This is a genomic window from Mycobacterium sp. E136, from assembly GCF_001666865.1.
Lineage (GTDB): Bacteria > Actinomycetota > Actinomycetes > Mycobacteriales > Mycobacteriaceae > Mycobacterium.
In genome coordinates this window covers 1-54,852 of the sequence record NZ_LZJE01000340.1, presented here as the reverse complement: position 1 = coordinate 54,852, position 54,852 = coordinate 1, and the positions used below count along the sequence as shown (strand labels likewise).

The following is a 54,852-nucleotide window of genomic DNA, read 5'->3' as shown; positions in this document are numbered from 1 at the left end:
TGTCCCACTCCATGCCGGAGAACCCGAACGCCCCGTCGCCCTGCAGCAGCACCACCTGGCGGTCGGGTCGGGCCAGCTTGGCGGCCAGGGCGTAACCGGGTCCGGACCCGAGGCAGCCGAACGGGCCGCTGTCCAGCCAGGCGCCGGGCACGTAGCTGTCGATGACGCGGCCGGCGTAGGAGCCGAAGTCACCGGCGTCGACCACGACGATCGCGTCGCGGTCGAGCATCGCGCTGAGCTCGGCGTAGACCCGCATCGGATGCAGCGGTGTGCGGTCGTCGCGCAGCTCGTCGGCCTCGGCGGCGCGCGCCGCGGTCTCGGTGGCGCGCAGATCGGCGATCCAGGGTTCGTGATCTCCGGCAGCCGCCGCCAGAGCCGACAACGTCGTGCTGACGTCGCCGTACAAGCCGGCCGCCACCGGTCGCGGATGCGGCCGATCGGGTGCGATGCGGTCGACGGTGATCAGCGCGGTGTCGGCGCCGAACACACCACCGAAGCCGAGCCGGAAGTCCATCGGCACGCCGATCACCAACGCAACGTCGGCCTGCTTCAACGCCTTTGACCGCGCACGGGAGAATGCCAGCGAGTGGTCGGCGGGTACCGTGCCGCGGGCCATGCCGTTCATCAGCACCGGGATGCGCCGAGTCTCAGCCAGATTCAGCAACGCCGTCTCGGCGTGGCCCCACCAGACGTTGGTGCCGGCCATGATGACGGGGCGTTGCGCCTCGGCCAGCAGGCGACGCGCGGCGGTCACGGCGTCGCCGTCGGCTTGGACGACCTCGCGCGATTCGTTCAGCGCGCCCGGGGCGCCGGGGTCGGTGGCCTCGCTGAACACGTGGTCGATCGGGAAGTCGACGAACGACACCCCCGAGGGCGCCCCGACCGCCGCCCGCAGCGCGTCGTCGACCAGGCCCGCGACCGCATCCGGCGATGAGGCGGTCGCGGCGAAGCGTGTCAGCGGCGCGACGAACGGGACGTGGTCGATCTCCTGCAGACTGCCCTGCCCCCACCGCAACGCCGGCGCGCGCCCGCCGAGGATCACCAGCGGCGATTGGTTCTGCTGCGCGGCGGCCATCGCGCTCATGCCGTTCGTGACGCCGGGCCCGGCCGTCAGCGCCGCGACGCCCGGCACGCGGGTCACCTTCGACCATCCTTCGGCGGCGAACGCCGCGGTCTGCTCGTGGCGGGTGTCGATCAGCCGGATGTCTTCCCTCCGACAGCCGTCATAGAGGGAGAAGAGGTGCCCGCCCGAGAGCGTGAAGATCGTGTCGATCCCGCTGGCGCGCAGTCGGCGCGCGATCAGGTGTCCCGCGTTCACCGGAGCGTCGCTGCCCATGGCCGCAGCTTACGCAGCCAGGTCGCCCCACAGCCCTGTTGCGCAACCGAGGCCCGCAAAGCGCGACGACTCGACGCGCATCGTTGGCCCTATGAACGGCCGCGTAAAGGTTGTCGCGGTACCTTGCCGGAGTGAATGAGGGAATGTTCACCCCGACGCTGGACTGGGGCAGTGAACTGTGGACTTCGCTGATATGGATCGCGCGCGGCTGGGCGATCGCAGCGGTGTGCACGTTGGTCATCCTGGTGCTCATCGCCAGGTTCACCACCTGGGGACGCCAGTTCTGGCGCATCACCGGCGACTATTTCAAGGGCCCGGAGAGCATCAAGGTCTGGCTGTGGCTAAGCGTGCTGCTGCTGTCGGTGATCGTCGGCGTCCGCCTGACGGTGCTGTTCACCTATCAGGGCAACGACATGATGACCAGCTTCCAGGTGGTGGCCTCGGGACTGGGCAACGGCGACGACGCGATCAGGAACTCCGGCAAGGACGGGTTCTGGATGTCGATGACGATCTTCGCGATCCTGGCCGTCCTGCACGTCGCGCGGATCATGCTCGACCTCTTCCTGACGCAACGATTCATGCTGGCCTGGCGCGTCTGGCTCACCGACCGGTTCACCGGCGACTGGCTGGACGGCAAGGCCTACTACCGCGGGCGGTTCATCGACGACACGATCGACAACCCCGACCAGCGCATCCAGCAGGACATCGACATCTTCACCGCCGGGGTCGGCGGCCTGCCGAACACACCGAACAACACCTCGACCGCCACGCTGCTGTTCGGCGCGGTCAACGCGGTGGCGTCGATGATCTCGTTCACCGCGATCCTGTGGAACCTGTCGGGAACGCTGACCCTGCCGCTCATCGGCGACGTGCCGCGGGCGATGTTCTGGATCCTGCTCGCCTACGTGCTGTTGGCGTCGGTCTTCGCGTTCTGGATCGGCCGGCCGATCATCTGGCTGTCCTTCAACAACGAGAAGTTCAATGCCGCCTTCCGCTACGCGCTGGTCCGGCTGCGCGACGCCGCCGAGGCCGTGGCCTTCTACCGCGGCGAGATCGCCGAACGCTCCGGGCTGCGGCGGCTGTTCGCCCCCGTCGTGTCCAACTACAAGCGCTACATCAACCGGATGATGGGCTTCTACGGCTGGAACCTGTCGATGGACCAGATCATCGTCGTGCCGCCGTATCTGCTGCAGTTCCCTCGCTTCTTCACCGGCGAGATCACGCTCGGCGCGATGAGCCAGACCGCGGCGGCCTTCGGCAACATCGAGCAGGGCCTGTCGTTCTTCCGCAACGTCTACGACCAGTTCGCCGGGTATCGAGCGGCGATCATCCGACTGCACGGGCTCGTCGTCGCGAATGAAGAGGGCCGCGCACTACCCGAGTTGACCACCACCGCCTGCGTCGACGGCACCGTCGAACTGTCCGGCGTCGAGGTCCGCACTCCCGACGGCAGGCAGTTGATCCGGCCGCTGGACATGCGGCTCGAAGTCGGCGAGACGCTGGTGGTCACCGGCCGCTCGGGCACCGGCAAGACCACGCTGCTGCGCAGCCTGGCGCAGCTGTGGCCGTTCACCTCGGGCCGGTTGACGCGCCCGTGCGGTCCGAACGAGTCGATGTTCCTGTCGCAGCTGCCGTACGTGCCGCTCGGCGACCTGCGCACCGTCGTCAGCTACCCCAACGAGGTGGGCGCCATCGACGACCGGACGTTGCAGAGCATGCTGCACAAGGTGGCCCTGCCGCACCTGGCCGATCGTCTCGACGAGGTCGACGACTGGGCCAAGGTGCTCTCACCCGGCGAACAGCAGCGCATCGCGTTCGCCCGAATCCTGTTGACCAAACCCAAGGCCGTCTTCCTCGACGAGTCGACGTCCGCGCTCGACGAGGGCCTGGAGTTCATGCTGTATCAGCTGGTGCGTACCGAGCTGCCGGACACCATCCTGATCAGCGTCAGCCACCGCAGCACCGTCGAGCAGCACCACACCCACGAGCTCGAACTGCTCGGCGACGGCGACTGGCGGCTGGGGCGCGTCGAGGGCGACGAACCGGCGAGGGTCTAGCGCGTCGCGGGGTGTCCACCCGCCCGCCGCGCTGCTTGTCTACCCGCCCGCCGCCCGAAGAACGACCCCTCGCCGAGCTGAGTTCCGCTGGCGTAGCCCTTGCCGTCGTGGGCGATGTTCGACGCGCACGCACCGGCCGCATAGAGACCGGCGACGACGGATCCGTCCTCGCGCAACACTTCTCCGTCGACGGACACCGCAAGGCCGCCCATCGTGAAGCCCGAGTACATCGCACGGCCCAGGGACAGGTCGAACGCCGCGAACGGGCCGGTGTTTTGTGCGGCGAGATAGTCGGGTTGCTTGTGGAAATCGGGATCCTCACCGCGCGCGGCGAACTCGTTGTAGCGGTTCAGCGTGGCGACCAGGTTGCCCTGCGGAATGCCCAGTGCCGCTTCCGCTTCCTCGAGGGTCTCCCAACCGTCGATGAACTTGATCAGCGGCATCTCCGGCATCTCCATGTGGGCCTCGTCGACGACGAGGTAGGCCGTCTGCTCGGGCTGCTCGAGCACGAAAGCCGAAGTGCGCGAATGGTAGGAGTCCTCGTTGACGAACCGCTTGCCGTCCTTGTTGACGATCACGCCGGTGAGCAGGATCTCGGGCGGATAGGCGGCGGCGGTGATGAACAGCTGGTCCATGTTCTTGGCCACCCCGCCGGCGGAGATGCCCATCCGGATGCCCAGGCCGTCGTCGTTGGGGTTGCCCAGGATGTAGGGCTCCACCTCGCCGTGGTGTCTGGTCTTGCGCTTCTGGCCGAGCGCCGGTGTGAGCTCGGCGACCATCTCCGGATTCATCGCGAAACCGCCGGCGGCGATGATCACCGCCTTCGCCTTGATCGCACTCGTCTCGCCGAAGTGCTTCCACCGCACCCCGACCACGGATCCGTCCTCGACGACGAGGTTGGTCACGCCGGTCTCGTAGCGGATCTGCACGCCGAGTTCGGCGGCACGCTTCACCAACAGCTCGATGACCATCGCCGCGCCGCCGAGTTCACCGGGCACCGGCACCGAGTGCCCGCGCGGGGCGGGCTTGGCCTGCTCGCAGAACGGCCACACCTTCTCGTTGCCGGTGTACGACAACCCCTCGGTGCCCGGCGGCACCACCACCTTGCCGGGGTAATAGCTGCGCTCGAACTGAAACCCCAACTCCTCCAACCAGTTGAAGTGTTCGACGCTGCCGTCGCAGTAGGCCCGGATCTTCTCGTGGTCGGGTTCGGGCGACACCGCTACGAGGTATTTGTACATCTCCTCGGCGCTGTCGTCGTGACCGGTGGCCTGCTGCACCGCGGTACCGCCGCCGAGGTAGAAGTGCCCGCCCGCCATCGCGCTGGTCCCGCCGGCGTCGGCGGCCTTCTCCAGCACCAGGACTCGCGCGCCCTCGGCGGCCGCGCTGACCGCCGCACATCCGCCCGCGATGCCGAAACCGATCACCACGACGTCGAACTCGTCGGACCACGACGCGACGTCCGCGGCCTCAACGGTGTCGGGAATCTCGCTGATGCTCACTGCTGCTCCTGTTTGATGTAGTCGAAGAATGCCCTGATCTCGTCGGGGATGCGGGCGATCTCGAGGTACGGCACACCGGGGGCCGCGACATAGGCGAACTCCATCCCGCCCGCCATCACCCCGCGCTGCACCGCCTCGGCGCCTCGTTGGGCCAGCGCCGCGTCCACGTCGTCGACCTCGACGCAGATGTGATGCAGTCCCGGCCCCGCGGTGTCGAGGAATTCGGTGTAGATGCTGCGCCCGCACACCGGCGTGATCAGTTCGAGCTGGGTGTCGCCGGCGTAGCTCAGCGAGATGTCGGCGACGAAGTCCGCCGGCTCACCGCGGTAGGTGCACGCATCCGGCGCGAAGTGGACGCCGGGCATGCGCACCCACTTCTTGGCGCCCAACAACGTGGTGAGCGCCTGTTCGGTGCTGTGGAGGTCCCGCGTCACCCACGCAATCTGGACAGGTGTCTGGGCAAGCATCGCGTCGAGGATATCCGCGGCCCGTCCGGTTGGCTAGAACGTGTTCTAGTTCAGGCCTCGCCGTAGTACGCCTTCAGGCAGCGATCGGCGGCCTGGCGTGCGGTCTCGGGATCGGCTCCGGAGGCGACGTTCGCCTGATACCAGGCCTCGTTGGACAACGCCAGGAAGCGGCGACCCTCGTCGGTGGTGACCCACTGCTGGCCGAAATCCGGATCGATCGCCTCGCCGGTCGACAGGTGCAGCGCCAGGCCGAGCACCATCGAATCCCAGCCGATGCCGACGGCGCCGGGGCCGAACTGCAGCGACATCTCGTCGCCGACGACCGCGATGTGCTCGATGACCAGCTCCGCCCGGTTCGCGCCCCGGCCCGCGACGTTGACCTCGATCCAGCTGGTGTTGCCGCCGTACTCCCAGGTGGCGGTGAAGGTCTTCGGCGGGTCACACGTCAGGATCGTTCCGCTGGCGTTGCCGTGCAGTTGATAGGTGCCGCCGACCTCGAGCTCACCGGAGATCGGCATCAACCATCGGGGGATGCGCTCGATGTTGGTGACGGCGTCCCACAGATCGTCCTGATCGGTGTCGTAGGCCTCCTTAATGGTGACGACGTGCGCCTCCCCCGCATCGATCGTGCGTTTCCCGACGGTGCGGGCGACCGCGTTGATCTGGTGGTCCACGTCGATCTCGGTCATGTTGCCTTCCTTCGTCGTTGTCGCTTCCCTCGCGCGATCTCGGTGCCGAGCGCATCGAGCCGCGGCGCCCAGAACCGGCGGAAGCCGGCGAGCCACTCGTCGGCGTCGCGCAGCGCTGCGCCGTTGACCGCGTAGAGGCGGCGCTGGCCCTCCGGCCGCACCGAGGTGAAACCGTTGTCCCGCAACACCTTCAGGTGCTGCGAGACTGCCGGCTGCGTGATCGCGAACTCGCCTTGGATGGTGGCGGCGATGGCTCCGGCCGCCAGCTCGCCGTCGGCGAGCAGCTCCAGGATCCGGCGGCGCACCGGATCCCCCAGGACGTCGAACGCGTGCACCCACTTAAATTAAAGCGCTAACTTATATAAGTCAATTCTTAACCATAGTCAGCGTGTGGATCACCAACTCGATCTGCAGGTCGAAGACGTCCGCGGGTTTGGTGAGCGTGTCGGGGCCGTACTGGCCGAACACCTCGAGGCTGATCGCGCCGATCAGCGTCGCCCAGCTCAGAAACCCCTTGGCGACCGCACCGTCGTCGCCGGAGAAGGAGAACTCCTCGCGCAGCGCCTCGAACTCCGACGACAACGGTTCGGGAACAACGGCTTTCGATTGAGGAATGTCGCCGACGGCGATACCGGCGGCGATCACGTCGAACAACGCGCCGACGACGCGAGTACCGGGTCCCACGGTGCGCTCCCGCGGCGCGCGGTATCCGGGCACCGGCGTGCCGTAGAGCAGCGCCCACGAGGCCGGCTGGTCGACGGCCCATCGGCGCGCGGCGTGCGCCATCGCGCGGAACTGCTCGTGCCACGGCGCACCGTCGTCGCGGGCGCGGTCCACGCAATCAGCGAGTTCGGAGTAGGCGTCGACCAGCAGCAGGGTCAACAGCTCGTCGCGACTGGCCACGTACCGGTATACCGCTGAGGACACCATCCCGAGGTCGCGGGCGATGGCACGCAGCGACAGTCCGGCGGCGCCCTCGGTCACCAGATGGCGCCGCCCGAGCTCGATGATCTGCGCCTCGATCCGCTGACGGCTCTCCGCTCGCTTGCCCATGCGCCGAGTGTGACACAAAACGAGATCACTGCTCTTGATTTCGTTCGACCCAAGTGGCAACCTGGATTCGAGAGCACCGCTCTCAGTACAAGGAGGCGATCATGACGACCCGCTATGACGAACCGACGCGACCCGCCCGCGCCGTCAACCGCATCTTCCGCTGGCTCGCCGAAGCCGGTATCAGCGTCGCCGGAACGAAAGCGCTGACGGTGCGGGGCCGAAGGTCGGGCAAGCGGCGAAGCGTGGTGGTCAACGTGCTCACCGTGGACGGGCGCGACTACGTCGTCTCACCACGCGGGAACACCCAGTGGGCGCGCAACGCCAGGGCGGCGGGAGTCGTCGAGGTCGGCCCGCGGTGGCATCGCCGCGAGGTTCGCGTCACCGAGGTGCTCGATGACGCCAAACCAGAACTGCTCAGCCGCTACCTCGACCGCTGGTTCTGGGAGGTCAAGGGACACGTCGCCGGCCTGACGCCCGACTCCTCACCAGACGAGCTGCGCGCCGCGGCGCCGTCGATCCCGGTGTTCGCGTTGGCGCGTTAAGGCAGCGAAACCGTGCCGACGGTGGCCGACGCGGCGGAGATGACGTCCTCGCTGGCCTGCTGGCTGGCCGTCTGCCAGGACACCGCGGCCGGATACTTGCCCCACGTGCTGTTGAACATGCCGATCAGCACCGCCCGGTTGTCGGGGGTCACCACGTACACCGGCCCGCCGGAGTCGCCCTTCTGGCTGACGACGCCGTTGGCCATCGTGAACCAGCCGTTGTTGACGGCTTCGACGTTGCCGCAGCTCTCGCCGGTCACCACGCCGAAGTGGCACACCGGCTGGCCGGCCGTCGGCACGACACCGGGGTCGGCCACCAGCACCTTGCCCCCCGGCAGGACGTTGTTGACCAGGACGTCGGGTGCCAGCGCGATCGCCTCCCAGTCGGCGATCTGATGATTGGTGTCGACGGTCGCGCCGTTCGGGGTGTTGTCGCGGAACACCGTCTGCATCCCGATGTGGTTGCCGTCGCGGTCGCGCACGGGTCCGCTACCGCGGCAATGCCCGGCGGTGAACGCGATCCGCGCCGCCGGGTCGACGTAGCCCAGCGTGCAGACGTTGTTGTCCTGGCGGATCTCCATGCCGGGGTAGACGACCACGCCGGGCGCCGCCTGGGCGGGCCCGGAGACAAGCGCAAGCGCAGCGATCGGAGCGGCCAACGCCGCCAGTACCGGTATCGAGTGTCGGCGCACTGTCGTCTCCGCTCGTCGAGCCGATGTAGGTCCGGTACCGGCGTGTTGTGGGCCGCTGAACCGGGCCGGGAGTCCGACAATCACCCCGACCAGGAGCAACCACTCGACGATGGTCCCGTCACTTCCCCATCGGTGAAGGTCACAGAGACGTTACGCTCCGGCCGCACTTTCGGCACGGGAGTACTACGAATCGAAACCGAGCCCCAACGCGTCCAGTGTTCGCAGGAAGACGTTGCGCCGGCCTTCGAAGTGGTCCGCGCGGTCCAGTGACCACCGCGTCGCCTGGATGCCGATGCCGGCCAGCGGCTCTGGCGGGAATGGCAGCGGACGTTCGCGCACCATCTGCAATTCGGTGCGTGGGGTGGGGCTGCCCTCCAGCAGGTCGAGGCAGACGTCGGCCGCGAACCGCGAAGCGCCCACGCCGAGCCCGGTGAACCCGTTGACATATGCGACGCGGCCGTCCCTGGCCAGCCCCCAGTGCGCACAGAACCGGGTGTTGGTGTCGATGGCGCCTGCCCAGCGGTGGGTGAACCGGACGTCGTCGAGTTGCGGAAAGGTGAGGAAGAAGTGCGCGGCCAGCCGGCAGTAGGTGCCGGGGCGGTCCTCGTAGCGCGGGCGCACTCTGCGACCGAAGTGGTAGACGGCGTCGTATCCGCCCCACACGATCCGGTTGTCGGTGGTGAGGCGGTAGTAGTGAAACTGGTTGGCGCAGTCGCCGATCCCCTGACGGCCGCGCCACCCGATGCGGTCCAGCTGGTCATCGGTGAGCGGTTCGGTGGCCAGCACGTAGTCGTACACCGGGACCGTGTGCAACCGGTTGCGCTTGAGCAGGCTCGGATACACGTTCGTCGCCAGCACGGCCCGCCGGGCCGTGACCACCGCCTGACCCGTCTCGACACGCAGGCCGACACCGCCTGAATCCAACCGCGTCGCGTTGGTGTGTTCGAAGATGCGCACGCCGGCGTCCCGGCATGCCCTGGCGAGTTCGAACGCGAGCTTGGCGGGGTGCACGACCGCGCAGCTCTCGGCGCTGAACAGGCCCGCGAGATAGGTCGGCGACGCCACCTCACCGCGCACCTCGGTCGTGTCGAGAAACTCCCCCGCGCCGTCGGCCGCGGCCTCCCGCAGCCACTCGACCTGGTGCGGCTCGGTGGCCACCGTCAACATGCCGGTGCGCTCCCAGTCGGTGTCGAGGCCCAGCTCCCCCAGTTCGGCCTGCATCCCGTCGAGGTTCTCCAGCCCCATCGCCTCGAGGACGTCGAACTCGTTGGGCCAGCGTGCCTTTCCGTTCTCGGTGCCGTGCGTCAGGCTGGCGTCGACGAAACCTCCGTTACGGCCGGAGGCCGCCCACCCCACTCGATTGGCCTCGACGAGCACGATTCGTTGGTTCGGGTCGCGTCGCGCGGCGTGCAGCGCGGTCCACAACCCGGTGTATCCGCCGCCGACGACGACCAGGTCGCAGGTGACCGGTGTGGTCAGCGCGGGGAATCGCGCACGCGCCGGGCCGACCAACTCGTCCAGCCACATGGACCCGAACGTGCTTGTCGCCAGGGAACGTTCGACCAGGCCGGCGTCGACCGGCGCGTCGAAGACGGTTTTCACACAGCGGAGATTACGGCGCGGGCACCCTCGACGCCGTTGGACGCCGCCGACGCCGCCCGGTGAACCGCGTGAGCACGGGCCCCAGGATCGCGAGCACGAACACGTACGGAGTCGCGACCGTGCTTACTTGTGGGATCGATGTTCCGACCAGACCGATGATGACGAGTGAGAACTCGCCGCGCGCGATGAGCGCCGTCCCCGCGCGCATCTGACCCGCCCTTCCCACCCCGTCGCGGCGGGCGGCGAATCGCCCGGTCGCCACCTTGGTCACCGCGGTCACCGCCGCGATCGCCAGGGCCATTGGAAGCATCGGACCGAGGTCGGCCGGATCCACCGAATATCCGATGGCGAGGAAGAATATCGCCGCGAACAGATCGCGAATCGGTGTCAGAACCGCGCGCGCACGTTCTGCAGTCTCTCCGGTCAGCGTCAAACCGACCAGGAACGCGCCCACGGCGGCCGAGGCATGCACGAACTCGGCCAGAGCGGCGACGACCAGCGTGAGTCCCATGATCCGCAGTAGCAGTTGCTCGTTGTCCGGATGTGTCACCAGCCTGCCGACGTGATGGCCCCACCGATACGAGACAGTGAACGCCATCAGCAACGCGGCCACGGCGACGGCCATGCCGATGCCCGCCTGCCACCAGGTCCCGCCCGCCGCAAGAACCGACAGCACCGGCAGGTAAGCCGCCATCGCGAAGTCCTCGAGTACGAGAACCGACAGCACCGCGGGTGTTTCCCGGTTACCGAGCCGACGCAGATCGGCCAGTAGGCGGGCGATGAGACCCGACGACGAGATGTAGGTGACGCCGGCCAGCGCGAGGATGCCGACGATGTCGAGGTCGAGCAGCCAACCGGCGATGGCTCCCGGTGTGGCGTTGAGCACGAGATCCACCCAAGCCGAGGGCAGGTGCCTGCGCAGGCTGGCTGTGAACTCGGTGACGGAGAACTCCAGTCCCAGCGTCAGCAGAAGCAGGACCACTCCGATGGACGCTCCGACGCGGACGAACTCACCTGCCGCCTCCGTCGCGACGAGTCCGCCCTCTCCGACGACCAGGCCGGCCAGGAGGTACAACGGGATCGGTGACAGCCCGAATCTGCGCGCGACACTTCCGAGGACGGTCAGCGCCAGGAGGATGACGCCGAGCTCAAGCAGCAGCGCCGTCGAGACGACCATCGGGTCAGCCTCGGGTCACGATGTTCTCGATACCTCGGATGCCGTCTTCGGTGCCGATGACGATGAGGACGTCTCCCGCGCGCAGCGTCTCGGTCGGCGAGGGCGATGCGAGCACATCGTCGTCACGGACGATCGCCACGACCGACGCGCCGGTGCGCGAGCGCGCGCGTGTATCGCCGAGCGGACGGTCGACGAACGGGCTGCCCGGCTCCACTACCGCCTGTCCGGCGTTGAGTCCGGGCACTTCGCGGGTGAGGTCGGCGAACCGTTCGGCAATGCGTGGTGCGCCGAGGATCTGCGCCAGCGCATCGGCTTCCTCCCGGTTGAGCCGGAACATGTGTTGCGCCTGATCCGGGTCGTCCATGTGGTAGGCGACGACGTCGAAGTCGCCGTTTCGACGTGCGACGACGCCGATGCGTTCACCGTCCTCCGTGTCGAACTCGTAGCGCAGGCCGACCCCGGGCAGCAGGACCTCGTGTACCTCCATGGCTCCATCCTGCTGGCAGGAGCGCCGAGTCAGGCGCTAATCGCCTCCGATTTTGTCACTGCGTCGCGGGCCTGCGCCGGTACCCAGCCGGGCGGGCCGAACATGTAGCCCAGCTTGTCGCGCCATCGCGGCGCCCGGCGGACATCGCGGACGATCGCGACATACTCGTGGGTCTGCAGCGTCCAGATGTTGTAGGTGTCGACCTGTTTGGTCAACCCGTAGTGCGGGCGCACGGTCTCGGCCTGGAAGCTGCCGAAGAGGCGATCCCAGACGATGAAGATGCCGCCGTAGTTCTTGTCGAGGTACTCCTGGTCCATACCATGGTGCACCCGGTGGTGCGACGGCGTGTTGAAGACGAATTCGATTGGGCGCCAAAGCTTGTCGATGCGCTCGGTGTGGATCCAGAACTGATAGATCAGGTTGATCGAGAAGCTGGCGAACACCATCCACGGCGGCACGCCGAACAGCGGCAGCAGCGCCCGCAGGAACACGTCTCCGCTGATGTTCCACTTCTGGCGCAGGGCGGTCGCGAGGTTGAAGTACTGGCTGGAGTGGTGTGCCTGATGGGTGGCCCAGATGAGCCGAACCCGGTGCGCCATGCGGTGATAGACGTAATAGAGCAGGTCCACCCCGACGATCGCGATGACCCACGTGTACCAGGCGCCGGCGGGCAGCTGCCACGGTGCGACGTAGGCGAACAACGCCGCATATCCCAGCAGCGCAATGAAGTTCAGCACCCCGCTCGTGCCGATCGAGACCACACCCATCCAGATGCTGGCCCAAGCATCGGGTCGGTGATACGCCCCGACCGGTGCGCGCTCGGCCTCCTCGTGTGCCAGCTTGCGGGCGGCCGCCCATTCGATGATCAGCAGCAGCAGAAAAAACGGCACCGCGAACATCACGGGGTCGTGCATCAACGGTGGCAATACGTGCGCGAAGGCGCCACTCACATCCACGTCACACCTCCGGCCAAAGCATACGACTCACCGGAAGCTCAGCACCTGATCGCCCCAGGCGGTGCGCAGATCGCGATCGAGGTCGTCGACCACCCGGTCCTGGGCGTCGATGAGCAGGGTGGCGCGGTCAGATGCGCGATAGGGCCGCCACACCGGGTCGCCCGCCGATCCCGACGGTGTCCCGTCGACGGCGAAGCTCAACCAGCGCCGCCGGATCCGCGCCGACACCGTCTTACCGGCCTTCAGACCGCCCAGCTTGAAGGTCGGGTCCTTCGGGCCGGCGACGAGATTGCCCCAGACATAGGGCAGTTCGGTGGCGTGGGCGGCGCCCAGGCGCAGCAGCCGCAGCATCGGGGTGGCGAAGTCGAACCGGTACAGATAGACGGGCGCGACCTCGCGGTGGCCCTCGGCGAACCAGACCGACGGCATGCGGAACCCGATGTCGCGCGCGACGCCCAGTCCGATGGTCTTGCCCCGCCCGCGGTAGGCGGCGCGGATCTGCTGTTCGTCGGGGAGCCGCAGGTCGGGTTGTTCGGCCGCGATCTCGGCGAACATCGCTCGAATGGCCGCCGGGGTGATCGGCATCAGCGGCGATTTCATCCAGCGGAACAGCGCGGCTTCGTGCTTGTTGGTGCCGATGATCAGCGGTACCGGATGCGTACCGCCGTCGCGGGCGAGCTGGACCGGATGCGCGGGCACGATGTCGCCGTCGATGATCGGCGCGAACGCCAGCGTGCCGGGGGTGCTCGCCGGGATGTGGTCGAACACCTTCTTCGACGCGGTCATCAGCGCAGGGGTGGGCACCGAGGTCAGCCGGTCGGCCTCGCCGGGGCCGACGCCGAGTTCTTCGAGCAGAAGGGCGGCCACGCGCTGCGAGCGCTCGCGGTCGTAGACCGAAGTCGCCGGCGAACTCTGCGCGATCGCCGCGCCGAACAGCCCCTTGGCGGCCGGGCTGGCCAACAGCGTGGTGATGATCCCCCCGCCCGCCGATTCACCGAAGATGGTCACGCGGTCCGGATCTCCCCCGAAACCGGCGATGTTGTCGCGCACCCACTGCAGCGCGAACAACACGTCCCGCAGGCCGAGGTTGGTGGCGAAGCCGTCGCCCATCGCCGACAGGTCCAGGAAGCCCAGCGCACCCAAGCGGTAGTTCACCGCGACGATCACGGCGTCGCCGTCGGCGGCGAGCGCACGACCGTGGTACAGCGTCTGCGCCGACGAGCCGAGGACATAGGCGCCGCCGTGCACCCACACCATCACCGGTTTGCCCGCACCCGGTTCGGTGTCCGACGACGCCCAAACGTTGAGGCTCAGGCAGTCGTCGCCCTGCGGGGCGCCGAGGTCGATCGGGATCCGGGGATCGGTCGGCTGCGGGCAGACGGGGCCGACCCGGGTGGCGTCGGCCGGTTCTGACCAGCGTTGCGGCGGTTGCGGCGGTCGCCACCGCAGCTCACCCGCGGGCGCAGCGGCGAACCGGACTCCCTTCCACACCTTCACGTTGCCGTCGTCGGTCCCGCGGACCGGTCCGTACGCGGTGTCGACGACGAGCGCGTCGTCGGTGCGACGCGCCTCGGCGGTCACGCGGCCTCGACCTCGTAGGACATGGGACTCCTCAGTTCGATGAACACAGCGAATTCAGGCTACGCGGGGCGTCGACCAGCCCATCCGATCGCCGTGTCCGCAGAGCCGCGGCCACCGAGGTCGGCTAGCTTGATCGCGTGCAGAGGTGGGCGTTGCTGGCCGGAGCGATCGTCGTCGAGGTCGCCGCCACGTTGTCGTTGCGGGCGTCCCAGGACCACTCGGCGTGGCTTCTGGTCGTCATCGCGGGCTATATCGCGGCGTTCACGTTCCTGACCCTGGTGCTGCGGGCCGGGATGCCCGTCGGGGCGGCGTACGGGATTTGGGGCGCGGTCGGCACCGCGGGGACGGCAGTGCTGGCGGCAATTCTGTTCAACGACCCGTTCACCTGGCCGATCGTCGCGGGCATCGGCCTGATCATCGCCGGTGTGCTGCTGATCGAGTTCGGGTCGCACCGGGCGGTCGAACCGCGGTGATGTACTGGGCGCTGGCGGGCGCGATCGTGCTCGAAGTCGTCGCGACCTTGTCGCTGCGCGCCTCGGAGGGGTTCCGCAAGAAGGCGTGGATCGCGCCGGTCGCCATCGGCTATCTGGCGTCGTTCTATCTCTTGTGGCTGACCCTGGCGCTCGGCATGCCGGTCGGCATCGCCTACGGCGTGTGGACGGCGTGCGGCGTCGCGCTGGTCGCGGTTATCGCCCGATTCGTGTTCACCGAACCACTGACCTGGCTGATGGCTTTGGGCATCGCGCTGGTCATCGGCGGCGTGCTCACGATCGAACTGGCCGCCGTCGCGCACTGAGCACGCCCGACAACGCGACGACCAGGACCCCGGCGATCGGCACGGTCAGCAACCCGATGCGCAGGCTCGTCGCGTCCGCGATCACCCCGACGAGCACCGGGGCGCCGAAGAACCCGATGCGCATCAGCCAGGTCAGGATCGTCAGCCCACTACCCGGTCGAAGACCCGGCAGCTGGTCGGCGGCGTGCATGGCCGACGGCACCAGCGTCGCCACGCCGAACCCCGCGAACGCGAAACCCGCGATCGTGCCGGGCACCGACGGGAACGCCAGCGCGAAACCCATGCCGACCGCGGTGATCACGCCACCCGACCGGACCACGGCGCGGGTGCCGAACCGGTCGACCAGCCGGTCCCCGAGAAGCCGCCCGATGAACATGAAGGTGACCGCGGCGATGTAGCCGGTCACCGCGATCGGACCGGGCGCACCCAGCGCGTCCCGCAGATACACCGCGGCCCAGGAGCTGCCCGAGTCCTCGACCGTCGCACCGGCCACCGCAATCAGCACCAGAGCCAGCAGCACGGCGTACACCGCCAGGCCGGCGTCACCGCCACCGCCGGTGCGTGCCGCCGGGTCGGTGTCGTGATCGGCGCCCGGCAGCAGATAGCGGTAGGCAACGAGCACGACCGCGCTGCACAGTATCGCCGAGAAGCCGAGGTGCACCCCGCGCGAGATGCCCAGCGCGATCGCCGTCGCCCCCATCAGGCCGCCGATGATCGCGCCGGCGGCCCACACGGCATGCAGCGAGTTGATGATCGAACGACCGTAGATGCGTTGGACCCGCAGCCCGTGCGCGTTCTGCGCGACGTCGGTCACCGAATCGCTGGCGCCGGCCGCGAACAGCCCGGCGGCGAACAACACCGCAGAAGGGGCCACGCCAGCGAGCACGACGAACACCCCGATCCCGATGGTGCCGAGAACGGCGACCCGCGACGAGCGGTAGCGGCGGATCAGCGCCGCCGCGGTCAGTCCGGCCGCCAGGGCGCCCGCGGAGAACGCGGCGACGGCGGCGCCGTACGCCGAATTCGACAGCCCGAGATCGCTCTTGATCTCGGGGTACCGCGGCAGCAGGTTGGCGAAGACGGCACCGTTGGTCAAGAACAGCGCTGCCACCGCGATCCGCGCGCGCCGGCTCTGCACGTCGGCCGTCTCCTGTCGGTCGGCCGTCATATCGGCCGACCCTACATGCGCTCGAGTGCGGTGTTGAGTTCACTCAGATCGGGTATCAGCGAGCCTGTGACGAGACGTGCCGACGGCTTCCGGGCAAGATTGGCGACATGACAGAGCCCGCCGCGTCGCTAGTGGAGTTGGCGCGACGCTACGGTGTCGCAACCGATTACGAGGACTGGGCGGGCCGGCGCATCGCCGTGGCCCCCTCGACGCTGATCTCGGTGCTGGCCGCGCTGGGAGTTTCCGCCGCCACCGAGGACGATCGCGCCGCCGCGCTGGCCGCGCACGACCGCGAGTACTGGGAGCGCCGCCTTCCGCCGACGATCATCGGGCGCGCCGGCGCCACCTCGACGTTCTGGGTGCATGTCACCCACGGCAACCCGGTCTCGCTGCGGATCCACCTCGAGGACGGGTCCGTGCGCACAGACCTGCGGCAGCTCGAAAACAACAGGGCACCATATGATTTGGATGGCAGACTAATCGGTGAGGCGACCTTCCAGATGCCCGCCAACCTTCCGATCGGATACCACCGCCTCGAGCTGCACGCCGACGATCGAGCGTTCACCACCGCGCTCATCGTCTCCCCCGCCACGCTGGTCCCGCCGTCGGGCAGGCAGTGGGGGCTGGCCACGCAGCTCTACAGCGTGCGTTCCGAAAGATCCTGGGGCATCGGCGATCTGACGGACCTGACCGACCTCGCGGTGTGGTCGGCCGCGACCCACGACGCGGGATTCATCCTCGTCAACCCGCTACATGCGGCCGCCCCGGTCGCACCGATGGAGCCGTCGCCCTATCTTCCGACATCCCGCCGCTTCGTCAATCCGATCTATTTGCGGGTCGAGGCGATCCCCGAATACGCCTACGTCCGGCGCCGCAACCGAATACGCAAGTTGCGCGAAGGTGTGCAGTCTCGCGCCGACCGCGCCGATCAGGTGGACCGCGACGCGGCGTGGAAGGTGAAGCGCTCGGCGCTGGAGGCGGTCTACGAGGTACCGCGTTCCGCGGGGCGCGACCTGGCTTATGCCGCCTACCGGGCGCGCGAGGGTGCGAGCCTCGACGACTTCGCCATCTGGTGTGCGCTGGCCGAACGCCACGGCGCCGACTGGCATCAGTGGCCGCGCGAACTACAACACCCGGCCAACCCCGCCGTCGCGGCCTTCGCCGCCGAGCACGCCGACGCCGTCGACTTCCACCGCTGGCTGCAGTGGCAGCTCGACGACCAGCTGACCGCGGCGCAGGCCACCGCGCTGCAGACGGGTATGGGCCTGGGCATCATGCACGACCTCGCGGTCGGCGTGGACCCGAACGGCGCCGACTCGTGGGCGCTGCAGGACGTGCTCGCGCTCGGGGTCACCGCGGGCGCGCCGCCCGACGAGTTCAACCAGCTCGGCCAGGACTGGTCGCAACCGCCGTGGCGCCCCGACCAGCTCGAGAGGCTCGCCTACGAACCGTTCCGCGCGCTGGTCAACGCCGTCCTTCGGCATGCGGGCGGGGTTCGCATCGACCACATCATCGGGCTGTTCCGGCTGTGGTGGATCCCGAACGGGTCCCGACCCACCGAAGGCACCTACGTGCGCTACGACCACGAGGCGATGATCGGCATCGTCGCGCTCGAGGCTCACCGCGCGGGCGCCGTCGTCGTCGGCGAGGACCTCGGCACCGTCGAACCGTGGGTGCGCGACTACCTGCACGAGCGCGGATTGTTCGGGACGTCGATCCTGTGGTTCGAAGCCGACCGCGACGGGGACGGCGGGCCGCTGCCCGCCGAGCGCTGGCGCGAGTACTGCCTGTCGGCCGTCACCACCCATGACCTGCCCCCCACCGCCGGCTACCTGGCCGGCGAACACGTCCGCCTACGCGACCAGCTCGGGCTGCTGACGCGCCCCGCGGCCGATGAGCTGGCCGACGACCGTGAGCAACAGAAGCGTTGGCTCGACGAACTGCGCCGTGCCGGCCTGCTGGGCGACGCCGGAGATTCCGACAGCGCCGAGATCGTCGAGGCGCTGCACCGCTACCTCGGTCGCACACCGTCGCGGCTGCTGTCGCTGTCCCTGGCCGACGCGGTCGGCGATCTGCGCACCCAGAACCAGCCGGGCACCACCGACGAGTATCCGAACTGGCGGGTGCCGCTGGCCGGCCCCGGCGGTAAGGAACTGCTGCTCGAAGACGTCTTCGCCGATGTCACGGCGCAGCGGCTCGGCGAGGTCATGCGCGACGCGGTGCGCCCGCAGGTGTAACGCCGGCGGCTTCTGCTCCGGTTTCACATTCGTCACGCCTGCGATATGTTCGCACCGCAGCGACCTGAGGAGATCACGTGAACAAGCTTGTTGTGCTGAGCGGCGGGCTCGCAGCCGTCGGTTCGGCGGCGCTGGTCGGCGCCGGGATCGCGATGTCGCAACCCAGCCTCAACGTGGTCGGCGAGCCGTACAACCGGGCGCTGCAGATCCTCAAGACCCAGGGCATCAAGGCCTACTTCGGCGGTTCGGTGGGCAGCGTGCTGCCTCAGGCCGAGTGCCTGGTCGACCAGCAGAAGATCACCTCGGGCGGGCGGATGCTGCTGATGCTGGACTGCAGCCAGAAGGCGGCGGACCTGATCGCGGAGCAGGCGCCCTCGGGCGGTCCGACGGTCGGCCGCAACGGCATCACCACCGTGACGCCCACCCCCGTGGTTCCGATTCAGGGCGCACCCGGCGCGGGCACCCCGCCACCGGCCCCGGTCGGCTGACCTACTAGCCCTCAACCATCTGACGCAGGTTGGTCAGCGTTCGGCTCATCGTGCGGCCGACCTGGCGCGCGGCCACCCGATCGGCGATGAGCCCAAGCAGGTTGCCCGCGGACTCGTAGGACAACCGGAACGTCACCTTGGTGCGCCCGTCGCCGGTGTCGCGCAGCCGGAAGCGGCCGCGTTGGGAGACCCCGGTGAGTCCGATCCACGACACCTCGCGCGGCGCGTCGAACTCGACGACCTCGACGGTTCCGCCGATCGGCACCGAACCCACCTTCCAGTGCACCGTGTACCGGGATCCGAGACCGGCGGGGTCATCGCTGCGCGTCTCCCAGCGTTCGAGGCTGGCCATGAACTCCGGATAGCACCCGGGGTCGCTGACCACCTTCCACACCTGGTCGCGGTCGGCGTCGATCACGCACTGGCGTTGCACTCTCATGGTTCAGCCCAATACCGGGAAGCGTCGTTCGGCGGCCAACCTGTCGACCCCGGCCTGCAGGCTGGTCAGCACCTTGTCGTTGATGACGTCGTCGTCGCTGGCCGCGATGTCCTCGGCGTCGATAGGGTCCTGCACCTCGATGGAGATCTTCGTCGGCAGCGGCAGCCGGGGGATGAAGTCGCTGACGGTCAGCCCCCACGGCGGGGCGAACAGGATGGGCACGCTCTTCAGGCGGGCCAACCGGTCCACCATCAGCAGCCGCGCCAACCACTGACCCCGGTCGAGGAAGAGCGCGGCCTCCTGACCGCCGACGCTGGCCACGGGCACGATCGGCACACCCGCCTCGCGCGCGAGCTTCACGTAGCCCTTGCGGCCGCCGAAGTCGACCTCGTGGCGCTCCCACGAGGGCCGGAACACCTCGTAGTCGCCGCCCGGATACACCAGGAGCGCGCCTCCGGATTCCAGGGCCAGCTTCGCGTTGTCGTGGTTGGCGGCGACGGTGCCGAACTTGCGCAGCGAACCCAGGCCCGGCATCGAGACCACGAGGTTGTGCGCCAGTTGATAGAACGGCCGCTCGACGCCGAAATACGAGCTGAAGGCCAGCGTGAACACGAATGTGTCGGGCGGCAGGTTCCCGCCGCTGTGGTTGCCCACCAACAGCACCGGGCCGTCGGCGGGGATGCGGTCCAGGCCGCGCACCTCCGCGCGGAAGTACAACGACGCCAGCAGCCACAGTCCGGGCAGTTGCTCACGGATGTAGTCGGGGTCGCGCTGGTCCAGGTCGGCCTTGGGTACCCGGGCGGACACCTGCTGTTTGGCCCACCCGAGAACGTCGTCGATCCCCACCATGGACACAGATATAGACATCGCCCGCGAACCTGAAACCTGTTGGAGCACCGCCGCACGTAGACTGTGCTCCACGAAGGAGGAGCCGAGATGCCACAATCGCCGGCCCGTTCCACGGCTCGAATGCCGGCCCAGCCAACGGCTCATTCGCCGGTTCCGCCGGCGGGCCCCTTACGTCCGCGCCGCTTCGCACATGAGGTGGACCCGGGCCCCGTCCAAATCCAGGCCCGCAAGGTGCATTTCGACCTGACCGGCGTCCCGCTGGAGTGGATCCCCGGCCACCCGGTGGCCTCCACCATGATCAACCTGTTCAACGTGGTGCTGCCCGCCGCCGAGCACTGGTTCGTCCGCACCTACAACGAGGCGCTGCCGCTGGTGCGCGATCCCCAGCTGGCCGACGACATCCGCGGCTTCATCGGCCAGGAGGCCACCCACGCCGCGGCCCACGACGACGTCATCGAGAATTTCCTGATCGGCAACGGGGTCGACCCGAAGCCGATGCTCGACCTCGTCGGCTACATGTTCGAAAAGGTACTGGCGCCAAAGCATTTCGACGATCCCCAGCGGCGCCTGAGCAACCTGTGTGAACGGCTGTGGCTGATCGCGGCCATCGAGCACTACACCGCGGTGCTCGGCGATTTCGCGCTGAACTCGACCTGGGACGACCACGGCGCGCACCCCACCCTGGTCGACCTGTTCCGCTGGCACGGCAGCGAGGAAGTCGAGCATCGCTGCGTCGCCCACGACGTCGCGGTCTACTTCCACGACAGCTACCCGGACCGGATCCGGGCGATGACGGTCGCCGCGACGGCGATCTTCACGTTCTTCCAGCGCGGCACCTGGTATCTGCTCAAGACCGACCCGAACAGCGACATCGGATGGCTGCAGATGCAGCGCCTGCGGATGCAGGACTCCGAACTCGGCTTGCTGCCGAAGTTCCGGACCCTGTTCGGGGCGAACACCCTGTCCTACTTCCGGCCCGGCTACTCGCCCGAGGACATGGGGTCGACCGCACAGGCCGTGGCCTACCTGGCCACCTCACCCGCCGCGCGCGCCGCACACCGGTGATGGGACTGCGGGAGCGCTACCGGCAACTGCCCGCCCATCCGCTGCGGCCGGGGCGGCGCTACATGCTGATCGGCGTCGCGGACGCCGTCATCAACGGGATGGAGGCGCTGGCCGGCGCCGTGCGCCGCGTCGCGCCTCCCCGCGAGCTCGACCGCACCCACCTCCTGCGAGTCGCCGACCGGCAGGTGGTGGCGCGCGACGAGAACGTGGTGGCGTTGACGCTGGCCTCCGCCGACGGCCGACCGCTGCCCCGATGGCATCCGGGCTCGCACATCGACATCACGCTGCCCAGCGGGCTGGTGCGGCAGTATTCGCTGTGCGGTGATCCGGCCGAAGCCGACCGCTATCGCATCGCGGTGCGGCGCATCCCCGACGGTGGCGGCGGCTCGATCGAGGTGCACGAGGCACTGAGCGTGGGCGCGACCGTCACGACGCACGGACCCCGCAACGCCTTCCCGGTGACCGTGCCCGGCCACGGTTCGCCCACCCGGCGGCTGCGGTTCATCGCCGGCGGCATCGGCATCACCCCGGTTCTGCCGATGCTGCGCCTCTCGCAGGGTCTCGGCGTGGAGTGGTCGATGGTCTACACCGGGCGCAGCCGCGACAGCCTCCCGTTCGTCGACGAGGTCGCTCGCTTCGGCTCTCGCGTCCAGATCCGCACCGATGACGCCGACGGGCTGCCGAGCGCCGACGACCTGCTCGGCGACTGCCCCGCCGGGACCGCGGTCTACGCCTGCGGGCCGGCGCCGATGCTGACCGCCGTCCGTGAGCGCCTGGTCGGCCGCGACAACGTCGAGCTGCACTTCGAACGGTTCGCCGCCCCGCCCGTCGAGGACGGCGCGAGCTTCTCGGTCACGGTGGCATCGACGGGCCAGGCCGTCGACGTGGCCGCCGACGAGACGCTGCTCGGGGCGCTGCGCCGATCGGGTGTGCAGGCCGCGTACTCGTGTCAGCAGGGCTTCTGCGGTACCTGCCGCACCCGGGTGGTGGACGGCCCCGTCGACCACCGCGACACGCTGCTCACCGACACCGAACGCGCGGACGGGTTGATGCTGATCTGCATCTCACGCGCCGAAGGTTCCCATCTCACACTCGATATGTAGTTGTCTCGTACTATTCGGCCATGCCGTTGGCCGAGGGGGCGACGTTCGCCGGGTACACCATCGTGCGACTTCTCGGCTCCGGCGGTATGGGCGAGGTCTACCTCGCGCAACACCCGCGCCTCCCCCGCCGCGACGCGCTCAAGGTGCTGCCCGCGTCGGTGTCGGCGGACGACGAGTACCGCATGCGATTCCAGCGCGAGGCCGATAACGCGGCCACGCTGTGGCATCCGCACATCGTCGGCATTCACGATCGCGGTGAGGCCGACGGCCAGATCTGGATCTCGATGGACTACGTCGACGGCACCGACGCGGCACAACTGCTCAAGGAGCGCTACCCCGACGGCATGCCCCCGCACGAGGTCGCCGCGATCGTCACCGCCATCGCCGATGCGCTCGACTACGCGCACCAGGGGGGCCTGCTGCACCGCGACGTCAAACCGGCCAACATCCTGCTCGCCCGACCCGAGTCCGGAGACCAACGAATCCTGTTGGCCGACTTCGGGATCGCGCGCTGGGCGGACGACGTCAGCGGGCTCACTGCGACCAACATGACCGTCGGCACCGTCTCGTACGCCGCCCCGGAACAGTTGATGGGCGAACAGCTCGACGGTCGGGCCGACCAATATGCGTTGGCCGCCACCGCATTTCACCTCCTCACCGGTGCGCCGCCGTTTCGCAACTCGAATCCGGCCGTGGTGATCAGCCAGCACCTCTCGGCGGCGCCGCCCGCAATCGGCTCGCACCGGCCTGACCTCGCGCATCTGGACCCGGTACTGGCCAAGGCGCTGTCGAAGAACCCGAAGGACCGGTTCGAGCGCTGCGCGGACTTCGCCAGAGCCCTGAGCCACCACCTCGGCGTCGCCGCGGCGGACCCCGACAGCACCCGGCTGGCCCTGGCCGCGGCCCGGCCTGCGAAATCGTGGCGGCGGCCACGCGTGCTGATCGGGCTGGCACTGCTGGTGCTGCTGATGATCGCGGTCGTGGTGGCCGCCTTCGACTTCGGCGAGGAACGCGCGGCCACACCAGCCACGGCGACGACCACGACGTCGTCACCGGCGCGACCCGCAGCTCCGCCCCCGCCACCCCCACCATCGACGACCACCGCCGCGACCGACACCCCGACCACAACCACCACCACCGAGGACGACGACACCACCACGTCGTCGACCCAGGCAGCCGACTCCGCCGCGGTGATCGGGGCCGACTGCTCCCCCGAGGGCGCCACCGCCCAGACCGCTGACGGCTCGACCGCCTACTGCTCGACGCTGCAGAGCACCGGCGCGACGATCTGGTCGCTGACCGAAGGCGACGTCCCGAGTCCGACCGTCACCACCGAGGCGACCGATCCACCGCTGCCGGTGGCCGAGGAGTCACCCGTTCGGGTGTGCATGGAGCAGACCGGGCAGACCCGCCGCGAATGTCGCAGGGACATCCGGGAAAGCAACGGCCTGCCCCCGCTGCCATGAGATTCGCCGTTGTCGCGCCGGTGGCAGCCGGCGTCACCGCAGACCCGGCCTTCATGGCCGCGTTCGCACAGCACCTGGAGGCGTGCGGCTTCGAGTCGCTGGTGGTGGTCGAGCACACCGTGCTGATGACGCGATACACCAGCGTCTATCCGTACGACGCCTCGGGCCGCGTCGAACTGCCCGCCGACTGCGCCGTACCCGATCCACTCGACCTGCTCGCCTTCCTGGCCGGGCACACCCGGCGGCTCGGGCTCGCCACCGGCGTGCTCGTGCTGCCCAACCACCACCCCGTCGTGCTGGCCAAGCGGGTGGCGACCGTCGACGCGCTCTCGGGCGGACGGCTTCGGCTCTGCGTGGGTGCGGGTTGGCTCAAAGAGGAAGTGGAGGCGTGCGGTGCGGACTTCGGCAGCCGCGGCAGGCGCGTCGATGAGCAGCTGGCCGTCCTGCGGCTGCTCTGGCAGCACCGTCCCGACGGGGCCGACTTCCACGGCGAGTTCTTCGACTTCGACAATGCGATGTGTTATCCGAAACCCCTGGCGCACATACCTATTCACATCGGCGGACACAGCCGGGCGGCGGCAAGGCGGGCGGGCAGGCTCGGCGACGGCTTCCAGCCGCTCGGCGTCGGCGGGGCCCAACTGGCCGAACTGGTCGCCGTGATGCGCGAGGAGGCCGAGCGGTGTGGGCGCGATCCCGAGGCGCTGGAACTCTCGCTCGGACATCTCGTCACCAAGATCGACGGCGACCGGGCGGCCAAGCTCGAGGCGCTCGGCGCCGACCGGCTGATCCTGGCCATGCCCCCGACGGCCGATCTCAATGAGGCCCGCGACGCGCTGTCGGCATGCGCGCAGCGGCTGGGGCTGGCGTCGTGATGCTGAGCACCGCCGACCGGCTGGCGTTGGCCGACCTCGTGCACGTCTACGCCGCCGCGGTCGACGACCGTCGGTTCGATGACGTCGCCGAGCTGTTCACCGAGAACGCCGAACTGCGGCTACCCGAGCCTCCACGATCGCTGGAGCCCGTGCGCAGCCACCACGGCCGCGAGGGTGTCCGTGCGGCGATGGCTTCGCTGGGCGCCGTGACCAGGACCGAACACGCGATCGTCGGCGAGGTCTACGCCGCCGCCGACGAACGTGACTATGCGCTCGGCCGAATCGCCTGCATCGCCCATCACTGGACGATCAGCGACGGTCAGGCCTCGGATCTCGTATGGCACCTGCGCTACGACGACGAATATCTGCGCACGCGGGCGGGTTGGCGGATCCACGGCCGCGCGCTGACGATCAATGCGATCGAGACTCGGCCAGTTCGTCGTCTGCGATTACCTCCATCAGACGGTCCACCAGGATCCGCTGACCCTTCAACAGCTTGGACCGAGCCTGTGCCGCGGAAAACCAACCGACCCGGTCGATTTCGGGAAACTCCTTGATCGTGCCGGAACCCTTCGGCCACTCCAGGGTGAACGTATTGGAGAACGTGCCGTCGAGGTCGAGGTCGCCGCGCACCGCGAACGCGGCGATGACCTTGCCGCTGGGCTGCTTGACGGGCGCGAACTCGATGCGAGGACCGCTCGGCGGCGCCTTGCCGAGCTCCTCTTCGAATTCGCGGCACGCGACGGTCCACGGGTCATCGCCCTCGTCGTACTCGCCCTTGGGGATCGACCACGCCCCGTCGTCCTTGTGCGCCCAGAACGGCCCGCCGGGGTGGCCGATGAGAACCTCGACCACCCCACCGGTCACCCGGTAGAGCAACAGCCCCGCGCTGAGCTTCGGCACTCCCCCATCCTCTCCATCCGCGGGCGGTCGCCCGCGGAACGAGAAAACGTCAGTACTTGCGGTCACCCTCGCTGCTGTCGAAGAAGTCCCAGTCCCCGTCGTCGTTCTTGACCTCCATGCGCCACCCGAGTTCGGGCTCGGCCTTCTGGTCGACGAACCAGGCGTGGGCGTCGTCGGCGCTCTCGATGTCCTTGGAGTCGACGACCTCGCCCTTGGGATTCAACACGCGATACGTAGCCATTTCGCTACAGTTCCCCGGATCACCGGGTTTGAATCAGTCCGGTTTCGGCATCGGGATGCCTTCGCTCGCCGAGAACTGGGCGTCCTCCTGCGACGACAGGCCGAAGGAGACCACCGACCGGTCAAAGGCCAGGTCGGTCAGGTACGCCAGGGCCACCGCCCAGCGGTTGACGAAGCGCGGGATCGCGTACACGTGGTAGGCGCGGGTCACGACCTTGGCGGGGAAGCCCGACAGCTGGATGTTGAGCGGGTTCGCCACGGCGTTGCGCGGGCCGAGATCGACCACCAACCCCATGTTGCGGTGCTTGTACCGCTTCGCCTTGCCGATGCCGAGGCTCGCTGCGACGTTGCGCGCCAACACCTTTCCCTGTCGGGTGGCGTGCTGTGCGGTCGGCGGGGTGATCTTGCCAGGCTGGGTGACGTCGGGCACCGCGGCGGCGTCGCCCGCGGCGAACACACCGGGATGCCCCGGGACCTCGAGCTCGGTGTTCACCTTCAGCCGGCCCCGCTCGGTCGGCAGCCCCAACTTCTCGATCAGCGGCGCACCCGTCACCCCGGCCACCCACGCCACGGTGTGGGTTCGAACCAGTGAATCATCGCTGAGCACAACGTGTTCGGGGTGCACCTCCTTGAGCGTGACCCCGAGCCGCACGTCGATGCCGCGGGACTTGAGCACACGCTGAGCGGCGGCACCCAGCTTCTCCCCGACCTCCGGCATCACCTGCTCGGCGAGGTCGAGAAGTAGGAATTTCACCTCGCGCGGGTCGAAGCCCATCTGCTTGGCGGCCGAATCGGCCAACGCCCGCAGCTGCACCGCCAGCTCGGTGCCCGAGTAGGACGCGCCGACCACCACGATCGTGCGCCGCGCCTGGCGCCGGCCGGGATCGTCGTCGACATCGGCCAGCTCGAGCTGCTCGAGAAGGTGGTCGCGCAGGTACAACGCCTCGGCCGTCGACTTGAGGCCGCGGGCGTGCTCGGCGAGGCCGGGCACATCGAACAACCGGGTGACCGAACCGGGAGTCAGCACCAACCGGTCCCACGGCAGCGCCCGCGAGCGTTCCTCGGGGTCGGTGTAGGTGACGGTGCGCTGCGCGAAGTCGACCTCGTCGACGCGGCCGCGGATCGCCTGCACTCCGCGCAGCGCGTTGGCCAGCGGAATCGCGACGAATCGGGCATCGACCAGACCGCCCGCGACGTCCGGCAGCAGCGGGGTGTAGAGCATGTAATCGACGGGCGAGATGATCGAGATCTCGACGTCGGAGCCTTGTCTGCGGAACTTTCGGGCCAATGTGCGAGCGCATTCGAATCCGGTGAACCCGCTGCCGACGATTACCACGGAGGTCATGGGCCCGACTGTACGGAACCGGCCCAGACGGGAATGCTGGAGGCATGTCGCGCCCGGATCCCCTGCGCCGATTCGATCCTTTCCGGCCCATCGACATGCTGACGGCGTTGTGGTCGTCGGCGGCGGTGACGCCGGTCAGCACCGGGGCGGCCGCGGCATACCGCACGCTGTTCATGACGGTCCGCCGCCTCGTGGTCGGCAGGCGGCTCAACGTCAGGCTGGACGAGGGCGACCTCCGGTTGACGGTCACCGAGTTCGACTCACGCCTCGACGTCCGGGGGTTGTCGGTCGGCCAACTCAACGACGTGCGGCTGGCGGCCCGCGACATCCGGTGGAACGGAGCACGGTTCGACCACGCGACCGCGGTGCTGCACAACGTCCACATCCGGCCCACCGTTCCGCCGGTATTGGTCGCCGCGCCGGTCGAGCTGACGCTCGAGGTGCCGGCGCCGGTGCTCGACGACGTGTTCCGCTGGGCGGCGCCCAGACTCTCGGGCGCGATCGGCGCCGACGGTGTCGCGCGCCTGAGGCTGGCGCGCCGTCCCGGTGCCGGCCACGTCGAGGTCGACGCCCGACTGGACGGGTCGACGCTCTGGCTCAAACCGCGCTGCCTCACCTTCGGTCGCACGCGCTGTCCGCTGCCGGCCCGCACCCCCGCCTATCCGGTCCGCCTGCCCGAACTACCGCACGGCGTGCGACTCACCGAAATCAGTTTCGCGCCAGGGGTCGTCAGGCTGTCGGCGTCGGTTGCGGAGTGGCGAATGGACCTTCCCCTCACACGGCTCGAGGACATCCTCGGCCAGTTGAGCGCCGTGGGCCGCCCGCTGCAATTGAATCGGTTGGGCCGCTTGCTCTGACGTTCCGCTGCGAGCGAACATCGTTGTGCCGCTTGAAATCTGCCAAACAAGCGTAATTTCCTGCCAGGGAATTTTAAGCGTCCGGACAATCGTTGCGCCATATGAGCCGACGCGAATGCGACCGAAGCCGAAATGGTCTGCCGGGAACCGCATCAACCGGCTCGAAGACAGCAGAAAGAGGCACAGAATATGAGAACGACACCTATCGCCGCCGTCGCAGGCGGATTGGCCGCCGCGTTGATCGGGCTGGCCGCACCGGTTGCCGCCGCACCGACGGGACCGTCGAACGCGCAGGACACCATCAACCAACTGAGGTCCGAGGGTTACACCGTCATCGTCACCCAGGTCGGCACCGCCCCGCTCAGCGAGGCCCAGGTGGTCGCGGTCCGCAAGGGCCCCAGCCACACCAAGATCGACGCGGGCTCGCCGGTGATCGGCAGCAGCCACAACTACACCACCTATGAGGAACGCACGGTCTACGTGGACGCGAAGTAGCCGGTCCTGGGACAGGCGCGAGAGGGGCACCCGGTGCGGGTGCCCCTCTTCGCGTATGGGCACAATCCTCGCTGTGGCCGAACTCGCCCGGTATCAGGACGGGCCCGCGTGCGTCGTCATCTCGTCGGAGGGCAACGATCTGGTGTTCTCTACCGACCACCACGACGGCGGACGGTCGAACGTCACCGAATCGCGCATGCGGGTCGCGGACTTCGTCGCCCGCGGCGAAGGGCCGTGGCCCTGGTACGACCTCGGTGCGCGGCGCGACGGCGCACTGCAGGTGCTGGCCGCACTGGGCGTCGAACCACCCGCATGGACCGAGGCGTTGCGCCCGGACGTCCTGGACCTGTTCCGCCGGGCCCAGCGCGGCGACTCGGCGGTGATCGAACTACTCGCGATGGGCGCGGACCCCGATCCGGTGGACGCGTGCGGCGCGTCCCCGCTGTGGTACGCGGTGCGCTCGCCGGGGTCGGGTATCGCGGTGGCGCTGATCGACGCGGGCGCCGACGCGGGACGCCGTATCGACCTGTCGGCGCGCGGCGAGCGCTACACCACGATCCTGCACGAGATCGTGCGGGAGGGCCGCACCGTGGCGCTGAACCACGCGCTGGTCAACGGCGCCCCTCCGACGCTGACCGACTCCGACGGGGCGACACCGATGCACGTCGTCGGTGGCGACGGCGACAACGTCAACCCGGAGATCGTGCGCGCTCTCGCGCGAGCCGGCGCGGCGGTCGACGCCGCGATGCCCGACGGCTCCCAACCCGTCGACCGGGCCGCGCGCCTCTTGCTGCCACGCACCGTCGCGGCGCTCGTCGAGCTCGGCGCCGACCCCGCGCGCGGCCTGAACACCCTGCTGGCGTGGTGGGCCACGGCGGCGAGGTTCGACGCATACCGGGCCGGAGTCGTCGCCGAGGTCGCCGAGGTGTTGTGCGCCGGGGGCGCACGGGTGACCGAACGACACCGCGAACTCGCGGCGAGCGCCCGCGCCGAACAGGTGATCGCGGCCCTGCGTCATTAGAGTTCACAAGCGTGGTTCGCTACACCCGCTACGTCGCGATCGGCGACAGCCAGACCGAGGGGCTCTGGGACGTCGACGATTCCGGTGAACTCGTCGGATTCACCGACCGCCTCGCCGCGATGCTCGACACCCACCACCCTGGCCTGGCGTACGCGAACCTCGCGGTGCGGGGACGGCGGATCCGCGACGTGCTCGACGAGCAGTTGCCGCAGGCGTTGGACATGCGGCCGGACCTCGTCACCGTGTGCATCGGGATGAACGACGTCACCCGCCCCGGGCGGCACTTTCCGCAGGCGCTCGCGGAGTTGGAGGTTCTGTACGACAGGCTCGCCGACTCGGGCGCCACCGTCGTGACGACCACCTTTCCGGACCTGGCCCGGATCCTGCCGATCGGGCGGGTGATCGCCGGGCGGGTCGAGCGGATCAACGCCGCGATCCGGGCGGCCACCGACCGGCACGGATTCCGGTTGGTCGACCTCTTCGCGGCGCCGTCGATGACCGACGTGGACACCTGGAGCGACGACCGCGTGCACGGTTCGCCCAAGGGTCATGCTCTGTTCGCGGCGGCCGCGGCCGAGGCGCTGGGATTGCCCGGCAGCAACCGCGACTGGACGCTGCCGTCGGATTCTGCGCGCCGCCCGCCGCTGCGGTCGCAGGCCTACGCCCAGTTGCTGTGGACGCAGAACATGCTGCTGCCGTGGTTCTGGCGGCATCTACGGGGCCGCTCGACCGGAGACGGCCTCGGACCGAAACGCCCGCGGTTGCAGAGTGTGGCGGCCTAGATACCGAGGAACGGCAGCGGGATCGGTGACCGTCCGTCGGCGATCGAGGAGACCATCGAGGGGCAGAACATCGAGATCGCGATGCCGGTGAACATGGTCGCCGGTCCCAGCGACATACCGCCCATGTCGGCGACCTTGGCAGCGACGTCGGCGGCGTTCTGGCCCGGGTCGGCCAACATCGGGCACACCTGCTGACCGACGGCGGCCGCGCTGCTCGGATCGCTCATGACGACGCCCGCCTCGGTCACCGCGTTGAGGAACGCGTCGTCGACGGGGTCTGCCTGAGCGGGCGCGGCGACGACGGCCGCCGCGGCGAGGAGTCCGGTGGTCAGCGCGAGCGCCGACACGGGTTTGCTAAGCACCCGGGAATCCTACGCTGCGGGCTCCTCAGACGCCCGTCCAGGCGGTGTCGATGGTGGACCCGACGTCGATCACCTTGGCCTTCTGGGAGGCCGGGCTGTCGATCTCCCCAGCGACGTGCGCGGCGATGAAGCGCCGGATCTCGGCGTCGATGCCGCCGAGGATGCGGACCAACTCGCCGCGCAGCGATTTCGACGTCACATGGATGGAGATGTCGGAGGCCCGCGGCTTCTCGACGTCGAGAATCAGCAGCAGCGGTTCGGCGGCCCGTGCAGTGGCGCGCAGGGCGATCTCGCCGAACACCATGAACTTCGGCTTGTCGATGCGCAGATCGACCATCATGTCGATCTCCAGCGGGATGCGGATGGCAAAGGTGATCATCGGCCCGACGTGGCGGGTCAGGCGCGGCTTCTGGATCCGGACCCTGGCGGTGACCTTCGCGATCTTGCCCGGGCCCTGAGCGATGGGCCCCATCTCGAACTCGTCACCCGCGATGTCGGCGATGGCATCACCGACGCGGTCCTCGGTCACGGCGACCTCGAAGAATCTGCGACCGAATTCCTCGTAGGTGATCTCGGTGATCTCGTCGTCGGCAGGCATGGTGCTCATACCGTCTCACGTGCCCACTGCGCGCCGCACGCGACGCGACTGCCGCGACCGAATCGAGACACCCCGTGCAAGCCTCTCGCGATGTTTCCGCGACCGTTCCGCGATCCCGTGTGCCCGCCGATCAGCGACCGTCGTCGCTGCGCGCCTCGGCCCCGCTCTCCTCCGCGTCGATCGCGTCGTCGGAGAACGTCTGGCCCACATAGCTGCCGTCGTCGTCGCCGTCCTTGCCGGCCCGGGAGGCCGCGACGTGGTCGTCGTCGGTGACGCCCTCTTCGCTGTCGTCGTCTTCACGCGGAGTCATGCGGCCGGGTTACCCGCGGCGGGTGTGGTCAAACGGGTGCTCGACGGTCGACGGCCCGGGACCAGCTTGAGCGCCAGCAGCCCGAGCAGCGCCACGATCAGGGCGGGCACCCCGTACAGCAACACCCCCATGGCCAGCGTCGACGCCGAACCGCTCATCGCGGCGGCCACCACGAAGACCGAGAAGGCCCAGCTGACGACCATGGCGATGCCCATGACCACGACCGCGACGGCTACGCTGCGGGCCAGCCCGTAGTGCCGGTAGCCGGTGACGACCAGCACCGCGACGGTCGGTATCCCCAGGATCGCCGCGGCCGTCCATGTCCCGTCGAGTGTCGCGAGGTGGCCCATGGTGGGCAGGATCAGGCAGGACGCCAGGACCGCGGCCACCACCACACCCACGATTGCGATCTCGCGTGAATCAGTGTGTCGCATAGTTGCCGGGTTGCCCCGGCTCGTCGGGGCGAAACGTTTCGGTGGTTCAGCCCCGGGCCGCGGCGTAATAGCGGATTCGCCTGATCGCGAACGGCTTCGCCGCCACATCGGCGATGAGCACATCGCGCGCGCCTGCGGCTTCGACGCCGCAGACCAGGCTGTGGCCGGCGGCGATCAGTTTGCGCGAACGGGCGCCGGTCAGCCGGGACAGCAGTTCGGTGCTGGCCATTGGGGCATGGTCACCTGCGGTGATCCGCGTGCCGCCACTCAACCAGCGACGCACCCCGACCTCGTCACCGGTGTGGGCGGCGGCGAGGAACTCGTCGAAGCGTCGCTTGCCGGCCGGGCCGACCCCGCGGAAGCCGCCGAGGAAGCCGAGCGCACCGACCACCCCCTGGTTCATCAGCAGCCCCCGAGACAGTTGGAGCCCGGCGGGCACCGCGCGGACTCCACCCTTGAGAAACTGCCCGACCATGGTCGGAAGCTCCCAATAAGCCGACAGCTCAGCGATTTTCAGCTCTCCCGCATCGTCCTCGAGGTGGTAGCGCAGATAGGTCGGAATCCGCAGGGTCAGCCCCGCCGCCATCTGGACTTCGAGCTCCAGGTCACGGATCACGGTGGCGCCCACGACGATGTCGACGTCACGGTGGAACGCGATGTCGCGCGGGCCGACGAACGTGTCGTAGAAGCGCGCGAGCGCGGTGGTGCCGCGGTGTGGTTGCGAACCGACCGGGTCTTCGACGACGCCGTCGAAGGTGAAGGCGCCCACCCAGGCGTCGCGGTCGTGGACCGCGACGGCGGCCGGGGACCGCTCGACCGCGGCCAACGCGTCCGCCGGTGAGATGGCCATACAGGTTGCCTACCACCTCGCGATCGCTTCAGTCGACTACTTCCCCACCGGCGGGCACACTGGGATTTATCGCCCCGCAGAGGTGCGCAGGGCGCCGAGGAGGAACACCATGAGCAGCAACGGCCCGTTCGGGTTCGACCCGGAGGAATTCGATCGCGTCGTGCGCGAGGCCGGTGAGGGGTTGCGCGATGCGCTCGACGGCCTCGGCAGGTTCTTCAGCACCTCGGGTGAACGCGCCGGGTGGGCCAACCTGGTCGACGAGTTCACCCGCTCTTCGCGGCCGCGGCGCGAACCGGAGACCACGGGCGAGACCGGTGACGGGGTGTGGGCGATCTACACGGTGGACGCCGACGGCGGTGCCCACATCGAGCAGGTCTATCCGACGGAACTGGACGCGCTGCGCGCGAACAAGAACAACACCGACCCGTCCCGCAAGGTGCGGTTCCTGCCGTACGGCATCGCGGTCAGCGTGCTCGACGCCAACCACACGGATTCGGCTCCGGACTCCCCTGCGTCCGACGAGGGTTAGCTCTCGAACCGGCGTCGGATACCCGCGAGCATCTCGCGATGCGCGCTCGTCGCCTCGCGGACGGTGAACGTCGCCAACGGGCGAGGGGCGTCGATCGTGATGTGTTCGGTCACTCGAGTGCCTGTGTCGATCGGAACGAACTCGACTCTCGTGCGCAGGCGCACGCCGGGGAATTGTCGCGCCTCCGCCGTCACGTCACCGGCAGCGGGAACGCTCAACCGCGCCCGGTACGCCGTGCGCATCGTGAATGGCCCCATCCGGACTCGATCGACGATCCGGTAATCCTCTTGATAGCCATGTCCATTCGGCATGCGGCCGGTTGACCGCACCGACACGACGAGCGGGTGTATCGCGGAGAGGTTGTCGAAGTCGACGTAGAAGGCGCGGACGTCGGCGGCCGGTGCGGGTATGTCCTCGTGCAGGGTCCGGTGCGTGGAGGACGTCAGCCAGGTGCGCCGATCACGCTGCACCGCTTCATCGTTGGTTGGCAGGCTGGGCCTCCAGAACGCGCTGGACATCGGGTTTCATCTGTAGTAGTTGCTGGCCCGCGTAACCCCAGCTGTGGATGCCTTCGGGGAAGTTGAAGACGCCGTTGTTTCCACCGGCGGCGATGTAGGCGTCGACGAAGGCCCGGTTGGAATCGATCGCGAAACCCTCGAGGAAGCCCAGCCCGGCGATGGGTGCGTCGGGGCTGGCGAGCGCGGGGTCGGTGAGTGTGCCGTTGCCACAGTAGATCCAGACGCGGGTGCCGTTGGCCGCGAGCCGGCCCGCCTGCACGGTGGGGTCGTTGCGGGCCCACGCGGGATCGCCGGTCGGTCCCCACATCGCGGTGGGGTCGAAGCCGCCGTTCCACATCTGGGCCACCCTGACCTGGCCCGGTCCGTTCGGTGCCGACAGGTTCAAAAAGCCCGACAACGATCCGGCGTAGCTGAACAGCTGCGGGTGGTAGGCAGCCAGTATCAGCGCCGCCGACCCGCCCATTGAGAAGCCCACCACCGCGTTTCGCGTCGGCCGTACCCCCTTGTTGGCGGCCAGCCACGCCGGCAGCTCCTGGCTCAGGAAGGTCTCCCACTTGTATGTGTAGGTCCCACCGTTGCCGACCGCCGGTGCATACCAGTCGGAGTAGAAGCTCGACTTGCCGCCGACGGGCATCACCACGGAGATGCCCGAGCCGTTGTACCAGTCGAAGGCCTGGGTGTTGATGTCCCACCCGTTGAGGTCGTCGCCGGCCTCCATGCTGTCGAGCAGATAGAGCGCGGGTGAATCGGTACCGGCGGAGAGGAATTCGACGCGCACGGTGCGGTTCATCGCCGACGACGGCACCTCCAGTTGTTCGATCGGCAGATTTGGGCTCGAAAAGGCTTGTGCGACAGGGCTTGGACCTCCGGCGACCAGCGCGGGTAGCAGCGCGGCGGCCGCGGTGGCGGCACTCCATCGGATCACCCGTCGCAACGACGACCACTTGACACGCGACATCGGCGACCTCCCTCGTCCCTGACCGGACGATACGCCCCGAAACCGGCTCACCAGCGGTTTTCGCAACAATGCACCCAGCGGAGGTCAACGGGCGGCGGTTCTGCGGACCGTGTCGAGGCTGCGGGCGTTCGATCACGCGCCCATTTCCGATGTCTTCTTTGTTATGTTTGCACTAATAGCGACCTTAGCGGGCACGCGGTGTCGCCATGACGTGGCTCGCGGGCCGATGCCGTTCGTCGACGAGGAGGCACCGTCATGAGATCGCTGACGTACGAACGGCTTTTCATCGGTGGCCACTGGGAGTCGCCGGCGACCGAAGAACGTATCGCGGTCATCTCGCCGCATAGCGAAGAGCAGATCGGCGAAACCCCCGGGGCCGCACCCGAGGACGTCGACCGCGCCGTTGCCGCCGCGCGAAAGGCATTCGACGAGGGACCTTGGCCGCGGATGAGCGTCGAAGAGCGCATGGACAAGGTCGACAAGCTCGCGGCGGTCTACGCCGCCGAGACCGACGAGATGGCCGACCTCATCACCGCCGAGATGGGCTCGCCGCGCAGCTTCAGCAGGTTGGGGCAGGCGACCGGTGCGCTCGCCCAGATGCATTTGATCTCGGCCACCGCGCGCGACTTTCCTTGGATCGAGCGGCGGCCCGGCCTGTTCGGTGACGTCCAGATCCGGCGTGCCCCGGTCGGTGTCGTCGGCGCGATCGTGCCGTGGAACGTCCCCCAGTTCCTGATCATGCCCAAGATGATTCCCGCGCTCATCGCGGGCTGCGCCGTCGTGGTCAAGCCGGCGCCCGAGACGCCCATCGACGCGATGTGGCTGGCGGAGATGATCGAAGAGGTCGATCTGCCCGACGGCGTCGTTTCCATCCTGCCCGGCGGCCGCGACACCGGTGAGCGGCTGGTACGCCACCCGGGTGTGGACAAGATCTCCTTCACCGGCTCGTCGGCCACCGGACGGCACATCGCCGCCGTGTGCGGGGAGCAGCTCAAACGCGTCAGCCTCGAGTTGGGCGGTAAGTCGGCGGCGATCATCCTCGACGACGCCGACATCGAGCGCACCGTCGGGCATTTGAAGACCGCCAGCCTGATGAACAACGGACAGGCGTGCGTCGCGCAGACGCGGATCCTGGTGAGCGACCGCCGCCACGACGAGGTGGTGGACGCTCTGGCCGCGATGATGTCGCGCCTTCAGGTCGGCGATCCGGCCGACGACGCCACCGACATCGGCCCGCTGGTGGCGCAGCGCCAGCAACAGCGGGTGCAGGGCTACATCGAGGCCGGACTGGCCGACGGGGCGCGAAAGGTGCTGGGCGGCACGGGCAAACCGTTCGACCGAGGATGGTATGTCCAGCCGACGCTGTTCACCGACGCGACCAACGAGATGCGCATCGCCCGAGAGGAGATCTTCGGGCCCGTGCTGACCGTGCTCAAATACTCCGACGAACGCGACGCGATCCGCATCGCCAACGACAGCGAGTACGGATTGGCGGGCTCGGTCTGGACGGCCGACGTGGCGCACGGTCTGGAGGTGGCCGCCGAAATCCGCACCGGCACCTACGGAATCAACATGTACACCCTCGACACGACGATGCCGTTCGGCGGGTTCAAGCAGTCCGGAATCGGTCGCGAGTTCGGCGCCGAGGGACTCTCCGAGTACGTCGAGTTGCAGACGACCGTCAGCGCGGACAAGCTGCCGGACCTAACCTGACAGGTCGAGCGTGACCTCGGCGGGGCAGCACAGCTCGCCGCGCTGATTCGACACCGTGACCGTCAGATCCACCAGGCGGCCGTCGCGCTTGGCCACGACACGGCCGCGGCCCACCATCGAATCGCCGGCGTAGATCGGTCCGAGCAGGGTGATCTTGCGTCGCACCACGCGTGCGCACGGGCCGGCCCAGTCAGTGGCGACGCGGTCGACGAATCCGGCCACGTGCATGGTGTTGACGAAGATCGTCGGATGCCCGTGGTCGCGGGCGTAGCGCGGATCGTAGTGTGCCGGAAAGTAATCCCACGTGGCGCCGGCGTTCATCACGACGCGCTCGTAGTCGATGTCGTCCACCACCTCGGGCAGGTCCGTCGGCACCGCGACCTGCTCCCAACGCAGGCGCGGGCCCGCCCTCACCCTTGCTCCCCGGGAGTGAACCGGAACAGGGTGTTGCGGTTGACCGCGACCAGGGTTCCGTCGTCGCGGCGGAACTCGTCGCACGTCTCGACGAAGTGTCCGACCCCGAGGCGGGTGCGCTTCTGCGGGGAGACCGACACGACCTCCTCGACGGCGTTCAATCGGTCACCTTCGACGATGGCGCAGGGGAATTCGGCCTCATTGGCGGCGTTGATGAACGTCGTTCCGGGCAGCGGCACGCGCAACGCGATCGCGGCGACGGGCGGTTGACCGTTCGGCTGCCACGGCGGCGGGATCAGCCAACCCATCAGCAGTCCCGGAGGCGCGAGCAGCCCGCCCCACTGGCGTCGGGCGAAGTCCTCGTCCCAGTAGGACGGGTTCGCGTCGCGGACCATGGCGGCGAAGTGTCGGATGCGGGAGGCGCTCACCGCGGTGCCGGCGTATCTCGGCTCCGTGCGCGTGCCCACCATTTGCAGCGCGTCGTCGTATGTGCCGTACGCGAGCTCGAAGCGGACGGGTCCGGTCACCCCGGTAACGCGTTCTCACGAGAAACCGCATCCCAGGCCAGCCGGCGGGATGCGAAGTACCAACCCCCGCGCTCGTAGACGAGACGGTCCGTGTAGTTGCCCGTGGCCTCGAGTTGATTGTCGCGCAACAGGAGCGCGACGCAGTGCTGCGTCGCTTCGACGCCGTCGACGGCGATGTCGTGATCGACGGTGACCAATCGGCGCCCGTCGCCGCCGTGAAAGGCGTCGGCGAGATTGCTGAACGAGGTCTCGCCCTCGGTGTACGTCGCTCCGGAATGCCGGAACGTGGCCAGCCAACCGGCCAGGTCACCACTCGTGAACAGCCGGTTGTGCCTGGCGTCGAGGTTGAGGATCGCTGCCCGCCCGGCCAGCCCGTCGAGCACGTACTGCTCTTGGTAGCTCAAAGGCATCGTGACTCCTTCACCGACTCAGCAGGTAGCCGTGGGTTTCTCGATCCCACGCCGCAGGGCTCAGGCCCCGCGTGCGCAGGAGGTCTTTGCGAATCCGCCCGATGACGGTCTTCGGGATCTCGTCGAGCACCTCGAGATAGCGCGGCACACAGAAGTACGGCATGCGTGCGGCGCAGAAGTCGAGCAGCTCGCAGAAGTCGATCGTCGCACCGGGCCGCAGCGTCACCACGACGAGGATGTCGTCCTCACCCAACTCGCTGGGCACCGCGACCGCGGCGGCCTCGGCGACCGCCGGGTGTTGCGCGACGGTCTGCTCGACCTCCACCGAGGACACGTTCTCTCCGCGCCTGCGCAGCGAATCCTTGGCGCGGTCGACGAAGGTCAGGTTCTGGTCGCCGTCGAGGAAACCCAGGTCTCCGGTCCGGAACCACTCGGGGTGGGGGTCGATCGGCAGCCCCCGGTGCCCGGGCGCGGACGACACATACCCCTCGCTCATAACATGCGCAGTCCGCGGCCGGCACGCGATCTCACCTGTCACACCAGCGGCCACGGGACGACCGTCCCCGTCGACGATGCGCACCTCGAAGGCCGGGTTGACTTGACCTGACGTACCCGGCAGGCCGTCGTCCGAAACCGCCTTGTAGGCAATGGGGAACGCCTCGGTCAGTCCGTACATCGTCACCACGCGGCAGCGGTACCGCTCCTCGATCGCGCGGTACAGCTCGGCCGGGATGGGTGCGGCGGAGACGAACCGGATGCCGAGCTGCGCGTCGCGGGGTGTCGGAGGCAGGTTCCACAGCATCGACACCATCGCGCCGGCGCCGGCGAACCCCGCTGCGCCGCAGGCACGTAACTCGTTCCACACGTCCGCGGGGTGGAATGCGCTCGCCAGCACGCTGGTGCCGCCGACGAGCATCGGCGCCAGCACCGTTGGCGCGGCACTGAGGTGGAACAACGGCATCGCCGTCCAGATCACGTCGCCTTCGCCGTACTCCCACGCCGACGCGACGGTGGCCGCCGCGACGAACAGGTAGTGCCACGTGGTCGCCACCGCCTTCGACGGACCGGTGGTGCCGGAGGTGAAGAACAGCGCGCCGACCTCGCCGACGTCGGTGTTCACCGACGTGACAGTGCGGGGAAGCGCCGCGCTCAGTTCCGCGGCCACCGAATCATCGAGCAGGAGGGTCGCCGTCGGAGCGTCGAGCCGCTCGGTGACCTCGGCCAGCCGCTCGCGCCTCGCCTCGTCGGTCACCACGAGCTTGGCGCGCGACACGTTGAGCGCGCCGGCCAGGAAATCGCCCTTGTTCGCCGCGTTGACCGCCGCGCTCACCGCGCCGATGCGGGCTGCGCCGAGCCAGAAATACACCCATTGGGCGCACGTGCCCGCGAACAACGCCACCGTGTCGCCGCGGCCGATGCCGCGGTCGGCGAGAATCGCCGCGGCGGCGCAGGACCGGTCGCGCATCTGGGCGAAGGTGACCGGCGTGCCGTCGATCGACAGCATCGTGCGGTCACCGAACTGTTCGGCACGTCGATCGAGAACCGACGCGACCGTGAAGCGCTCGACGCCGAATGTGGCCGGCTCGACGCGCCACGGTCGATCCTGCGGCATCAAGCGTCCGCGGCGGAGGGATCGGGCTCGCCGGCGGCGGTGTAGCCGAAGTCGGTCGGCGTCGGTTCGGCGCCGGGGTAGAAGCGGTGTGCCCAGCGGCGCAGCGCGGCGTAGTCGCGGGCCTCCTCCGGCGCGAGGTTCGGCTTCTCTAGGTACTTCATGTTCTCCCAGGTGAAGAAGTCCTGCTTGATGACCTCCTGCTGCAACTGCAAGAACTTCGCGGCCCGGCCGGTCGGCTTGTCACCGCGGTCGCCGGGTTCACGGATCGACGCCTGGGTGTAGAAGTAGTCGGTGTAGTCCTCGTCGACCGGCGTCTGACCAGTCACCTGAACGGTGGCGACCAACTCCGAGGGGAAGCGCACGACGCCGAGGCCCAGCGAGTAGTTGTCGTAGATGATCTTCGCGTCGACGGGCCCGTTGGGGGTGAGCCACGTCTTCGCCCGTCCCCCACCGAAATTCGCGTTCACAGTCGCGTGCAGGTGATAACCCGACACTTCGAACGACGCGGTGTTGGCGGGATTGGCGGCCTTATGCACATACTGCACGTGATACGGGTCGGCCGCGTTCTCGATGATCATCTGCGCGTGTACCTTGACCCGGTTGACCATCCGGGTGTGCGGGTGCAGCGGGTAGTACTCGTCGGTCTCGAGTTCGGGTAACACCGGCGGCTGCCAGTACGGGGCGCGCCCATGGCGTTCGTGCCAGACCAGGATGAAGCCGTACCACTCGGTGCTGGGATACCGCTTGATGCGCACGTTCTGTTTGCAGCCGATCTTGCTGTACGGGATCAGCGCGTTGGTGCCCTCGCCGGTCCAGTGCCAGCCGTGCCAAGGGCAGACGATGTGCTCACCCTCGACGGTGCCCCCGACCCCCATGTTGGCTCCCAGGTGCTGACAGTAGGCGTCGAGCACGTTGACCCGTCCCGATGCGGTCCGGAAGATCACCAGCTCCTCGCCGAAGTAGTGGGCGCGTTTGACCTGACCGGCGCCCAGTTCGGAGGAGAACCCGACGATGAACCACCCGGTCGGGAAGCGGTACTTCGACAGGCTGATACCGCTGGGCCCGAACTCGCGCTCCGACGGGTCGAGGCCAGGATCGTCGACCGTGTCCGTCATCGCAACTCCGTTCGCGCACGCACCAGCCGAGGTCAGCGGCGCTGTCCGTTGCCTATTTTTACTATTTTAGGCATTCTGGGTCAAGAATGGCGAAAGGATGCCACATGCCGACGACGACTCCGGTCGACCTCTCGGATCCGACGTTGTGGCAGAACGGCTTTCCCGACGAACTGTTCGCGCAGCTGCGCCGGGAGCGTCCGATCTTCCGGCACGGGCTCACCGACCGGGTCGCGGCGACGCTCAAACACGACTTCTGGGTGACCACCAAGGTGCACCATGCGCACCGGATCCACCGCGACACCGAATCGTTCACCGCCGCCGAGGGCCCGCTGATCCAAGGCGTAGGCGCGGTGGGCTCGTTTCCGACGATCATCAACATGGACCCGCCCGATCTGCTCAAGCGGCGCCGGGTGATGTCGCACGCGTTCACGCCGAAGGCGATCGCGAAGCTGGAGCATGACATTCGCCGGCGCGCCGCGGTGATGATCGACCACCTCCTCGAGTCCGGCGGGGGCGACTGGATCGAAGACGTCGCCGACGCCTTGCCCATGTCGGTGATCGGGGACATCGTCGGGATACCCGAACAGGACAGGCCGGAGATCTTCGACACCTTCGACCTCATCCTGCAAGCGAATTCGGCGGGATCAGGCCGGGAAGCCGAACACCGACACCTCGAACTGTTCGGCAAGATCTTCACGTACGCAGCAGAGTTGACCGCCGAGAAACGACTGCATCCCGCCGACGACATCTGGAGCACGCTGGCAACCGCGGTCGTCACCGACGAGAACGGTGAGCAACTGTCGATTCCGGCCGCCGAACTCGACATCTTCTTCTTCGTCATCGCCTTCGCGGGCAGCGATACAACGAAGAACGCTCTGGCGTACGGGATTCAGGCGTTCATCGACAATCCAGCGCAGATCGAGCGTTACCGCACCGATCCGTCCGTGCGTCAGACGGCGGTCGAGGAGGTGCTGCGATGGTCGACGCCGGTGGCGTTCTGGTGCCGGGTCACCAAGACCGACGTCGAGATCGACGGCGTCACGATCCCGAGCGGCGAGCGCGTGGTGTCGATGTTGCGATCGGCCAACCGCGACGAGGACGTGTTCAGCGATCCCTTCACGTTCGACATCGGGCGGGCCGACAATCCGCACGTGGCGTTCGGCGGCGGAGGTCCACACCACTGCCTCGGGGCGATGCTGGCGCGTGCGGAGATCCGCGCCGTGCTCGACGAGCTGTTGTGCCGCGCCGAGGACATCGAGCTCGGGCCGGTCGCCGTCACCTACCCGAACCTGACCAACAACATGACGATCTTTCACGCGATGCCGATCTCGTTGCGCAGCCGCTGACCTCACAGCCCCTTCGGTCGAGAACCGATGACGCCTTCGGTCTCGAGCCCGTGCAGATCGCTTTCATTGAGCCCGCACAACGTGGTGAGGATCTCCGGATTGTGTTCACCCAGCGTCGGGGGTGGCATCCTGAGCCATCGCCGGCTGCCCGGCAGTCGCGCGAACGGCGGACACGGGTAGAGATTCTCCCCGGTGCTGCGATGCTCGAGGCCTTCGAAGAACCCGCGGTGTCGTAGTTGCGGGTTGTCGGTGACCAGCGAGGGCGAGACCACCACCGCGGCGGGCACACCGGCTCGCGTCAGCTCGTCGGCGGCGGCCTGAGCGTCGCGGGTGGTGAGCCAGGCCTCGATGGAGCCACCGCCGGTGACATCGGACAGTGCCGTACGCTCGGCTTCGGTGTGCGCGGCGACCGCAACCCAATCGTCCTCCCCCGCACAGCGATAGACGTCCTGCACAACGTCCCCGCGCCCCCGGTTCCCCCGGCGCACCATCATCCGCCCGAACACTTCGTATTCGATGGTCTGAACGGCGGTCACGTTCAGCACCGCCTCGATCATCGGGACCTCGACGAGTTGTCCTCGACCCGTGCGGTCGGTGCACTCGAGCGCCGCGAGCGTGGCGAACGCGGCGTGCGCGCCGGCGAGTGGATCGCATGCCCCGCGCGGGGCGATCGGCGGGCCGTCGGGTAACCCGGTCACCCAGGCCAGTCCGGCGATCTGCTCCATGGTCGGAGCGAAACCGACGCGGTCGCGCCAGGGGCCGGTCAATCCGAAGGCCGGCATCCGGACCACGACCAGGCGCGGGTTGAGGTCGAGCAAGGCCTCCGCGCCGAGGCCGAACTGCTCCATCACCCGCGGGGAGAAGTTCTCCACCACGACATCGGCCTGGCCGATCAGCTTGCGCACCAGCCGACGTCCCTCGTCCGACTGCAGGTCGAGGGTCACCGACCGCTTGTTGGTGTTCATCGCGTGGAACACCCAGCCGTACTCCCACCAGTCGTCGACGTCTTTACGCATTCCGCCCGAATACCGGATGCCGTCGGGGCGCTGGATCGACTCGACCTTGACGACGTTGGCGCCGAACGCGGCCAGCGAGTGCGTCGCGGCCGGACCGGCCCAAAACGCGGTGAAGTCGACGACCCGTACACCGGTGAGCGGCATGTCCGCGGTGGGATCGGGGTTCGCCGTGAATGACCGTGCCGCCCAGATCGACTCGCCGTCGGCCTCGCCAACGGCGGGTGCGGTGCGCACGGGGGCGGGACGCGCCTGCGACATCAACCACGGAGGCCGCGGCTGACGGAATCCGGCCGGATTGTCGACGTAGACTCCGCGGTCGCGGAGATGGTCCATCGACGGGATCGTCGCGCCGTTGCCCAGTGGCGCCAACGGCAGCCGAAACAGTTGTCCGAGTTCGACGATCTCGTCGACCGTCCGTTCCCTCATCCACGGGTCGATGCGTTCGCGGATCCAGTCGCGGTAGTCCCACCGGCCGATCTGGAACTGCAACTGCGGAATCTCGGTCAACTCCGGGCAGTCGACCATCGCGGCGAAGTCAAGCCACTGCTGCCCCGTCACCATGCTGATACCGACGTAGCCGTCCTTGGCCGGTTCGATCGATGGCACCTCCACCGATCGCCGCACCGGCGGAACTTGTAGCAGCGCCGAATGCAGCCACTCCCCGCTCTGCATCAGCGTGATCGCCTCGAGCATCGACATGTCGAGGTGGCCGCCCGCACCGCCGTTGAGCACGCGCCGCCGCAGGGCCAGTGCGCCGTAGGCGGCCCACACCCCGCCCATGTACTCCCCCAACTCCCCGCCGATGGAAATGGGCGGGCCCGCGGGATCGCCGCGGAAACCGGTGAGCCCGGAGGCGGCCTGCAGCGTGAATTCCGTCGCGGGCCGCTGCGACCACGGCCCGGTCCACCCGAAGTTCGAAATCGAGACGACGATGCACCCGGGCGCGCTCGCCAGCAGGCCGGGAATGTCGACGCCGTACCGGCGTGCGGTGGGTTCGTCGGCCGTCACCACTACGATGTCGGCAGCCCGCAGCAGGTCATCTGAAAGGCTTGTGACGCTACGCTTTCCGGCGTTGAGGTAGCTGAACAAGGGCGCGTAAGCACGCTCGTCGAGTTCGCCCCCAGTGGCCGTGGACCCGCGCAGGGCGTCACCGTCGGGGGGTTCCACCTTGACCACTTGGGCGCCCGCGTCGGTCAGCAGCTTGCCGCAGTAGGCTCCGGCGATACGGTCGCTGACCTCGACGACTCGCACATCGTGCAGTGGGGTGGGTATCGAACCACTCGCACCGTCGCCCACGCGCACCTCCCGCTTTCGCTGCCATCTTAGTAATTATTGGCAGAAACGAGGCCACTGGTGGCGGGGCTATCACTGTTAATATTGCTAAGACATGACAACATTGGGAATCGGCCCCGAGGCACGTCGCCGGCTGGGGGCGCGCCGCACGGCCGAGATCGTGGCCGACGAACTGCGCCGCCAGATCATCGAGGGTGAACTCAACGACGGTGACCTGCTGCCCCGCCAGGAAGTGCTCGTCGAGCAGTTCAGCGTCAGCCTGGTGTCGTTACGAGAAGCGTTGCGAATCCTCGAGACTGAGGGGCTGGTCTCGGTGCGGCGGGGTAACCGCGGCGGCGCCGTCGTCCATGCGCCCGCGAAGGCCAACGCCGCCTACATGCTCGGTCTGTTGCTGCAGAGCGACTATGTCCCGCTGGCCGACCTGGGAACCGCGCTGCAGGAACTCGATCCGATGTGCGCGGCGCTGGCGGCGCGCCGACCGGACCGCGCGAAGACGCTCGTTCCCACGCTGCGCGAGTTCAACGCCGCGATGGAGGAACACATCGACGACGGCGCGCGGTTCACCGAGATCGGCGGGCAGTTCCACGACGAGATCGTCCGCGGCTGCGGCAACCACACGATGGTCGCGGTGGTGGGCAGCCTGGAAACGCTGTGGACCGGCCACCTGAACTGGTGGGCCAACGAGACCGCCGCCAAAGGTGAGTACCCGTCGACCAAGCGGCGCCGAATCGCGCTGAGCGTGCACACGAAGATCACCGACGCCATCGAGGCCGGGGACACCGAACGCGCTCGCAAGCTGGCCGCCCGCCACGTCGCCGACACCCAGACCTATTTGCTGGCCGGCGAGCCCGAACAGCGGATCGTCGCCCTGTCGCCACAGGCGCTGGCGCAGCGCAAGCGTTGAGAGGCGCGATGTGCGAACGGCTTTGATCACCGGCGGCAGCGGCGGCATCGGCAAGGCGTGCGGCCGCAGGCTCGCCGGGCTCGGCTACGACGTGGTGTTGACGGCACGCCGGGAGGCGCCGCTGCGGGCCGCCGCCGAAGAGATGGGTGCGCGCTACGTCGTCGCCGACGCGAGCGTCCCCTCGGGCTTCGAACCCGCCGTCGAGGCCGCGGGCAGCATCGACCTGCTCGTGCACGCCTCGGGCATCCTCGGTGGAACCTACGCCCGCAAGCAGACTTTCGAGCAGTGGCGCGCGACCATGTCGGCGAATCTGGACTCGTGCTTCGTGGTGACATCGGCGGCCCTGCCGCGGATGCGGGCCGGTTCCCGATTCGTGTTCATCTCCTCGTCGGCTGCTCACGAGCCGATGCGGGCCCGCACCGCCTATTCGGCGGCGAAAGCGGGGATGAACGCGTTCGCCGGCGCCCTGGCGCAGGAGGTAGACCGCGACGGGATCAACGTGCACGTCGTCACACCCGGGCCGGTCGAGACCGAGATGCTGCAAGACGTTCCGTTCGAGATGTACGCGATCCGCTCCGCCGATGTCGCCGACGCGGTGGCGTGGCTCGACACCGTCGATCCCTCCGTCGACCTGCCCGAGATCCGGTTGCAGGCGGTCACCAGGGGCCCGTCCGCCCGTCCACCGATCGTGCCTCTCGAAGCCCAGCGTCGCGCGAAATCGCCTAGAGCGCTTTGACCGTCGACGGCAGGCCGTACAGAGCGGTGGCGTTGCCCCGCATGATCCGCTCACGCTGGGCCGCGGGGAACCGGCGGATCGCCCACTGCGGCGAGTCGTAACTCCAGTGTGGGTAGTCGGTCGAGAACATCAGGTTGTCGCCGAGGTCCATCATCTCGAGGTACTCGCGGTACACGCCGACATGCACCTCCTCCACCGGCTGCGTGGTGAAGCGCACGTGCTCGCGCACGTAGTCCGAGGGTCGGCGCTTCACGTGCGGCAGGTCGGACTTGCGTTGTTCCCACATGCGGTCCATTCGCCACATCACCGGCATCGCCCACGTGAAGCCGCCTTCGACGAAAACCACGCGAAGGTCCGGGTGGCGGTCGAACGCTCCGTCGAAGACCAGGCTCATCAGATGCGCTACGTAGAGCAACGGCCATGACGCGAAGAAGTCGTGCCAGTGTGCGGGGTTGCCGACCGGATAGATCGGGATCAGCTCGAAGGGCGTCTGCCCCATCAGATGCGTGGCGACCGGCAGCCCGTGGCGCACAGCCGCCTCATAGAGTGGATCGAAATGCGGGCTGCCGAACGGAATTCCGCGGGTCTGGGGCGTCATCAGCACCTCGGCCATGTACGGATGCCCGGCCCAGCGTTCCACTTCGGTAGCGGCCGCCTTCGGGTCCTGCGCGGTGACGCTGATGGCCCCACGCCAACGGCCGTGCCAGTTGGCCTGTCCCAGCCATACGTCAGCCAGCCAGTCGTTGTAGGCCGCCTTCAGGACGTGTTCGGCCTGCGGCAGCTGCGCATCGCACATCGGTTCCAGCACAGCGATGCTCACGCCAGCATCCACCAACAGCTGCTTGGCGGCGAACTCGGGGTCACTGCCGGGCACCCCTCCGCCGGGTGGTTTGGCGTCGACGCGTAGCGAGTTGGTCTTGTACGAGTCGGGTGTGTCGTAGAAGTGCGGCACCGGTGACACGGCGTTGCCCCTCGGCCAGACTGTGTCCCTCCAGTCCGCGGGGGCATAGCTCTTGAGCTCGTCGGCCGAGACGGGCATCGGGTGCACGTCGGTGTCGACGATCGTGACCGCGATGTCCGCGGCGGAGTCCTGTCGCGACGACTCGACGGTTGTCACGGCGTGCTCACCTCCATGGGAACATCCAGCGTGTACAGCTCGCCGGCGTTGCGCCACAACACCTTCTCGCGCTGTCGCTCGTTCAGCCCGCGCACCGCGTCCGCAGGCGTCGTCGTCGACCAGTGCGGATAGCCCGACCCATACATCACCAGATCCGCCTTGTCGGTGAAGTCCATCCACCGCTCGGCGTGGCCCGCGTCGGTCGGGCCGTCGAGTGCCGACGTGCAGAACCGCACATGGTCGCGCAGATACTCGCTGGGATAGCGGTCCACCCACGGCGTCTGGTCGCGCATCGACATCCAGAACGTGTCGAGCCGCCACATCAGCGGCGTGAGGATGTCGTAACCACCATCGGCGAACACGAACCTCAGCCCGGCATGCCTGCCGAACGTGCCCTCGATGATCAGCGTGGCCAGATGCACGAAACCGTTGAGCGGCATGAATGATGCGTAACCGGGATAGGTGTGGGCGTGCCCCGCGAACGTCGGCGCGTGGTCGACGCCGTTGCCGCCGTTGACGTGTACCGCGACCGGAAGACCGTGCGCTGCGGCGGCCTCCCAGATCGGCTCGAACATCGGCTTGCCGTACGGCTCGCGCGACTGCAGCGGCACACCGATCTGAACCATCTTGGGATGGTTCGCCAACCGTTCGATCTCGGCCACCGCGCCCCTGACGTCCTCGGGGTTGACCCGGATGGTGCCGCGGAACCGGCCGGTGCTGTCGGGTTCGAGCCAGCGGTCGAGCAGCCAGTCGTTGACCGCCGCGCAGATACGGCTGTTGAGCAGGTAGTCGGCGATGTTGCCTCTGGTCAACGGATTGAGGACGGCGTAGTCCGCCCCGCCCTCGTCGAACAGGTGACGCGCCACGACGTCGGGGTCGGACCCCGGGTAACCGTCGCCGTACAGGTCCGCCCGATAGTCACCTCCCGGCGCCTGGTACCACTGCTGCTCGACGTCGGGTATGGCGCGGAGCCTGTGCGGGTCGGCCAGGTAGCGCCGGATCTCGGCGTTGTACCGGAAGTGGGGCTGTACGGATGCGTCGATGACGGTCATGCGGTCAGGTACACCTGTCCATCGGCGATCTCGACCTCGTAGGTGCGCACCCGCTTGCTGGGATCGGCGAGGTTGACGCCGGTCGGGATGTCGAATTCCCATTGATGCCAAGGGCATCGGACGATGCGACCGGTGCGCACATGGCGAACCCGGTCCGGGAGTTCGGGTGCGTACTCGGTGGTGCCCCGGACGTAGCCCGCGCACAGCGGCGCGCCCTCGTGGGCGCAGTAGTTGGCGATCGCGTACACCGAACCGTCGATGTTGTACACGCCCACACCGAACTTGCCTGCCTGCACCAACTTCATGCTGCCCGGCGGCAGGTCATCGATGGCACACACCGGTCGGCGCCGCATCACGTCCCCTCGGTTCCCTTGACCCAGATTACCTAAAATAGTAAAGATAGGCGGGTAGAGCGCCAACCCCGCTCCGGGAGGCAAGGTGACGATCAGCACCGGTCCGAAGAACCAGACGGCCCCTGACGTCTCGAGCGATCCGTACGGCTTCTTCGCCCACATGCGCAGCACCGACCCTGTGTGGCGCGGCACAATCATGGACACCTCGCAGATGCCGCCGGAGTTGCTTCCGCCGGAGGAATGGACGCTGTTCGACTACGAGAGCGTCTTCGCCGCTTTCCGGGACTGCGACGTCTACGGCTCGCAGGTCTACCACCGCACGATCGAGATGGTGTTCGGGCCGACGATCCTCGGCATGCACGGCAAGCAGCACCACGACCACCGCGGCCTGATCTCCAACGCGTTCCGCCAGAGCGCATTGGCGCAGTGGGAACCAGAGGTGATCGTGCCGATCTGCGATCGGCTGGTCGACGAGTTCCTCGACGACGGTGAGGTCGATCTGGTCAAGGCCATGACGTTCGAGTTCCCCACCCGCGTCACGGCGGCGCTGCTGGGGCTCCCGCAGGAGGATCTCGACCTGTTCCGCCGCTTGTCGTTCGAGCTGATATCCATCACCGACGACATCGAGGCGGGCCTGACCGCATCAGTGGAACTCGGCGAGTACTTCCAGGCCCAGATCGACCAGCGGCGCCGCCGGATGACCGACGACATCATCGGCGATCTGGTCGGCGCCGAGATCGACGGTGAGAAGCTCACCGACGAGGCGATCATCTCGTTTCTGCGACTGTTGCTTCCCGCCGGGCTGGAGACCACGTACCGGTCGTCGGGCAACCTGCTGTACCTGCTGTTGACCCATCCCGAGCAGCTCGCCGCGGTCGAGCGCGACCGCGAACTCATACCCGCCGCGATCGAGGAGGGACTGCGGTTCGAAACACCGTTGGTGACGGTCCCGCGGTGCACGACCCGCGACGTCGAGGTGCACGGCATCGGAATCCCGGAGGGCGCGCAGGTGAACCTCTGCATCGGCTCGGCTAACCGCGACGAAAAGCGGTGGGAGAACGCCGATGTCTTCGATATTCATCGGCCGCGGCGTGCGCACACTTCGTTCGCGGGCGGGCTTCACAGTTGCCTGGGCATGCATCTGGCCCGCGTGGAGACCCGGGTGATGTTGACCAGTTTGTTCGACCGTGCAACCGATTTCGAGCTGCAGATCGACGGCGACACCCGGCTCGCCGGTCTGCCGTTCCGCTCCCCCATCCATCTGCCGGTCACCTTCCGTCCGACGCGATGAGGAGTCGCGCGGCAATCCTGCACGACGTCGGCGGTCCCTGGTCGGTCGAGGAGTTCGAGCTCGATCCGCCGCGCGCCGGCGAGGTGCTCGTCGAGATGGCCGCTGCCGGGCTGTGCCATTCCGACGATCACATCCTCAAGGGCGACATGTCCATCTCCAACGACGTCGCCCACGAGTACGGTCTGACGCCGATGTTCCCCACGATCGGTGGGCATGAGGGTTCCGGCACCGTCGTCGAGATCGGCGACGAGGTGGACGAATTCGCGGTCGGTGATCACGTCGTGCTGTCGTTCGTGGCGGTGTGCGGACGGTGCCGGTGGTGTGCCTCGGGCGTGGAGTACCTGTGCGACGAGGGGGCCGGGACAATGGTGCCCGGGATGCCGACCGACGGCACGTTCCGCCACCACACGCTCGACGGTCGTCCGCTCGGTCATCTGTCGAAGGTAGGCGCCTTCGCCCGGCACACCGTGGTGTCGGCGCATTCGCTGGTCAAGATCGACCCACACCTGCCGCTGGTCCCCAGCGCGCTGCTTTCGTGCGCCGTCCCGACCGGCTACGGGTCGGCGGCGAACCGCGCCAACGTGCGCGGTGGGGACACCGTCGTGGTGGTCGGGGCGGGCGGTATCGGGACCGCGGCGATCCAGGGCGCGCGGATCAACGGCGCGGCGCAGATCGTGGCCGTCGACCCGGTCGAGTTCAAACAGAAGGCGGCGCTGCGATTCGGTGCCACACACAGCGTTTCGACGCTCGTCGAAGCGCTGGACCTCGTTCGGGACCTCACCGCCGGCGTGATGGCGGACAGCGTGGTTGCGGCGCCGTCGCTGATCGCGGGTGAGGACGTCAACGCCTACCTGAAGCTGACACGCAAGGGCGGCACCTGCGTGCTGACCGGGATGACGGCTCAGACAACGCGATCGGTGAAGATCGCGTTGCAGGACTTCATCCTCTGGAACAAGAACCTCGTCGGCACCGTGTTCGGGTCGTGCAACCCGCGTGCCGACATCGACCGGTTGGCAAGCCTCTACACGTCCGGACGGCTCCAGCTCGACGAGATGATCACCCGCCGATACCGTCTCGACGACATCAACGCCGCCTACGAGGACCTGCTGAACGGCGAGATCATCCGGGGCGTCATCGATTACGCGCTCGACTGACGGCCGCCTCCACCGAGCGCGTGGCTAGTACTGACCGAGCGGTCGGCACACGTTGGTGATCGGATTCCAGTACTCGCCCGGCGCGCACGCCAACGGCGTGGTCGCCACTGGCCCCCGGCACACGTTGTCGACCGGATCCCACCATTGTCCGTTCGGACAGTTGATGGGTTGGGCGGCGCCGGATGCCGCAGCGGCGATCGAGAACGCGGCTAGCGGGGCGGCGGTCGCGGCGACGATCATGGCACGCGAAATGATCTTGCTCATGCGTCGAGCTTGCCCCGAATGGAGCCGTCGCAAACAGGTTTTTCTTCGCTTGACGGGTTGATCCCCGTACCGGGTACGTGCGATCGACCCGTCAACGCATCGGCAGGCTAGGACACCACGACGTCGAGGCGCTCCCAGCCGCGGACCGTCGACGTCGGAGCCAGCCGCGCGGTCTCGGCGTCGATGTCCCACTCCGGCCAGCGGTTCAGCAGCTCGTCGAGCGCGACGCGTCCCTCCAGCCGGGCGAGGTTGGCACCCAAGCAGTAGTGCACGCCTTTGCCGAAGGTGATGTGGCTGATGTTGTCCCGGCGGATGTCGAACTCGTCGGGATTGTCATAGCGCCGCGGATCGCGGTTGGCCGCACCGAACATCAGCAACATCGCGCTTCCGGCGGGCACGGTGCGACCGTGGGCCTCGAAATCGCGTGTGACCAAACGCGCCACGTTGTGACCGGTGGGCTCGTACCGCAGCGTCTCGTCGACGACGCGCTGCAACAGCGACCGGTCTTCGACGACCTCGCGGCGCTGATCCGGGTGCGCGGCGAGCACCTTGGCCAGCCAGCCGATGAGCCGGCCCGTCGTCTCGTTACCGGCGCCGGCGACGACCTGCGTGTAGTGCAGGATCTCCTTGCGCGTCAGCTTGCGGGTCACCCCGTTCTCGTCCTCGAACTCGACGTTGAGAAGGGCGGTCATCAGGTCGTCGGAGGGGTTTTTCGCCCGCCAGTCAACGTATTCGGCGTAGATGCTGCCGTCGGCGATTTTGTCCGCGCGCACGACCTTCATCGGTGAGCCGGGCTTGGTGCGCAGGCTCGCGTCGTTGGCGTCGCGCACCGACACCTGCTCGGATTCCGGTATGCCCAGCAGCATTCCGATGACGCGCATCGGCATCATCGACGCGAGCTCGGCGATGATGTCGAAGCGGTCGGCGCCCACCAGTGGATCGAGGCAGTTCACGCAGTACTGACGGATCTGGTCCTCGAGCGCGGCCATCCGGCGGGGCGTGAACACCCGCGACATGAGGCCGCGCAACATCGTGTGAACCGGCGGGTCCTCCATCATCATCACGCCCTTGGGCATGTCGAACTCCGACTGGATGAGCTCGAGGATGTCGCCGCGGCTGTTGGAGAAGGTCTGCCAGTCGAGCAGGGCCCGCTCGACGTCCTCGTGGCGTGACAGCGCCCAGAAGTCGTAGGCCTCGTTGTAGTAGAGCGGCGCTTCTTCCCGCAGCCGGGCGTACGTGGGATAGGGGTCCGCGACGATGTCCACCCGGTACGGGTCGTAGTAGACGGCGCTGCCGTGCGCCTTCTGATCAACTGCGGCCATCGGATCTCCCCTGCTTCAGGAGGCTGCGGGCTGCGCCATCGTCGCAGCTCCCCTTGCTTGTTGGGCGATCGCCCAACATCTAAGCTGGCGCCATGTCTAGCAGCCCCGTCGGCGACCGGTCAAGGGGTGGACGCGAGTCGGCCGCGCGCTCGGCCCTTATCGAGGCGACCGCGCAGGTCATGCTGGAAGAGGGCTACGCGGCGGCGACGTCGCGGCGGGTCGCGGCGCGGGCCGGCGTGAAGCCCGCCCTCGTGCACTACTACTTCCCGAGCATGGACGACCTGTTCCTGGCCGTGCTGCGCGAAGGCGCCGAGGCCAACCTCGCTCGCCAGAGCGAAGCGGCGGAGGCCGACGAACCCCTGCACGCGCTGTGGCGACTCAACAGCACGCACGGTGCCCGGCTGTTCATGGAGTTCATGGCGTTGGCGAACCACCGCAAAGCCATTCGCAGTGAGATCGCGGCCTACGCCGAGAGGTTCGGCGGCGTCGAGGAAGGCGTGGTGGCCGAGGCGATGAAGGCCCACGGCGCGGACGTGGAGGCGTTCCCGCCCGTCGTGATGTCTATGATCGTGACGAGCTTGGCCCGCATCGTCCTGCTCGAACGGGGACTCGGCATAACCCGAGGTCATGCCGAGGCGGAGGCGTTCATCGGGCGCTATCTGGACCGCTTCGAAATTAAGCCATCGTGACCTGGATCACACCGTGTCGACGCGGGTGACCAGCAGCACTCTGACTTGAGTTAACCTAGGGCTCAATGAGAACTTATATGGGCTAAGTTACGCACGGATACATGCACAGCGACGAATACGACTTGAGGGCGGATATGGGTTGCATCGGGCGGGGACGGTAATGCTCCGACGCGCAAGGAAGATCTGGCTGCCCATCGTGATCATCGTCGTGGTGACGATCGCGGGCTTCACGGTCAGCCGCATCCGCACCTTCTTCGGGGCCGAGGGCATCATCGTCACTCCCCGAGTTTTCGCGGAGGACCCCGAGCCCTTCGATCCCAAGGTCGTCAAGTACGAGATCTTCGGCACCGGCACGTATGCGGACATCAACTATCTCGACCTCGACGCGAGGCCCCAACGGATCGACGGCGCATCGCTGCCGTGGACGCTGACGCTGCAGACCACAGCGCCGTCGGCCGCGCCCAACATCGTGGCGCAAGGCGACGGCCAGAGCATCACCTGCCGGATCACGGTCGATGACGAGATCAAGGACGAAAGAACCTCCACCGGCGTGAATGCCCAAACCTTCTGCTTCGTGAAATCCGCATGACCTCACCGACGAACGAGGCTCCAACGGACGCCTTCCCTCCCGTTCGGCACGCCAAGCGGCCCTTCATCCCCCGCGCGATCCGCGCTTTCGCGGTGCCGATCATCCTGGGCTGGATTGCGATCATCGGGATCGTCAATGTGGCTGTGCCGCAACTGGAAACCGTCGGACAGATGCGCGCGGTCTCGATGAGCCCGGACTTCGCGCCGTCGATGATCGCGATGAAGCGCGTCGGGCACGTCTTCGAGGAGTACGACTCCGACAGCTCGGCGATGATCGTCATCGAGGGCGAAGAACCCCTCGGTGAGGACACCCGCGCCTTCTACGGCGAGATGGTCTCCAAGCTGGAGGCCGACAAGAAGCACGTCCAAAGCGTCCAGGACTTCTGGAGCGATCCGCTGACGGCCTCCGGAGCGCAGAGCAGCGACGGTAAAGCCGCCTACGTGCAGGTCTACCTGTCCGGTAACCAAGGCGAGGCGCTGGCTAACGAGTCGGTCGAAGCGGTTCAGAAACTGGTCGCCGGCATGCAGCCACCGCCCGGCGTCAAGGTCTTCGTGACCGGCCCGGCGGCCCTGGCGGCCGATCAGCACATCGCCGGTGACCGCAGCATGCGGATGATCGAGGCGCTCACGTTCACCGTGATCATCACGATGCTGCTGCTGGTGTACCGCTCGATCATCACGGTGTTGCTGACGCTGGTGATGGTCGTCTTGCAGCTGTCCGCCGCCCGCGGGGTCGTCGCATTCCTCGGCTATCACGAGATCATCGGCCTCTCCACGTTCGCGACGAACCTCTTGGTGACGTTGGCGATCGCCGCGGGAACCGACTACGCGATCTTCTTGACCGGCCGCTATCAGGAGGCGCGCGGACTCGGCGAAGACCGGGAAACCGCGTACTACACGATGTTCCACGGCACGGCGCACGTCGTGCTGGGCTCGGGCCTGACGATCGCCGGCGCGCTGTTCTGCCTGAGCTTCACCCGGCTGCCCTATTTCCAGACCATGGGTGTGCCGCTGGCCATCGGCATGGTCACATCGGTCTTCGCCGCCCTGACGCTGGGACCGGCGATCATCAGCTTCGCGAGCCGGTTCGGCAAGATCCTCGAACCCAAG

Annotated in this window: 60 protein-coding genes and 1 pseudogene (1 of these 61 only partly in view); 25 read left to right on the top strand and 36 right to left on the bottom strand. The window is 68.0% G+C overall.

The window, feature by feature from the left end; all coding sequences use genetic code 11:
- Nucleotides 1-1,336, bottom strand: the 5' portion of a protein-coding gene (locus tag A5698_RS22795; RefSeq protein ID WP_068301479.1) for an acetolactate synthase. 293 nt of this gene lie to the left of the window's left edge; only the first 1,336 of its 1,629 coding nucleotides appear in the window; the start codon lies at nucleotides 1,334-1,336; its stop codon lies off the left edge, out of view.
- Nucleotides 1,337-1,479: 143 nt separating this feature from the next.
- On the opposite strand from A5698_RS22795, the gene A5698_RS22790 reads away from it, so the two are divergent.
- Nucleotides 1,480-3,393: an ABC transporter ATP-binding protein/permease gene (locus A5698_RS22790; RefSeq protein ID WP_068301475.1), complete on the top strand. Its 1,914-nt coding sequence runs from the start codon at nucleotides 1,480-1,482 to the stop codon at nucleotides 3,391-3,393.
- On the opposite strand, the gene A5698_RS22785 is transcribed toward A5698_RS22790, so the two are convergent.
- The 5 genes from A5698_RS22785 to A5698_RS22765 are packed head-to-tail and all read right to left on the bottom strand — an operon-like array spanning nucleotide 3,390 to nucleotide 7,104.
- A complete protein-coding gene (locus A5698_RS22785) occupies nucleotides 3,390-4,889 on the bottom strand; it encodes an FAD-binding protein (protein ID WP_502688979.1) in 1,500 nt (499 codons plus the stop codon). The genes A5698_RS22790 and A5698_RS22785 overlap by 4 nt on opposite strands.
- A gap of 2 nt (nucleotides 4,890-4,891) precedes the next feature.
- Nucleotides 4,892-5,362 carry a VOC family protein gene (locus A5698_RS22780; RefSeq protein ID WP_068301469.1) on the bottom strand — a complete coding sequence of 157 codons (471 nt, stop codon included), beginning with the start codon at nucleotides 5,360-5,362 and terminating at the stop codon, nucleotides 4,892-4,894.
- 50 nt (nucleotides 5,363-5,412) lie between these two features.
- Nucleotides 5,413-6,051 (bottom strand): SRPBCC domain-containing protein, encoded by a 639-nt coding sequence (locus A5698_RS22775; RefSeq protein WP_068301466.1) that lies wholly within the window; start codon nucleotides 6,049-6,051, stop codon nucleotides 5,413-5,415.
- Entirely contained in the window at nucleotides 6,048-6,386 is a 339-nt protein-coding gene (locus tag A5698_RS22770) for an ArsR/SmtB family transcription factor (protein ID WP_068301463.1), read from the bottom strand. The genes A5698_RS22775 and A5698_RS22770 overlap by 4 nt, the downstream gene beginning before the upstream one ends.
- Nucleotides 6,387-6,417: 31 nt before the next feature.
- Nucleotides 6,418-7,104, bottom strand: coding sequence for a TetR/AcrR family transcriptional regulator (locus tag A5698_RS22765; protein ID WP_068301460.1), 687 nt, complete (start codon nucleotides 7,102-7,104; stop codon nucleotides 6,418-6,420).
- Between the two features lie 101 nt (nucleotides 7,105-7,205).
- Between A5698_RS22765 and A5698_RS22760 the strand changes: the two genes are divergently transcribed.
- Nucleotides 7,206-7,646, top strand: coding sequence for a nitroreductase/quinone reductase family protein (locus A5698_RS22760; protein WP_068301520.1), 441 nt, complete (start codon nucleotides 7,206-7,208; stop codon nucleotides 7,644-7,646).
- On the opposite strand, the gene A5698_RS22755 is transcribed toward A5698_RS22760, so the two are convergent.
- The 6 genes from A5698_RS22755 to A5698_RS22730 form a co-directional block, all read right to left on the bottom strand.
- Nucleotides 7,643-8,338: an Rv1815 family serine proteinase gene (locus A5698_RS22755; protein ID WP_068301457.1), complete on the bottom strand. Its 696-nt coding sequence runs from the start codon at nucleotides 8,336-8,338 to the stop codon at nucleotides 7,643-7,645. The genes A5698_RS22760 and A5698_RS22755 overlap by 4 nt on opposite strands.
- Nucleotides 8,339-8,521: 183 nt before the next feature.
- Entirely contained in the window at nucleotides 8,522-9,940 is a 1,419-nt protein-coding gene (locus tag A5698_RS22750; RefSeq protein WP_068301454.1) for an NAD(P)/FAD-dependent oxidoreductase, read from the bottom strand.
- 10 nt (nucleotides 9,941-9,950) lie between these two features.
- Complete coding sequence (locus tag A5698_RS22745) at nucleotides 9,951-11,117, bottom strand: cation:proton antiporter (RefSeq protein ID WP_068301452.1); 1,167 nt, start codon at nucleotides 11,115-11,117, stop codon at nucleotides 9,951-9,953.
- Nucleotides 11,118-11,121: 4 nt separating this feature from the next.
- On the bottom strand, nucleotides 11,122-11,604 hold the full coding sequence (locus tag A5698_RS22740; protein ID WP_068301449.1) for a cation:proton antiporter regulatory subunit: 483 nt from the start codon (nucleotides 11,602-11,604) through the stop codon (nucleotides 11,122-11,124).
- Nucleotides 11,605-11,633: 29 nt separating this feature from the next.
- The gene (locus tag A5698_RS22735; RefSeq protein WP_068301518.1) at nucleotides 11,634-12,518 is read right to left on the bottom strand and encodes a sterol desaturase family protein; all 885 of its coding nucleotides are present in this window, start codon (nucleotides 12,516-12,518) and stop codon (nucleotides 11,634-11,636) included.
- 69 nt (nucleotides 12,519-12,587) lie between these two features.
- Entirely contained in the window at nucleotides 12,588-14,141 is a 1,554-nt protein-coding gene (locus A5698_RS22730) for a carboxylesterase/lipase family protein (protein WP_068301446.1), read from the bottom strand.
- A 137-nt stretch (nucleotides 14,142-14,278) separates the two neighbouring features.
- Between A5698_RS22730 and A5698_RS22725 the strand changes: the two genes are divergently transcribed.
- Nucleotides 14,279-14,614 (top strand): DMT family transporter, encoded by a 336-nt coding sequence (locus A5698_RS22725; protein WP_068301442.1) that lies wholly within the window; start codon nucleotides 14,279-14,281, stop codon nucleotides 14,612-14,614.
- Entirely contained in the window at nucleotides 14,614-14,937 is a 324-nt protein-coding gene (locus A5698_RS22720) for a DMT family transporter (RefSeq protein WP_067082932.1), read from the top strand. The genes A5698_RS22725 and A5698_RS22720 overlap by 1 nt, the downstream gene beginning before the upstream one ends.
- Here A5698_RS22720 and A5698_RS22715 read toward each other — a convergent pair.
- Nucleotides 14,906-16,105, bottom strand: coding sequence for an MFS transporter (locus A5698_RS22715; RefSeq protein WP_068301439.1), 1,200 nt, complete (start codon nucleotides 16,103-16,105; stop codon nucleotides 14,906-14,908). The two genes, A5698_RS22720 and A5698_RS22715, sit on opposite strands and share 32 nt — an antisense overlap.
- Before the next feature lie 107 nt (nucleotides 16,106-16,212).
- Between A5698_RS22715 and malQ the strand changes: the two genes are divergently transcribed.
- The gene (gene malQ / locus A5698_RS22710) at nucleotides 16,213-18,342 is read left to right on the top strand and encodes a 4-alpha-glucanotransferase (protein ID WP_068301435.1); all 2,130 of its coding nucleotides are present in this window, start codon (nucleotides 16,213-16,215) and stop codon (nucleotides 18,340-18,342) included.
- Between the two features lie 77 nt (nucleotides 18,343-18,419).
- On the top strand, nucleotides 18,420-18,830 hold the full coding sequence (locus A5698_RS22705; protein ID WP_067082921.1) for a hypothetical protein: 411 nt from the start codon (nucleotides 18,420-18,422) through the stop codon (nucleotides 18,828-18,830).
- Between the two features lie 4 nt (nucleotides 18,831-18,834).
- Here the strand turns inward: A5698_RS22705 and A5698_RS22700 are convergent, their stop codons facing one another.
- Both A5698_RS22700 and A5698_RS22695 read right to left on the bottom strand, forming a co-directional pair.
- Complete coding sequence (locus A5698_RS22700; RefSeq protein WP_067082918.1) at nucleotides 18,835-19,269, bottom strand: SRPBCC family protein; 435 nt, start codon at nucleotides 19,267-19,269, stop codon at nucleotides 18,835-18,837.
- Between the two features lie 3 nt (nucleotides 19,270-19,272).
- A complete protein-coding gene (locus A5698_RS22695) occupies nucleotides 19,273-20,118 on the bottom strand; it encodes a lysophospholipid acyltransferase family protein (RefSeq protein WP_068301432.1) in 846 nt (281 codons plus the stop codon).
- Nucleotides 20,119-20,238: 120 nt separating this feature from the next.
- On the opposite strand from A5698_RS22695, the gene A5698_RS22690 reads away from it, so the two are divergent.
- From A5698_RS22690 to A5698_RS28200, 5 genes and pseudogenes are all read left to right on the top strand, one after another.
- On the top strand, nucleotides 20,239-21,183 hold the full coding sequence (locus A5698_RS22690) for a metal-dependent hydrolase (protein ID WP_068301429.1): 945 nt from the start codon (nucleotides 20,239-20,241) through the stop codon (nucleotides 21,181-21,183).
- A complete protein-coding gene (locus A5698_RS22685) occupies nucleotides 21,183-22,286 on the top strand; it encodes a PDR/VanB family oxidoreductase (protein WP_068301426.1) in 1,104 nt (367 codons plus the stop codon). Before A5698_RS22690 ends, A5698_RS22685 begins: the two co-directional genes overlap by 1 nt.
- 20 nt (nucleotides 22,287-22,306) lie before the next feature.
- Nucleotides 22,307-23,752, top strand: coding sequence for a serine/threonine-protein kinase (locus A5698_RS22680; RefSeq protein WP_068301423.1), 1,446 nt, complete (start codon nucleotides 22,307-22,309; stop codon nucleotides 23,750-23,752).
- Nucleotides 23,749-24,624, top strand: a complete 876-nt coding sequence (locus A5698_RS22675) for an LLM class F420-dependent oxidoreductase (protein WP_068301419.1) — start codon at nucleotides 23,749-23,751, stop codon at nucleotides 24,622-24,624. The genes A5698_RS22680 and A5698_RS22675 overlap by 4 nt, the downstream gene beginning before the upstream one ends.
- A pseudogene (locus A5698_RS28200) lies at nucleotides 24,594-24,965 on the top strand (nuclear transport factor 2 family protein); the annotation flags it as partial. The gene A5698_RS22675 and the pseudogene A5698_RS28200, both read left to right, overlap by 31 nt.
- Before the next feature lie 70 nt (nucleotides 24,966-25,035).
- Here the strand turns inward: A5698_RS28200 and A5698_RS22665 are convergent.
- From A5698_RS22665 to A5698_RS22655, 3 genes are read right to left on the bottom strand one after another with little or no spacing between them, the layout of a single operon-like run.
- Nucleotides 25,036-25,527 carry an NUDIX hydrolase gene (locus A5698_RS22665; RefSeq protein WP_068301413.1) on the bottom strand — a complete coding sequence of 164 codons (492 nt, stop codon included), beginning with the start codon at nucleotides 25,525-25,527 and terminating at the stop codon, nucleotides 25,036-25,038.
- Nucleotides 25,528-25,576: 49 nt separating this feature from the next.
- Nucleotides 25,577-25,768: a hypothetical protein gene (locus A5698_RS22660; protein ID WP_067084514.1), complete on the bottom strand. Its 192-nt coding sequence runs from the start codon at nucleotides 25,766-25,768 to the stop codon at nucleotides 25,577-25,579.
- A 33-nt stretch (nucleotides 25,769-25,801) separates the two neighbouring features.
- Complete coding sequence (locus tag A5698_RS22655; protein WP_068301410.1) at nucleotides 25,802-27,112, bottom strand: NAD(P)/FAD-dependent oxidoreductase; 1,311 nt, start codon at nucleotides 27,110-27,112, stop codon at nucleotides 25,802-25,804.
- 44 nt (nucleotides 27,113-27,156) lie between these two features.
- Between A5698_RS22655 and A5698_RS22650 the strand changes: the two genes are divergently transcribed.
- The 4 genes from A5698_RS22650 to A5698_RS22635 all read left to right on the top strand — a co-directional run bounded on the left by A5698_RS22650 (nucleotide 27,157) and on the right by A5698_RS22635 (nucleotide 30,267).
- Nucleotides 27,157-27,969, top strand: a complete 813-nt coding sequence (locus A5698_RS22650) for a hypothetical protein (RefSeq protein ID WP_068301407.1) — start codon at nucleotides 27,157-27,159, stop codon at nucleotides 27,967-27,969.
- 189 nt (nucleotides 27,970-28,158) lie between these two features.
- A complete protein-coding gene (locus A5698_RS22645; RefSeq protein ID WP_068301404.1) occupies nucleotides 28,159-28,464 on the top strand; it encodes a hypothetical protein in 306 nt (101 codons plus the stop codon).
- A gap of 73 nt (nucleotides 28,465-28,537) precedes the next feature.
- Nucleotides 28,538-29,485, top strand: a complete 948-nt coding sequence (locus A5698_RS22640; RefSeq protein ID WP_068301515.1) for an ankyrin repeat domain-containing protein — start codon at nucleotides 28,538-28,540, stop codon at nucleotides 29,483-29,485.
- Between the two features lie 11 nt (nucleotides 29,486-29,496).
- The gene (locus A5698_RS22635) at nucleotides 29,497-30,267 is read left to right on the top strand and encodes an SGNH/GDSL hydrolase family protein (protein WP_068301400.1); all 771 of its coding nucleotides are present in this window, start codon (nucleotides 29,497-29,499) and stop codon (nucleotides 30,265-30,267) included.
- Here the strand turns inward: A5698_RS22635 and A5698_RS22630 are convergent.
- The 5 genes from A5698_RS22630 to A5698_RS22610 form a co-directional block, all read right to left on the bottom strand.
- Nucleotides 30,264-30,629, bottom strand: a complete 366-nt coding sequence (locus A5698_RS22630; RefSeq protein ID WP_067084524.1) for a DUF732 domain-containing protein — start codon at nucleotides 30,627-30,629, stop codon at nucleotides 30,264-30,266. The two genes, A5698_RS22635 and A5698_RS22630, sit on opposite strands and share 4 nt — an antisense overlap.
- A 25-nt stretch (nucleotides 30,630-30,654) precedes the next feature.
- Complete coding sequence (locus tag A5698_RS22625; RefSeq protein WP_197500586.1) at nucleotides 30,655-31,236, bottom strand: hypothetical protein; 582 nt, start codon at nucleotides 31,234-31,236, stop codon at nucleotides 30,655-30,657.
- Between the two features lie 121 nt (nucleotides 31,237-31,357).
- Nucleotides 31,358-31,537 (bottom strand): hypothetical protein, encoded by a 180-nt coding sequence (locus A5698_RS22620; RefSeq protein ID WP_068301397.1) that lies wholly within the window; start codon nucleotides 31,535-31,537, stop codon nucleotides 31,358-31,360.
- Entirely contained in the window at nucleotides 31,534-31,971 is a 438-nt protein-coding gene (locus A5698_RS22615; RefSeq protein WP_068301394.1) for a hypothetical protein, read from the bottom strand. The genes A5698_RS22620 and A5698_RS22615 overlap by 4 nt, the downstream gene beginning before the upstream one ends.
- Before the next feature lie 46 nt (nucleotides 31,972-32,017).
- On the bottom strand, nucleotides 32,018-32,821 hold the full coding sequence (locus A5698_RS22610) for a nuclear transport factor 2 family protein (RefSeq protein WP_068301391.1): 804 nt from the start codon (nucleotides 32,819-32,821) through the stop codon (nucleotides 32,018-32,020).
- A gap of 109 nt (nucleotides 32,822-32,930) precedes the next feature.
- Between A5698_RS22610 and A5698_RS22605 the strand changes: the two genes are divergently transcribed.
- Nucleotides 32,931-33,350, top strand: a complete 420-nt coding sequence (locus tag A5698_RS22605; RefSeq protein WP_068301388.1) for an Rv0313 family protein — start codon at nucleotides 32,931-32,933, stop codon at nucleotides 33,348-33,350.
- Here A5698_RS22605 and A5698_RS22600 read toward each other — a convergent pair.
- Together A5698_RS22600 and A5698_RS22595 are read right to left on the bottom strand one after the other, a co-directional pair.
- The gene (locus tag A5698_RS22600) at nucleotides 33,347-33,820 is read right to left on the bottom strand and encodes an SRPBCC family protein (protein WP_231967497.1); all 474 of its coding nucleotides are present in this window, start codon (nucleotides 33,818-33,820) and stop codon (nucleotides 33,347-33,349) included. The two genes, A5698_RS22605 and A5698_RS22600, sit on opposite strands and share 4 nt — an antisense overlap.
- Nucleotides 33,821-33,824: 4 nt before the next feature.
- Entirely contained in the window at nucleotides 33,825-34,826 is a 1,002-nt protein-coding gene (locus A5698_RS22595) for an esterase family protein (protein ID WP_068301385.1), read from the bottom strand.
- 255 nt (nucleotides 34,827-35,081) lie between these two features.
- On the opposite strand from A5698_RS22595, the gene A5698_RS22590 reads away from it, so the two are divergent.
- Nucleotides 35,082-36,539, top strand: coding sequence for an aldehyde dehydrogenase (locus A5698_RS22590; protein WP_068301382.1), 1,458 nt, complete (start codon nucleotides 35,082-35,084; stop codon nucleotides 36,537-36,539).
- Here the strand turns inward: A5698_RS22590 and A5698_RS22585 are convergent.
- The 5 genes from A5698_RS22585 to A5698_RS22565 are packed head-to-tail and all read right to left on the bottom strand — an operon-like array spanning nucleotide 36,531 to nucleotide 40,617.
- Nucleotides 36,531-36,953: a MaoC family dehydratase gene (locus A5698_RS22585; RefSeq protein ID WP_068301379.1), complete on the bottom strand. Its 423-nt coding sequence runs from the start codon at nucleotides 36,951-36,953 to the stop codon at nucleotides 36,531-36,533. The two genes, A5698_RS22590 and A5698_RS22585, sit on opposite strands and share 9 nt — an antisense overlap.
- Nucleotides 36,950-37,423 (bottom strand): FAS1-like dehydratase domain-containing protein, encoded by a 474-nt coding sequence (locus A5698_RS22580; RefSeq protein ID WP_068301510.1) that lies wholly within the window; start codon nucleotides 37,421-37,423, stop codon nucleotides 36,950-36,952. The genes A5698_RS22585 and A5698_RS22580 overlap by 4 nt, the downstream gene beginning before the upstream one ends.
- Nucleotides 37,424-37,476: 53 nt before the next feature.
- Nucleotides 37,477-37,890 (bottom strand): nuclear transport factor 2 family protein, encoded by a 414-nt coding sequence (locus A5698_RS22575; protein ID WP_068301376.1) that lies wholly within the window; start codon nucleotides 37,888-37,890, stop codon nucleotides 37,477-37,479.
- Between the two features lie 10 nt (nucleotides 37,891-37,900).
- The gene (locus A5698_RS22570) at nucleotides 37,901-39,502 is read right to left on the bottom strand and encodes an AMP-binding protein (protein ID WP_068301374.1); all 1,602 of its coding nucleotides are present in this window, start codon (nucleotides 39,500-39,502) and stop codon (nucleotides 37,901-37,903) included.
- On the bottom strand, nucleotides 39,502-40,617 hold the full coding sequence (locus A5698_RS22565) for an aromatic ring-hydroxylating oxygenase subunit alpha (protein ID WP_068301371.1): 1,116 nt from the start codon (nucleotides 40,615-40,617) through the stop codon (nucleotides 39,502-39,504). Before A5698_RS22565 ends, A5698_RS22570 begins: the two co-directional genes overlap by 1 nt.
- Nucleotides 40,618-40,721: 104 nt before the next feature.
- Here A5698_RS22565 and A5698_RS22560 point away from each other — a divergent pair, with 104 nt between their 5' ends.
- Entirely contained in the window at nucleotides 40,722-41,963 is a 1,242-nt protein-coding gene (locus tag A5698_RS22560) for a cytochrome P450 (protein WP_156670858.1), read from the top strand.
- Between the two features lie 2 nt (nucleotides 41,964-41,965).
- Here A5698_RS22560 and A5698_RS22555 read toward each other — a convergent pair whose 3' ends face one another.
- Nucleotides 41,966-44,275 carry a CaiB/BaiF CoA transferase family protein gene (locus A5698_RS22555; RefSeq protein WP_502688978.1) on the bottom strand — a complete coding sequence of 770 codons (2,310 nt, stop codon included), beginning with the start codon at nucleotides 44,273-44,275 and terminating at the stop codon, nucleotides 41,966-41,968.
- A 91-nt stretch (nucleotides 44,276-44,366) separates the two neighbouring features.
- Between A5698_RS22555 and A5698_RS22550 the strand changes: the two genes are divergently transcribed.
- Nucleotides 44,367-45,176 (top strand): FadR/GntR family transcriptional regulator, encoded by an 810-nt coding sequence (locus tag A5698_RS22550; protein ID WP_068301361.1) that lies wholly within the window; start codon nucleotides 44,367-44,369, stop codon nucleotides 45,174-45,176.
- A 10-nt stretch (nucleotides 45,177-45,186) separates the two neighbouring features.
- Nucleotides 45,187-45,912, top strand: coding sequence for an SDR family oxidoreductase (locus tag A5698_RS22545; RefSeq protein WP_068301358.1), 726 nt, complete (start codon nucleotides 45,187-45,189; stop codon nucleotides 45,910-45,912).
- Here A5698_RS22545 and A5698_RS22540 read toward each other — a convergent pair.
- The 3 genes from A5698_RS22540 to A5698_RS22530 are packed head-to-tail and all read right to left on the bottom strand — an operon-like array spanning nucleotide 45,899 to nucleotide 48,434.
- Entirely contained in the window at nucleotides 45,899-47,029 is a 1,131-nt protein-coding gene (locus tag A5698_RS22540; RefSeq protein WP_068301356.1) for an amidohydrolase family protein, read from the bottom strand. The genes A5698_RS22545 and A5698_RS22540 overlap by 14 nt on opposite strands.
- Nucleotides 47,026-48,081 (bottom strand): amidohydrolase family protein, encoded by a 1,056-nt coding sequence (locus A5698_RS22535; RefSeq protein WP_068301353.1) that lies wholly within the window; start codon nucleotides 48,079-48,081, stop codon nucleotides 47,026-47,028. The genes A5698_RS22540 and A5698_RS22535 overlap by 4 nt, the downstream gene beginning before the upstream one ends.
- On the bottom strand, nucleotides 48,078-48,434 hold the full coding sequence (locus A5698_RS22530; RefSeq protein ID WP_068301350.1) for a Rieske (2Fe-2S) protein: 357 nt from the start codon (nucleotides 48,432-48,434) through the stop codon (nucleotides 48,078-48,080). The genes A5698_RS22535 and A5698_RS22530 overlap by 4 nt, the downstream gene beginning before the upstream one ends.
- An 85-nt stretch (nucleotides 48,435-48,519) precedes the next feature.
- Between A5698_RS22530 and A5698_RS22525 the strand changes: the two genes are divergently transcribed.
- Both A5698_RS22525 and A5698_RS22520 read left to right on the top strand, forming a co-directional pair.
- Nucleotides 48,520-49,725: a cytochrome P450 gene (locus A5698_RS22525; RefSeq protein WP_068301347.1), complete on the top strand. Its 1,206-nt coding sequence runs from the start codon at nucleotides 48,520-48,522 to the stop codon at nucleotides 49,723-49,725.
- Nucleotides 49,722-50,879 carry a Zn-dependent alcohol dehydrogenase gene (locus A5698_RS22520; RefSeq protein ID WP_068301344.1) on the top strand — a complete coding sequence of 386 codons (1,158 nt, stop codon included), beginning with the start codon at nucleotides 49,722-49,724 and terminating at the stop codon, nucleotides 50,877-50,879. Before A5698_RS22525 ends, A5698_RS22520 begins: the two co-directional genes overlap by 4 nt.
- A gap of 24 nt (nucleotides 50,880-50,903) precedes the next feature.
- Here the strand turns inward: A5698_RS22520 and A5698_RS22515 are convergent, their stop codons facing one another.
- Both A5698_RS22515 and A5698_RS22510 read right to left on the bottom strand, forming a co-directional pair.
- Nucleotides 50,904-51,143, bottom strand: a complete 240-nt coding sequence (locus tag A5698_RS22515) for a hypothetical protein (RefSeq protein WP_067084559.1) — start codon at nucleotides 51,141-51,143, stop codon at nucleotides 50,904-50,906.
- 107 nt (nucleotides 51,144-51,250) lie between these two features.
- On the bottom strand, nucleotides 51,251-52,465 hold the full coding sequence (locus A5698_RS22510) for a cytochrome P450 (protein ID WP_068301341.1): 1,215 nt from the start codon (nucleotides 52,463-52,465) through the stop codon (nucleotides 51,251-51,253).
- A gap of 179 nt (nucleotides 52,466-52,644) precedes the next feature.
- Here A5698_RS22510 and A5698_RS22505 point away from each other — a divergent pair, with 179 nt between their 5' ends.
- The 3 genes from A5698_RS22505 to A5698_RS22495 form a co-directional block, all read left to right on the top strand.
- On the top strand, nucleotides 52,645-53,154 hold the full coding sequence (locus tag A5698_RS22505) for a TetR/AcrR family transcriptional regulator (protein ID WP_068301338.1): 510 nt from the start codon (nucleotides 52,645-52,647) through the stop codon (nucleotides 53,152-53,154).
- 160 nt (nucleotides 53,155-53,314) lie between these two features.
- A complete protein-coding gene (locus A5698_RS22500; protein ID WP_067084563.1) occupies nucleotides 53,315-53,743 on the top strand; it encodes an MmpS family transport accessory protein in 429 nt (142 codons plus the stop codon).
- A partial coding sequence (locus tag A5698_RS22495; protein ID WP_156670857.1) for an MMPL family transporter occupies nucleotides 53,740-54,852 on the top strand: 1,113 nt, incomplete at its 3' end. The genes A5698_RS22500 and A5698_RS22495, both read left to right, overlap by 4 nt.

Excerpts from the sequence above, each read along its gene's own strand:
- A5698_RS22790 (WP_068301475.1), top strand. The coding sequence starts at position 1,480 with ATGTTCACCCCGACGCTGGACTGGGGCAGTGAACTGTGGACTTCGCTG.
- A5698_RS22780 (WP_068301469.1), bottom strand. The coding sequence starts at position 5,362 with ATGCTTGCCCAGACACCTGTCCAGATTGCGTGGGTGACGCGGGACCTC.
- A5698_RS22775 (WP_068301466.1), bottom strand. The coding sequence starts at position 6,051 with ATGACCGAGATCGACGTGGACCACCAGATCAACGCGGTCGCCCGCACC.
- A5698_RS22765 (WP_068301460.1), bottom strand. The coding sequence starts at position 7,104 with ATGGGCAAGCGAGCGGAGAGCCGTCAGCGGATCGAGGCGCAGATCATC.
- A5698_RS22760 (WP_068301520.1), top strand. The coding sequence starts at position 7,206 with ATGACGACCCGCTATGACGAACCGACGCGACCCGCCCGCGCCGTCAAC.
- A5698_RS22745 (WP_068301452.1), bottom strand. The coding sequence starts at position 11,117 with ATGGTCGTCTCGACGGCGCTGCTGCTTGAGCTCGGCGTCATCCTCCTG.
- A5698_RS22740 (WP_068301449.1), bottom strand. The coding sequence starts at position 11,604 with ATGGAGGTACACGAGGTCCTGCTGCCCGGGGTCGGCCTGCGCTACGAG.
- A5698_RS22735 (WP_068301518.1), bottom strand. The coding sequence starts at position 12,518 with ATGCACGACCCCGTGATGTTCGCGGTGCCGTTTTTTCTGCTGCTGCTG.
- A5698_RS22720 (WP_067082932.1), top strand. The coding sequence starts at position 14,614 with ATGTACTGGGCGCTGGCGGGCGCGATCGTGCTCGAAGTCGTCGCGACC.
- A5698_RS22715 (WP_068301439.1), bottom strand. The coding sequence starts at position 16,105 with ATGACGGCCGACCGACAGGAGACGGCCGACGTGCAGAGCCGGCGCGCG.
- malQ (WP_068301435.1), top strand. The coding sequence starts at position 16,213 with ATGACAGAGCCCGCCGCGTCGCTAGTGGAGTTGGCGCGACGCTACGGT.
- A5698_RS22700 (WP_067082918.1), bottom strand. The coding sequence starts at position 19,269 with ATGAGAGTGCAACGCCAGTGCGTGATCGACGCCGACCGCGACCAGGTG.
- A5698_RS22695 (WP_068301432.1), bottom strand. The coding sequence starts at position 20,118 with ATGGTGGGGATCGACGACGTTCTCGGGTGGGCCAAACAGCAGGTGTCC.
- A5698_RS22690 (WP_068301429.1), top strand. The coding sequence starts at position 20,239 with ATGCCGGCCCAGCCAACGGCTCATTCGCCGGTTCCGCCGGCGGGCCCC.
- A5698_RS22685 (WP_068301426.1), top strand. The coding sequence starts at position 21,183 with ATGGGACTGCGGGAGCGCTACCGGCAACTGCCCGCCCATCCGCTGCGG.
- A5698_RS22680 (WP_068301423.1), top strand. The coding sequence starts at position 22,307 with ATGCCGTTGGCCGAGGGGGCGACGTTCGCCGGGTACACCATCGTGCGA.
- A5698_RS22675 (WP_068301419.1), top strand. The coding sequence starts at position 23,749 with ATGAGATTCGCCGTTGTCGCGCCGGTGGCAGCCGGCGTCACCGCAGAC.
- A5698_RS22660 (WP_067084514.1), bottom strand. The coding sequence starts at position 25,768 with ATGGCTACGTATCGCGTGTTGAATCCCAAGGGCGAGGTCGTCGACTCC.
- A5698_RS22655 (WP_068301410.1), bottom strand. The coding sequence starts at position 27,112 with ATGACCTCCGTGGTAATCGTCGGCAGCGGGTTCACCGGATTCGAATGC.
- A5698_RS22650 (WP_068301407.1), top strand. The coding sequence starts at position 27,157 with ATGTCGCGCCCGGATCCCCTGCGCCGATTCGATCCTTTCCGGCCCATC.
- A5698_RS22645 (WP_068301404.1), top strand. The coding sequence starts at position 28,159 with ATGAGAACGACACCTATCGCCGCCGTCGCAGGCGGATTGGCCGCCGCG.
- A5698_RS22625 (WP_197500586.1), bottom strand. The coding sequence starts at position 31,236 with ATGAGCACCATGCCTGCCGACGACGAGATCACCGAGATCACCTACGAG.
- A5698_RS22620 (WP_068301397.1), bottom strand. The coding sequence starts at position 31,537 with ATGACTCCGCGTGAAGACGACGACAGCGAAGAGGGCGTCACCGACGAC.
- A5698_RS22615 (WP_068301394.1), bottom strand. The coding sequence starts at position 31,971 with ATGCGACACACTGATTCACGCGAGATCGCAATCGTGGGTGTGGTGGTG.
- A5698_RS22610 (WP_068301391.1), bottom strand. The coding sequence starts at position 32,821 with ATGGCCATCTCACCGGCGGACGCGTTGGCCGCGGTCGAGCGGTCCCCG.
- A5698_RS22605 (WP_068301388.1), top strand. The coding sequence starts at position 32,931 with ATGAGCAGCAACGGCCCGTTCGGGTTCGACCCGGAGGAATTCGATCGC.
- A5698_RS22595 (WP_068301385.1), bottom strand. The coding sequence starts at position 34,826 with ATGTCGCGTGTCAAGTGGTCGTCGTTGCGACGGGTGATCCGATGGAGT.
- A5698_RS22590 (WP_068301382.1), top strand. The coding sequence starts at position 35,082 with ATGAGATCGCTGACGTACGAACGGCTTTTCATCGGTGGCCACTGGGAG.
- A5698_RS22580 (WP_068301510.1), bottom strand. The coding sequence starts at position 37,423 with ATGGTGGGCACGCGCACGGAGCCGAGATACGCCGGCACCGCGGTGAGC.
- A5698_RS22575 (WP_068301376.1), bottom strand. The coding sequence starts at position 37,890 with ATGCCTTTGAGCTACCAAGAGCAGTACGTGCTCGACGGGCTGGCCGGG.
- A5698_RS22570 (WP_068301374.1), bottom strand. The coding sequence starts at position 39,502 with ATGCCGCAGGATCGACCGTGGCGCGTCGAGCCGGCCACATTCGGCGTC.
- A5698_RS22565 (WP_068301371.1), bottom strand. The coding sequence starts at position 40,617 with ATGACGGACACGGTCGACGATCCTGGCCTCGACCCGTCGGAGCGCGAG.
- A5698_RS22560 (WP_156670858.1), top strand. The coding sequence starts at position 40,722 with ATGCCGACGACGACTCCGGTCGACCTCTCGGATCCGACGTTGTGGCAG.
- A5698_RS22550 (WP_068301361.1), top strand. The coding sequence starts at position 44,367 with ATGACAACATTGGGAATCGGCCCCGAGGCACGTCGCCGGCTGGGGGCG.
- A5698_RS22535 (WP_068301353.1), bottom strand. The coding sequence starts at position 48,081 with ATGACCGTCATCGACGCATCCGTACAGCCCCACTTCCGGTACAACGCC.
- A5698_RS22530 (WP_068301350.1), bottom strand. The coding sequence starts at position 48,434 with ATGCGGCGCCGACCGGTGTGTGCCATCGATGACCTGCCGCCGGGCAGC.
- A5698_RS22520 (WP_068301344.1), top strand. The coding sequence starts at position 49,722 with ATGAGGAGTCGCGCGGCAATCCTGCACGACGTCGGCGGTCCCTGGTCG.
- A5698_RS22515 (WP_067084559.1), bottom strand. The coding sequence starts at position 51,143 with ATGAGCAAGATCATTTCGCGTGCCATGATCGTCGCCGCGACCGCCGCC.
- A5698_RS22510 (WP_068301341.1), bottom strand. The coding sequence starts at position 52,465 with ATGGCCGCAGTTGATCAGAAGGCGCACGGCAGCGCCGTCTACTACGAC.
- A5698_RS22505 (WP_068301338.1), top strand. The coding sequence starts at position 52,645 with ATGCTGGAAGAGGGCTACGCGGCGGCGACGTCGCGGCGGGTCGCGGCG.
- A5698_RS22500 (WP_067084563.1), top strand. The coding sequence starts at position 53,315 with ATGCTCCGACGCGCAAGGAAGATCTGGCTGCCCATCGTGATCATCGTC.